At 73.7% G+C, this 56660-nt stretch carries 50 protein-coding genes (1 of these 50 running past the window's edge); 38 read left to right on the forward strand and 12 right to left on the reverse strand.

Going from position 1 to position 56660, the window contains the following annotated elements:
• Positions 1-578: 578 nt before the first annotated feature.
• The 5 genes from ACFPZN_RS33015 to cutA all read left to right on the forward strand — a co-directional run bounded on the left by ACFPZN_RS33015 (position 579) and on the right by cutA (position 7783).
• Positions 579-2381, forward strand: a complete 1803-nt coding sequence (locus ACFPZN_RS33015) for a PucR family transcriptional regulator (RefSeq protein ID WP_378286214.1) — start codon at positions 579-581, stop codon at positions 2379-2381.
• A gap of 170 nt (positions 2382-2551) precedes the next feature.
• Entirely contained in the window at positions 2552-4009 is a 1458-nt protein-coding gene (locus ACFPZN_RS33020; protein WP_378286215.1) for a uracil-xanthine permease family protein, read from the forward strand.
• Positions 4006-4878: an FAD binding domain-containing protein gene (locus ACFPZN_RS33025; RefSeq protein ID WP_378286216.1), complete on the forward strand. Its 873-nt coding sequence runs from the start codon at positions 4006-4008 to the stop codon at positions 4876-4878. Before ACFPZN_RS33020 ends, ACFPZN_RS33025 begins: the two co-directional genes overlap by 4 nt.
• Positions 4878-5360 carry a (2Fe-2S)-binding protein gene (locus ACFPZN_RS33030; RefSeq protein ID WP_378286217.1) on the forward strand — a complete coding sequence of 161 codons (483 nt, stop codon included), beginning with the start codon at positions 4878-4880 and terminating at the stop codon, positions 5358-5360. Before ACFPZN_RS33025 ends, ACFPZN_RS33030 begins: the two co-directional genes overlap by 1 nt.
• Positions 5360-7783, forward strand: coding sequence for an aerobic carbon-monoxide dehydrogenase large subunit (gene cutA, locus ACFPZN_RS33035; protein WP_378286218.1), 2424 nt, complete (start codon positions 5360-5362; stop codon positions 7781-7783). Before ACFPZN_RS33030 ends, cutA begins: the two co-directional genes overlap by 1 nt.
• A 34-nt stretch (positions 7784-7817) precedes the next feature.
• On the opposite strand, the gene ACFPZN_RS33040 is transcribed toward cutA, so the two are convergent.
• Positions 7818-9278 (reverse strand): DHA2 family efflux MFS transporter permease subunit, encoded by a 1461-nt coding sequence (locus tag ACFPZN_RS33040; protein WP_378286219.1) that lies wholly within the window; start codon positions 9276-9278, stop codon positions 7818-7820.
• A 128-nt stretch (positions 9279-9406) separates the two neighbouring features.
• Between ACFPZN_RS33040 and ACFPZN_RS33045 the strand changes: the two genes are divergently transcribed.
• Complete coding sequence (locus ACFPZN_RS33045) at positions 9407-10075, forward strand: TetR/AcrR family transcriptional regulator (protein WP_378286220.1); 669 nt, start codon at positions 9407-9409, stop codon at positions 10073-10075.
• Between the two features lie 6 nt (positions 10076-10081).
• On the opposite strand, the gene ACFPZN_RS33050 is transcribed toward ACFPZN_RS33045, so the two are convergent.
• The gene (locus tag ACFPZN_RS33050; RefSeq protein WP_378286221.1) at positions 10082-10936 is read right to left on the reverse strand and encodes a polysaccharide deacetylase family protein; all 855 of its coding nucleotides are present in this window, start codon (positions 10934-10936) and stop codon (positions 10082-10084) included.
• Between the two features lie 264 nt (positions 10937-11200).
• Between ACFPZN_RS33050 and ACFPZN_RS33055 the strand changes: the two genes are divergently transcribed.
• Together ACFPZN_RS33055 and ACFPZN_RS33060 are read left to right on the forward strand one after the other, a co-directional pair.
• Complete coding sequence (locus ACFPZN_RS33055; protein WP_378286222.1) at positions 11201-11881, forward strand: SRPBCC family protein; 681 nt, start codon at positions 11201-11203, stop codon at positions 11879-11881.
• Positions 11878-12774, forward strand: coding sequence for a carbon-nitrogen hydrolase family protein (locus ACFPZN_RS33060; RefSeq protein ID WP_378286223.1), 897 nt, complete (start codon positions 11878-11880; stop codon positions 12772-12774). The genes ACFPZN_RS33055 and ACFPZN_RS33060 overlap by 4 nt, the downstream gene beginning before the upstream one ends.
• A 14-nt stretch (positions 12775-12788) precedes the next feature.
• Here the strand turns inward: ACFPZN_RS33060 and ACFPZN_RS33065 are convergent, their stop codons facing one another.
• On the reverse strand, positions 12789-13163 hold the full coding sequence (locus ACFPZN_RS33065; protein ID WP_378286224.1) for an FKBP-type peptidyl-prolyl cis-trans isomerase: 375 nt from the start codon (positions 13161-13163) through the stop codon (positions 12789-12791).
• A 145-nt stretch (positions 13164-13308) separates the two neighbouring features.
• On the opposite strand from ACFPZN_RS33065, the gene ACFPZN_RS33070 reads away from it, so the two are divergent.
• Entirely contained in the window at positions 13309-15354 is a 2046-nt protein-coding gene (locus ACFPZN_RS33070) for a hydantoinase/oxoprolinase family protein (RefSeq protein WP_378286225.1), read from the forward strand.
• Positions 15351-17168 carry a hydantoinase B/oxoprolinase family protein gene (locus tag ACFPZN_RS33075; protein WP_378286226.1) on the forward strand — a complete coding sequence of 606 codons (1818 nt, stop codon included), beginning with the start codon at positions 15351-15353 and terminating at the stop codon, positions 17166-17168. The genes ACFPZN_RS33070 and ACFPZN_RS33075 overlap by 4 nt, the downstream gene beginning before the upstream one ends.
• A gap of 3 nt (positions 17169-17171) precedes the next feature.
• Here the strand turns inward: ACFPZN_RS33075 and ACFPZN_RS33080 are convergent, their stop codons facing one another.
• Positions 17172-17750 carry a uridine kinase family protein gene (locus tag ACFPZN_RS33080; protein WP_378286227.1) on the reverse strand — a complete coding sequence of 193 codons (579 nt, stop codon included), beginning with the start codon at positions 17748-17750 and terminating at the stop codon, positions 17172-17174.
• 111 nt (positions 17751-17861) lie between these two features.
• Here ACFPZN_RS33080 and ACFPZN_RS33085 point away from each other — a divergent pair, with 111 nt between their 5' ends.
• From ACFPZN_RS33085 to ACFPZN_RS33125, 9 genes are all read left to right on the forward strand, one after another.
• A complete protein-coding gene (locus ACFPZN_RS33085; protein WP_378286280.1) occupies positions 17862-19265 on the forward strand; it encodes an acyl-CoA synthetase in 1404 nt (467 codons plus the stop codon).
• A gap of 21 nt (positions 19266-19286) precedes the next feature.
• On the forward strand, positions 19287-20591 hold the full coding sequence (locus ACFPZN_RS33090) for a WD40 repeat domain-containing protein (protein WP_378286228.1): 1305 nt from the start codon (positions 19287-19289) through the stop codon (positions 20589-20591).
• Positions 20592-20596: 5 nt separating this feature from the next.
• The gene (gene codA, locus ACFPZN_RS33095) at positions 20597-21916 is read left to right on the forward strand and encodes a cytosine deaminase (RefSeq protein WP_378286229.1); all 1320 of its coding nucleotides are present in this window, start codon (positions 20597-20599) and stop codon (positions 21914-21916) included.
• A 90-nt stretch (positions 21917-22006) separates the two neighbouring features.
• Entirely contained in the window at positions 22007-22936 is a 930-nt protein-coding gene (locus tag ACFPZN_RS33100; RefSeq protein ID WP_378286231.1) for an ABC transporter ATP-binding protein, read from the forward strand.
• Positions 22936-23790: an ABC transporter permease gene (locus tag ACFPZN_RS33105; RefSeq protein WP_378286232.1), complete on the forward strand. Its 855-nt coding sequence runs from the start codon at positions 22936-22938 to the stop codon at positions 23788-23790. Before ACFPZN_RS33100 ends, ACFPZN_RS33105 begins: the two co-directional genes overlap by 1 nt.
• 30 nt (positions 23791-23820) lie before the next feature.
• Complete coding sequence (locus ACFPZN_RS33110) at positions 23821-24984, forward strand: sensor histidine kinase (protein ID WP_378286233.1); 1164 nt, start codon at positions 23821-23823, stop codon at positions 24982-24984.
• On the forward strand, positions 24981-25586 hold the full coding sequence (locus ACFPZN_RS33115) for a response regulator transcription factor (RefSeq protein ID WP_378286234.1): 606 nt from the start codon (positions 24981-24983) through the stop codon (positions 25584-25586). The genes ACFPZN_RS33110 and ACFPZN_RS33115 overlap by 4 nt, the downstream gene beginning before the upstream one ends.
• Positions 25587-25675: 89 nt before the next feature.
• Positions 25676-26503 (forward strand): class I SAM-dependent methyltransferase, encoded by an 828-nt coding sequence (locus ACFPZN_RS33120; RefSeq protein WP_378286235.1) that lies wholly within the window; start codon positions 25676-25678, stop codon positions 26501-26503.
• Between the two features lie 31 nt (positions 26504-26534).
• A complete protein-coding gene (locus ACFPZN_RS33125) occupies positions 26535-27074 on the forward strand; it encodes a GNAT family N-acetyltransferase (protein WP_378286236.1) in 540 nt (179 codons plus the stop codon).
• Here ACFPZN_RS33125 and ACFPZN_RS33130 read toward each other — a convergent pair.
• The gene (locus tag ACFPZN_RS33130) at positions 27029-28339 is read right to left on the reverse strand and encodes a helix-turn-helix domain-containing protein (protein WP_378286237.1); all 1311 of its coding nucleotides are present in this window, start codon (positions 28337-28339) and stop codon (positions 27029-27031) included. The two genes, ACFPZN_RS33125 and ACFPZN_RS33130, sit on opposite strands and share 46 nt — an antisense overlap.
• A gap of 30 nt (positions 28340-28369) precedes the next feature.
• On the opposite strand from ACFPZN_RS33130, the gene ACFPZN_RS33135 reads away from it, so the two are divergent.
• The 4 genes from ACFPZN_RS33135 to ACFPZN_RS33150 are packed head-to-tail and all read left to right on the forward strand — an operon-like array spanning position 28370 to position 30360.
• Entirely contained in the window at positions 28370-28840 is a 471-nt protein-coding gene (locus ACFPZN_RS33135; RefSeq protein ID WP_378286238.1) for a hypothetical protein, read from the forward strand.
• A complete protein-coding gene (locus ACFPZN_RS33140) occupies positions 28837-29085 on the forward strand; it encodes a hypothetical protein (protein WP_378286239.1) in 249 nt (82 codons plus the stop codon). Before ACFPZN_RS33135 ends, ACFPZN_RS33140 begins: the two co-directional genes overlap by 4 nt.
• 4 nt (positions 29086-29089) lie before the next feature.
• A complete protein-coding gene (locus ACFPZN_RS33145) occupies positions 29090-29215 on the forward strand; it encodes a hypothetical protein (RefSeq protein WP_378286240.1) in 126 nt (41 codons plus the stop codon).
• Positions 29212-30360 (forward strand): methyltransferase domain-containing protein, encoded by a 1149-nt coding sequence (locus tag ACFPZN_RS33150; protein ID WP_378286241.1) that lies wholly within the window; start codon positions 29212-29214, stop codon positions 30358-30360. Before ACFPZN_RS33145 ends, ACFPZN_RS33150 begins: the two co-directional genes overlap by 4 nt.
• Positions 30361-30430: 70 nt before the next feature.
• On the opposite strand, the gene ACFPZN_RS33155 is transcribed toward ACFPZN_RS33150, so the two are convergent.
• The 3 genes from ACFPZN_RS33155 to ACFPZN_RS33165 all read right to left on the reverse strand — a co-directional run bounded on the left by ACFPZN_RS33155 (position 30431) and on the right by ACFPZN_RS33165 (position 33644).
• Complete coding sequence (locus tag ACFPZN_RS33155) at positions 30431-30928, reverse strand: carboxymuconolactone decarboxylase family protein (RefSeq protein WP_378286242.1); 498 nt, start codon at positions 30926-30928, stop codon at positions 30431-30433.
• A 95-nt stretch (positions 30929-31023) separates the two neighbouring features.
• On the reverse strand, positions 31024-32484 hold the full coding sequence (locus ACFPZN_RS33160; RefSeq protein WP_378286243.1) for an MFS transporter: 1461 nt from the start codon (positions 32482-32484) through the stop codon (positions 31024-31026).
• A gap of 11 nt (positions 32485-32495) precedes the next feature.
• The gene (locus ACFPZN_RS33165; RefSeq protein WP_378286244.1) at positions 32496-33644 is read right to left on the reverse strand and encodes a serine hydrolase domain-containing protein; all 1149 of its coding nucleotides are present in this window, start codon (positions 33642-33644) and stop codon (positions 32496-32498) included.
• Between the two features lie 143 nt (positions 33645-33787).
• Between ACFPZN_RS33165 and sigJ the strand changes: the two genes are divergently transcribed.
• Both sigJ and ACFPZN_RS33175 read left to right on the forward strand, forming a co-directional pair.
• Complete coding sequence (sigJ, locus tag ACFPZN_RS33170; protein ID WP_378286245.1) at positions 33788-34675, forward strand: RNA polymerase sigma factor SigJ; 888 nt, start codon at positions 33788-33790, stop codon at positions 34673-34675.
• Positions 34676-34855: 180 nt separating this feature from the next.
• Positions 34856-35188, forward strand: coding sequence for a frataxin domain-containing protein (locus ACFPZN_RS33175; RefSeq protein WP_378286246.1), 333 nt, complete (start codon positions 34856-34858; stop codon positions 35186-35188).
• A gap of 255 nt (positions 35189-35443) precedes the next feature.
• On the opposite strand, the gene ACFPZN_RS33180 is transcribed toward ACFPZN_RS33175, so the two are convergent.
• Positions 35444-36703 (reverse strand): aromatic ring-hydroxylating oxygenase subunit alpha, encoded by a 1260-nt coding sequence (locus ACFPZN_RS33180; protein ID WP_378286247.1) that lies wholly within the window; start codon positions 36701-36703, stop codon positions 35444-35446.
• A 137-nt stretch (positions 36704-36840) separates the two neighbouring features.
• Between ACFPZN_RS33180 and ACFPZN_RS33185 the strand changes: the two genes are divergently transcribed.
• Complete coding sequence (locus tag ACFPZN_RS33185) at positions 36841-38463, forward strand: aldo/keto reductase (protein ID WP_378286248.1); 1623 nt, start codon at positions 36841-36843, stop codon at positions 38461-38463.
• A 104-nt stretch (positions 38464-38567) separates the two neighbouring features.
• Here the strand turns inward: ACFPZN_RS33185 and ACFPZN_RS33190 are convergent, their stop codons facing one another.
• Positions 38568-39956 carry an amino acid permease gene (locus ACFPZN_RS33190; RefSeq protein WP_378286249.1) on the reverse strand — a complete coding sequence of 463 codons (1389 nt, stop codon included), beginning with the start codon at positions 39954-39956 and terminating at the stop codon, positions 38568-38570.
• Between the two features lie 112 nt (positions 39957-40068).
• Between ACFPZN_RS33190 and ACFPZN_RS33195 the strand changes: the two genes are divergently transcribed.
• Positions 40069-41232, forward strand: coding sequence for a pyridoxal phosphate-dependent aminotransferase (locus ACFPZN_RS33195; RefSeq protein WP_378286250.1), 1164 nt, complete (start codon positions 40069-40071; stop codon positions 41230-41232).
• A 6-nt stretch (positions 41233-41238) separates the two neighbouring features.
• On the opposite strand, the gene ACFPZN_RS33200 is transcribed toward ACFPZN_RS33195, so the two are convergent.
• Entirely contained in the window at positions 41239-42213 is a 975-nt protein-coding gene (locus tag ACFPZN_RS33200) for a hypothetical protein (RefSeq protein ID WP_378286251.1), read from the reverse strand.
• A 147-nt stretch (positions 42214-42360) separates the two neighbouring features.
• On the opposite strand from ACFPZN_RS33200, the gene ACFPZN_RS33205 reads away from it, so the two are divergent.
• The 11 genes from ACFPZN_RS33205 to aroQ all read left to right on the forward strand — a co-directional run bounded on the left by ACFPZN_RS33205 (position 42361) and on the right by aroQ (position 56563).
• The gene (locus tag ACFPZN_RS33205; RefSeq protein WP_378286252.1) at positions 42361-43335 is read left to right on the forward strand and encodes a carbamate kinase; all 975 of its coding nucleotides are present in this window, start codon (positions 42361-42363) and stop codon (positions 43333-43335) included.
• 5 nt (positions 43336-43340) lie between these two features.
• Complete coding sequence (gene bar / locus ACFPZN_RS33210; protein ID WP_378286253.1) at positions 43341-44444, forward strand: barbiturase; 1104 nt, start codon at positions 43341-43343, stop codon at positions 44442-44444.
• A gap of 91 nt (positions 44445-44535) precedes the next feature.
• The gene (locus ACFPZN_RS33215) at positions 44536-45231 is read left to right on the forward strand and encodes an SseB family protein (RefSeq protein WP_378286254.1); all 696 of its coding nucleotides are present in this window, start codon (positions 44536-44538) and stop codon (positions 45229-45231) included.
• A 7-nt stretch (positions 45232-45238) separates the two neighbouring features.
• Complete coding sequence (locus tag ACFPZN_RS33220) at positions 45239-45865, forward strand: prepilin peptidase (protein WP_378286255.1); 627 nt, start codon at positions 45239-45241, stop codon at positions 45863-45865.
• Between the two features lie 44 nt (positions 45866-45909).
• Complete coding sequence (locus ACFPZN_RS33225; protein WP_378286256.1) at positions 45910-46713, forward strand: phytanoyl-CoA dioxygenase family protein; 804 nt, start codon at positions 45910-45912, stop codon at positions 46711-46713.
• A 79-nt stretch (positions 46714-46792) separates the two neighbouring features.
• Entirely contained in the window at positions 46793-49810 is a 3018-nt protein-coding gene (locus ACFPZN_RS33230; RefSeq protein ID WP_378286281.1) for a glycine--tRNA ligase, read from the forward strand.
• A 232-nt stretch (positions 49811-50042) separates the two neighbouring features.
• A complete protein-coding gene (locus ACFPZN_RS33235; RefSeq protein ID WP_378286257.1) occupies positions 50043-53273 on the forward strand; it encodes a DUF4132 domain-containing protein in 3231 nt (1076 codons plus the stop codon).
• A gap of 59 nt (positions 53274-53332) precedes the next feature.
• Positions 53333-54511 (forward strand): chorismate synthase, encoded by a 1179-nt coding sequence (gene aroC / locus ACFPZN_RS33240; RefSeq protein ID WP_378286258.1) that lies wholly within the window; start codon positions 53333-53335, stop codon positions 54509-54511.
• A 26-nt stretch (positions 54512-54537) separates the two neighbouring features.
• Positions 54538-55041 (forward strand): shikimate kinase, encoded by a 504-nt coding sequence (locus ACFPZN_RS33245; RefSeq protein ID WP_378286259.1) that lies wholly within the window; start codon positions 54538-54540, stop codon positions 55039-55041.
• Entirely contained in the window at positions 55038-56114 is a 1077-nt protein-coding gene (gene aroB / locus ACFPZN_RS33250; RefSeq protein ID WP_378286260.1) for a 3-dehydroquinate synthase, read from the forward strand. Before ACFPZN_RS33245 ends, aroB begins: the two co-directional genes overlap by 4 nt.
• Positions 56111-56563 (forward strand): type II 3-dehydroquinate dehydratase, encoded by a 453-nt coding sequence (aroQ, locus tag ACFPZN_RS33255; RefSeq protein WP_378286262.1) that lies wholly within the window; start codon positions 56111-56113, stop codon positions 56561-56563. The genes aroB and aroQ overlap by 4 nt, the downstream gene beginning before the upstream one ends.
• Positions 56564-56596: 33 nt before the next feature.
• On the opposite strand, the gene ACFPZN_RS33260 is transcribed toward aroQ, so the two are convergent.
• On the reverse strand, positions 56597-56660 hold the 3' end of the coding sequence (locus tag ACFPZN_RS33260; RefSeq protein WP_378286263.1) for a TetR/AcrR family transcriptional regulator. The gene runs 518 nt beyond the window's last position; the window shows 64 of its 582 coding nt (coding positions 519-582); the start codon falls outside the window, past its right edge; the stop codon is at positions 56597-56599.

Raw genomic sequence — 56660 nt, forward strand, 5'->3', positions numbered from 1 at the left:
AGGCTGGCCGGGGCGGCGGCGGGCGGCCGCCGACCGGCCCGGGGCGCCGGCGGCAGGGGATCGCGCATCGGGTCGCGCACGAGGGCAGTCACGTGGTCCTCCCGAGGCCGGGCCGGCGGGTCTCACCGGCGGGTCCGGGCCTCTCTAGCTGGGACGGTACGGCCGGGCGCGGGAGGGGACGTATGGAGAAAGCTGCCAAGACTGGTTGTCATCGTTCGTCTTTGTTGTCAGTGTTGATCAGGAAGCGGTAGCGATCACGCCCTGGCGGGCGATGTAAGCACCAAAGAGCGAGGTGACCGTTCCCGTGAGCCAGCGTCCATGAGCGCCTCACCCGGACCCCTCGCCCCGCGGCGTGCGCGGGGCGGGCCGCCCGGCGGACCGCCGGGCGCGCCGCGGGCCCCTCGCTCCAGATCGGCAGTGACGGCGACCGGTGCCGCACCCGGCCGCGCGTGCCACCCCGCGCCGGCCCGGCACGGCACGGCCCGGGCCGAGCGGGGAGGGCCCCACCAGGGCCCGGCCCGCGCACCTCGGCGGACGAAGAACTCGCCGCCGGAGCCGACCCAGTTGGGAGTCATCTGATGTCAATCCCCGTGGACCCGGGCCCGCCGGCCCTGCGGCTCGCGAGCACCGGCACCCTGACCTACGGGCTGCCGGTCGGCGAGGTCCTGGGGGTCTCCACCCTCAAGGGCGCGCGGCTGATCGCGGGCCGTTCCGGGCTGGGCCGGGTCGTCCAGCGGCTCAACGTGATGGAGGTCCCCGACATCCTGGCGTGGGTCAAGCCGAACGAGCTGCTGCTGACCACCGGCTACCCGCTGCGCAACACGCCGCAGTCCCTGGACAACCTGGTGGCGGACCTGGACGAGCGCGGCCTGGCCGCGCTGGCGATCAAGCTGGGCCGCTACCTGGACTCGCTGCCCGCCGAGATGATCGAGCAGGCCGACCGGCGCGGCTTCCCGCTGATCCTGCTGGCCGACGACGTCGGCTTCGACGACATCCTCAACCAGGTGCTCACCGACATCCTCAACCGGCAGGCGGCCGTGCTGGCCCGCACCGAGGAGGTGCACCGGGCGCTGGTGCAGATCGTGCTGGGCGGCGGCGGGCTCCAGGAGGTCGTGGACGAGGTCGCGGTGCTGCTGGAGGTGGCCGTGGTGGCGCTGGACGGCGAGCACCGGGTGCTGGCCGCCGCCGGGCCGGACGAGCACGTCCAGGCGGTGCGGGCGCTGGGCCGGAGCCTGCCGCAGGAGAGCGCGCCGCCGGCCGGGGGGCGGCCGTCAGCGGCCGTCGAGGGCGACCATCTGGTGGTGCCCGTGGTGGCCGGCGGGTTCGACCACGGCAAGATCGTCGCCTACAGCCCGAGCGGTGCGCTGCGCGAGACGGACCTGACCATCCTGGAGCGCGCCGCCACGGTCGCCGCGCTGGTGGTGACCAAGCAGCAGGCGGTCGCGGCGGTCGAGAGCAAGTACCGCGCCGACTTCCTGCGCGACATCCTGGCCGGCCGGGCCGGGGACGACGACCGGGTGGTGGCGCACTGCGCCGGGTTCGGCTGGAACCTGGACCGCCCGGTGACGGTGCTGGTCGCCGAGCTGGACGGGCGTCCGCGGGGCGCCGATCCCGACCGTCCGCGCGGCGAGTCCGGCGGCGCCCGCGGCGAGGGCGGCGGGCGCGGCGAGGCGGGCGGGCGCGGTGAGGCCGGGCGGGGCGAGACCGGGCGGGGCGAGGCCGCCGGGCGCGGCGCCGAGGAGCGCACCGCGCAGGAGCGGCTCGCCGCGGCCTGGGCGACGGCGGTGCGGCGGCACGACCGGGGCGCCGCGGTCGCCAGTTTCGCGCACGAGGTCGTCGCGGTCGTGGGGGTCGAGGGCGACGACGCGGCAGCCGTCACCAGTGGACCGGTCCAGGCGATGGTGAAGGAGGCCACCGCGGTGCTCGCCGAGCACCGCCGCACCTTCTCCACCGGGATCAGCCGCACCGTCTCCTCGCCCGCCTGCCTGCCCGAGGCCTACGAGCAGGCCGTCAAGGCGGTGCGGGTCGGCCGCCAGCTGCACGGCGCCGGCGCCCGCGCGCACTTCGACCAGCTGGGCGTCTACCGGCTGCTCAGCCTGGTGTCGGACGCGGCGGAGCTGCACGCCTTCGTCCGCGAGACGCTCGGCGAGCTGGCCGCCGACGACGAGCCGGAGCTGGTCGACCTGCGCCGCACCCTGCAGGTGCTGCTGGAGACCAACCTCAACGTCGCCGAGACGGCCCGCCGGCTGCACTTCCACTACAACACCCTGCGGTACCGGATCGGGAAGCTGGAGCGGATGCTCGGCCCGTTCACCGAGGACGCGCACCTGCGGCTCAACCTGACCCTGGCCCTGCACGTCCTCCGGATGCGCGGCATCTGAGCCGTTCCGCCGCGCACCCGGAGGCCATGCGTCGGGACGGCCGCCGGGGGAAGCCCCACAGGGTGCCGTCTGCCAAGCCGGGAGCGGTGCTTTGGCAGATGTCGCCGATGCCTGCTCACCAGGGTCGTTCTAGGTTGCGCGCAAGGCAGGCACCCCGAGGGAGGGCGCGGATGGCCACAGGGTGGAAACCGACCGGCTGGAAGGTGCACGGGGACGGCAGGACGCCCCCGCCCGGCGAGGTCGTGGCCCCGGACGAGCGGCTGTCGTGGCCGCGCACCGCGGGCATCGGCGCCCAGCACGTCATCGCCATGTTCGGCGCCACGTTCGTGTTCCCGCTGGTCATGGGGCTGGACCCCAACCTCGCGGTGATGATGTCGGGCGTCGCCACGATCCTGTTCCTGCTGATCGTGCAGGGGAAGGTGCCCAGCTACCTGGGCACCAGCGCCTCGTTCGTGGGCGGGGTGTTCGCGATCCGGGCCGGGGTCGACAGCGCGCAGACCGACGCCTGGGTGACCGGGGCGATCCTGGTCGCCGGCGCGGTGCTGGCGCTGTGCGGCGTGATCATCCACGTGCTCGGCCCGCGGATCATCCACCAGGTGTTCCCGCCCGTGGTGACGGGCGCGGTGGTGATGCTGATCGGGTTCGGGCTGGCGTTCGTGGTGGCCGACACCTACTGGCCGCAGGACGGGTGGGTCGCGCTGATCACCATGGTGTTCGTGTTCCTGGCCATGGTGGTGTTCCGCGGGTTCCTCGGCCGGATCGCGGTCCTGCTCGGGCTGGTCTTCGGGTTCGCGCTGTCGTGGGTGCTGGACCTGGCCGCCGGGCCGATCACCTCCGTGCTGCCGGGGCAGAACCTGCGGGACGCGGCCGGGCAGGCGTGCCGGCCGGAGGGCGTCTACTGCGTGGCGACCGCGTTCCCGCACGACCGGGTGAGCTTCTCGGCGGTCGGGGACGCCGCCTGGTTCGGGCTGCCGCAGATGCACGCGCCCGACTTCAAGATGTCGGCGATCCTGCTGGTGCTGCCCGCCGTGATCGCGCTGATCGCGGAGAACACCGGGCACGTCAAGGCGGTCGGCGAGATGACCCGCACCGACCTGGACCCGCTGATCGGCCGGACGATCTTCGCCGACGGTGTCGGGACCGTGGTCACCAGCTCGGTGGGCGGCTCGCCCACCACCACCTACGCCGAGAACATCGGCGTGATGGCCGCCACCCGGATCTACTCCACCGCCGCGTACTACATCGCGGCGCTGATCGCGATCCTGTTCGGGCTGTGCCCCAAGTTCGGCGCGCTGGTCGCGGCCACCCCGGGCGGCGTGCTGGGCGGCGTCACGGTGATCCTGTACGGGATGATCGGCCTGCTCGGCGCCAAGATCTGGATCGAGAACCGGGTGGACTTCGCCGACCCGGTCAACATGGTCCCGGCCGGTGCGGGCATCATCCTGGCGATCGGCCCCGTCGTGCAGCAGATCACCGACGACTTCAAGCTGGAGGGAATCGCGCTGGGCACCATCGTCGTGCTGGTGGGATACCACCTGCTCCGCCAGATCTCCAACCGGCTCTCGGGGCCGGCTCCCGCGGTGGCCTCGCCGCCGGCGGCCGGGACGGGAGGCGACGCCGGGCCGTGAAGCCGCCGCCGTTCGAGTACCGCGCCCCGCGCACGACGGAGGAGGCCCTGCACGCCCTGGCCCAGGGGGAGGCCAAGGTGCTGGCGGGCGGGCAGAGCCTCATCCCGCTGCTCAACATGCGCCTGGCCGCCCCCGCCCGCCTGGTCGACATCAACGGCCTGGCCGAGCTGGACACCGTGCGCGCCACCGCCGAGGGCGTGCGGGTCGGGGCGCTGGCCCGGCACGCCCGGGTCGAGCGCGACGCCGCGGCGGCCGAGGCGCAGCCGCTGCTCCGGCAGGCGCTCCGGCACGTCGCCCATCCCGTCATCCGCAACCGCGGCACGGTCGTCGGCAGCCTCGCGCACGCCGACCCGGCCGCCGAGCTGCCCGCCGTCCTGGCCGTCCTCGGCGGCACCGTGGAGGCCGTCTCGGCGCGGGGGAGCCGCACGATCCCGGCGGCCGGGTTCTTCGCCGGGCCGCTGGAGTCGTCCCTGCGGGAGGACGAGCTGGCGGTGTCGGCGTTCTTCCCGGCCGCGTCCCGGCTCACCGGCACCGCGTTCACCGAGACGGCGCGGCGGCACGGCGACTACGCGCTGGCCGGGGTCGCCGCCGTCGTCACGCTGGACGACGACCTGCGGGTGGCCGCGGCCCGCGCTGGCTACCTGAGCGTGGGCGGCACCCCGGTGGTGCTGGACCTGACCGGGCCGGCCGCGTCCGCCGTGCGCACCGGCGACTGGGCCGAGGCCGCCGCGTACGCGGCCGAGCGGCTCGACCCCGGCGGCGACGTGCACGCGAGCGCCGAGTACCGGCGGCACCTGGCCGGGGTGCTCACCGGCCGGGCCCTGCGCGCCGCCGCCGCGGACGCGCTGAGCAGGGAGGACCCGGGCTGATGGAGGAGACGTTCGAGATCGCGCTGACCGTCAACGGGGTGCACCGCACGGCGCGGGCTCCGGCGCGGCGGCTGCTGTCGGACCTGCTGCGGCACGATCTGGGCCTCACCGGCACGCACGTGGGCTGCGAGCACGGCGTGTGCGGCTGCTGCACGGTGCTGCTGGACGGCGACCCGGTGCGCTCGTGCCTGATGTTCGCCGTCACGGCCGCCGGCCACGAGATCACCACCGTGGAGGGCCTGGCCGGGCCGGACGGGGCGATGTCGCCGGTCCAGCGGGCCTTCCGGGAGTGCCACGGGCTCCAGTGCGGCTTCTGCACGCCGGGCTTCCTCTGCACGGTCACCGCGCTGCTCCGCGAGACGCCGCGGCCGACCGACGAGGAGGTCGTCGAGGGCATCTCGGGCAACCTGTGCCGCTGCACCGGCTACCAGAACATCGTCAAGGCCGTGCACCGCGCCGCCGAGCTGCTGGAGGAGTCCTGATGGGGTTCGGCGAGCCGGTGGAGCGGCGGGAGGACCCGCGGCTGCTCACGGGCCAGGGGCGGTTCCTGGACGATCTCGGCCACCGCGCCCTCGCGGCGGCGTTCGTGCGCTCGCCGCACGCGCACGCCCGCGTGGTCGACATCGACGTGTCCGGGGCGCTGGACGTGGACGGCCTCGTCGCCGTCTACACCTGGGAGGACCTTCCCGGGCGAGTGGGCGAGCCGCTGCCGCTGCTCATCCCGCACCCCGCCCTCACCCACGGCCGGACGGGCCATCCGCTCGCGCGCGAGGTCGTCCGGCACGTGGGCGAGCCCGTCGTCATGGTGGTCGCCCAGGACCGCTACCTGGCCGAGGACGCCGCCGAGCGGATCCGCGTCGAGTACGAGCCGCTGCCCGTCGTCGTCGGCATCGAGGCCGCGGAACGGGCCGAGCACCTCGTGCACGACGACGTCCCGGGCAACGTGGGCGCCGTCCTGCACCAGGAGGTGGGGGACGTGGACGCGGCCATCGAGGCGGCCCCGCACGTCCTGGAGTTCCGGCTCGACATCGAGCGCAGCGCGTCGATGCCGCTGGAGGGCCGCGGGGTCTACGCGCGCTGGGACCCCGACGACGAGTCGCTGCGCGTCTACTCCTCCACCCAGGCGTCCACCAGCGTGCGCGCCGCCGTCGCCGCCAAGCTCGGACTGGCCCCGGCGAAGGTCGAGGTGATCGCGCCCGACGTCGGCGGCGGCTTCGGCGTCAAGATCGTCCACCCGTGGCCGGAGGAGATCCTGGTCCCGTGGGCGGCCCGGCTGCTGGGCCGTGAGGTCAAGTGGACCGAGGACCGGCGCGAGCACTTCGTGGCGGCGGCGCACGAGCGCGGCCAGGTGCAGCGGGTCCGGGTCGGGTTCGACGACGCGGGCCGGGTGCTGGGCATGGACGTGCGGATCCTGCACGACCACGGCGCCTACACCCCGTACGGGATCATCATCCCGATCATCTCGTCCACGCAGCTGCTCGGCCCGTACAAGCTGGGCGCCTACCGGGCCGAGGTGCTCAGCCTCTACACCAACACCCTCATCGTCACCCCGTACCGCGGCGCGGGCCGCCCGCAGGGCGTGTTCTGCATGGAGCGGACGATGGACCGCATCGCCGGCCATCTGGGCCGCGACCGCGCGGAGGTGCGGGAGGCCAACCTCATCCAGCCCGACGAGTTCCCCTACGACCAGGGCCTGACGTTCCAGGACGGCCGCCCGCTGATCTACGACTCGGGCGACTACCCGGAGCTGCTGCGCAAGGTCAGGGAGCTGATCGGCTGGGACGGCTTCGCGCGCGAGCGCGCCGAGGCGGAGGCGGCGGGCCGCCGGATCGGGATCGGGCTCGGCTGCTACGTCGAGGGCACCGGCGTCGGCCCGTACGAGGGCGGCCACGTGGAGATCGACTCCGGCGGGCGGGTGCACGTCTCGACCGGGCTGACCTCGCAGGGGCAGAGCCACCAGACCGTGTTCGCGCAGATCGCCGCCGCCGAGCTGGGCGTGCCGATCGACGACGTGCGGGTCACCACCGGCGACACCCGCCGGTTCGGGTACGCGGTCGGCACCTTCGCCTCCCGCGCCGCCGTGATGAGCGGCAACGCGATCGCGCTGGCCTGCCGCAAGGTGCGGGAGAAGGCGCTGCGGATCGCCGGGGAGGCGCTGGAGGCCGACCCGGAGGACCTGGAGATCACCGACGGGGTGGTGCACGTCCGCGGCGACCGGTCGGCGGCCGTCCCGCTGCGCACGGTGGCGGTGCTGTCCAACCCGCTGCGGTACGCCTTCGACGAGGAGGCGCGGCGCGCCACCCAGTTCGCCACGGCCGCGCCGCCGGACCGGCCGCCGGTGCCGCGCGGCGAGGAGCCCGGCCTGGAGGGGCGCGACTACTACTCGCCCGTCCGGTCGACGTTCGCGGCCGGGGCGCACGCGGCGATCGTCGAGACCGACCCGGAGACCGCCGAGATCCGCATCCTGCGGTACGCGGTCGTGCACGACTGCGGGCGGCTCATCAACCCGATGGTCGTGGAGGGGCAGATCCACGGGGGAGTGGCGCAGGGCGTCGCGGGCGCGCTGTACGAGCGGATGGCCTACGACGAGTCCGGCCAGCTGCTGAACGCCTCGTTCATGGACTTCCTGATGCCGTACGCGACGGAGATCCCCCGGATCGAGACCGGGCACCTGGAGACGCCCTCGCCGCTCAACCCGCTCGGCATCAAGGGCGCGGGCGAGGCGGGCGTCATCCCGGTGTCGGCCGTGATCGCCTCGGCGGTCGAGGACGCCGAGGGGATCCGCGTCGCCGCGATGCCGATGGGGCCCGACGAACTGTTCCGGCTGCGGCTGCGCGCCCGCGACGACGTGGCGCTGCGCACGGAGGAGGGGCGGAGGAGGGCCTCCCAAACTGCCGCTCGTTGACAGGAGGCCCTCCGGAGCCAACCACACAGCAAATTCAGCGTGAAGTCGTGGAGGCGCGCCGTACCGGACCTGGAACATCACCGGAGGCGGGTGCGGGACGGCCGGGCAGCAGCGAGCCCGCGGCGAGGATCGCGGCGGTCGCCCCGGCCCCGAACCAGAAGACGCCGCGCACGCCGTCCAGTACCTCCCCGGGCCCGGCGGCCTGCAGGATGAGCGTCACGACCGCGATGCCGACCGACGCGCCGAGCTGGTTGAGCATGTAGAGCACCGAGCTGCCCTGCGGCACCAGCGGCGGCGGCAGGGTGCGGTACATCGACCCCATCGTGGGCGCGCCGACGAAGCCGAGGCCCAGCCCCAGCACCAGCGAGGCGACCGCCGGCCACGCCTCGCCCGTACCCGCCCCGACCCGGGTGAGGGCGAGCGCGGCGAGCAGGGCCGCGACCGCGCCGCCGAGGGCCAGGCCCCGCGAGCCGATGCGGTCGCTGAGCCGCCCGGCCAGCGGCATCGCCACGGCCGAGCCCGCCCCGAACGGGGCCAGCAGCAGCCCGGCCGCCAGCACGCCGTGCCCGTGCGCCTGCTGGTAGTACAGCGGCAGCGCGAACAGGGCCGCGTACGTGGCCAGCCCGACCAGCGTCATGGTCGCCACGCTCGCCGAGAAACCCACGCTGGTGAACAGCCGCAGGTCGATCAGCGGGGGCCGGCTCCGGTCGCGGCGCGGGCGCGACGCGTGCAGCCCGTACCAGCCGAGCAGCGCGGCGCCGGCCGCGAGCGGCGCCAGCACCGGCCAGACGGCGAACGCGTCCCGTTCCGCCGACTGCGTCATCGCCAGCACCAGCACGCCGAAACCCGGGCCGAGCAGCGCCAGGCCGAGCACGTCCAGACGCGGGCCCTCCGCCCCGCCGTCGCCGTTGCCCGGCGCGTCGGCGGGCAGCACGCGCAGGGCCAGCAGCACGGCGACCAGGCCCAGCGGCACGTTCAGCAGGAACATCCACCGCCAGTCGAGCCCGGACAGGATCAGCCCGCCCGCGACCGGACCGAGCACCGGCCCGAGCGACAGGACCACGCCCATCAGGCCCATCACGCGTCCCGCGCGGGCGGGGCCGGCGGCGCGCGCCAGCAGCACCAGGACCAGCGGGTCGAGGATCCCGGTGCCCAGCCCCTGGACGATCCGGAAGGCGATCAGCGGCCCGGTGTCCCAGGCCAGGCCGGACCCCAGCGAGCCGGCCAGGAACAGCCCCAGCCCGGCCAGCCACAGCCGCCTGCCGCCGTACCGGTCGACCGCCCAGGTGGTGAACGGGATCGCGGCGGTGACCGCCAGCAGGAAGCCGGTGGACACCCAGCCGATCGTGCTCAGCGGGGCGGAGAACTCGGCGGCCAGGGTGCCGGTGGCGACGGCGGCCATCGTGCTGTTGAGGATGCCGAGCATCCCGCCGAGCAGGATCACGCCGATCAGCCGCAGCAGCGCCGGATCGAGGGCGTCGCGTCCGCGGGTCATGGATGGACCTCCCAAAATGAACTCATGGGTTCAAAGTAATGGGCTCTCCTGACCATGCACAACCACCGGAACCACTTCACTGAACCCGTGGGTTCAAACCGGCGCCGCGCGACGGTACGATGCGGGGCGTGGCAGCTGCGAGAACCCCGTCCGCGACGAGGCAGGCGACCCCCTCACGCGGTCGTATCGACAAGCGCGAGGCGATCCTGGACGCCGCGTTCACCGTGTTCGCCCGGCAGGGCTACGCCCAGGCCTGCGTGAAGGAGATCGCGAAGGAGGCGGGGGTCGCCAAGCCGACCGTCTACAACCACCTCAGCGACAAGGCCACGCTGTTCCGCGAGGCGATGGCGGCCGCCTCCGAGCGGGTGCTGGCCGAGCACCTGGCCGCCGTCGAGGACCTCGCCGCCCGTCCCGACGACGCGGAGGACCTGCGCGCGCTGCTGGAGGACGTGGGCGGGCGGATGCTGCGCGTCCACTGCGACGGACGGGCCCGGGCGCTGCGGCGGCTGACCCAGGTCGAGGCCGCCTGGTGCCCCGAGCTGCTCGACATGGGGCGCGGCCACGGGGCCGACCGCCTCACCGAGGCCGTCGCCGACCGGCTGGCCCGGCTCTCCCTGGCCGGACGGCTGCGCCCGCTCGACCCGGTCGTGGCCGCCGAGCAGTTCCTCGCCCTGCTCACCGGCCCGGTGGACGCGCGCACCCGCATGGGCGCCCGGCCGGCCTCCGCCGGCGAACTCGACGCGGTGACCGCGGCCGCCGCCGACACCTTCCTGCGCGCCTTCGCCCCACCGGCGTGACGGGCCTTACGGCACGCCCGCGGTCTGCCCGGGAGCGGGCTGGTCGGGGGCGTTGCCGCCCAGCGACTTGGGCAGGTAGTTCTCCACCGCCGCGGGACGGAAGCCCTGCTGGCGGATCCAGCCCAGGATCATCTTGAACTGCTCGGCCAGCCCCTTGCGGTAGTGCATCAGGACGATGTCGCCCGGACGGAAGTTCTTGCCGGAGCCGTCGCCGCGCGCGAAGCCGTTGAAGCCGACGCCCGGTCCGGAGGTGCCGTTGTAGAACTCCGCCGACCACATCAGGATCGACTTGATCCCGCACTCCTTGGCCATCTTGCGGGTGCTCTCGTTCATGCTCCCGAACGGCGGCCGGAAGATCTGCGGGCGCCGCCCGTACTGCTTGGCGATGGTGTCGGAGGCGTCGCAGATCTCCTTCTTCTGCTTCTCCGGCGGCTGCATCGCCATGTTGAGGTGCTGCACCGTGTGGTTCTCCATCTGGGACCCGGCGTTGCGCAGCGCCCAGAAGTACTGCCCCTGCCCCTTCACGTACTGGGAGGTCAGGAACGTCATGATCGGCACGCGCTCCTTGCGCACCAGGTCGACGAACTCGGGATCGTACTCGTAGCCGTCGTCGATGGTCAGGAAGACCACCTTGTCCTGCGTGCCGATGCTGCGGATCACCGGCGGCAGGCCGTCCGGCGCGGGCTTGGGCGGCGTCCACGACCCCGGCTTGGGCTTGGCCCACTGCTGGTCCGCCAGCGCGCCGGTGAGCTGCGTCCGCACCGAGGGGCCCTCGTCACCGGACGTCGACCCGCGCACGGTCGGCCAGGCGCCCGCCCCGACGCCGATCACGCCTGCCGCCACCGTGGCGACCACGGGCATCTTCCCTAGCATCAGCCGCGCTCTCCGTCCGCCGCGGGCCCGCTCCGGGCCCGGTCCGATTCAGGGCCGTCGCTTCGGTTGACGCGCGAAGCCCCGGGAGGGTTCGCGTCCGCCGAGCGATGATCTCCAGGGGACATTCTGGATGATCTCCAGGGGACATTCTGTACGTCCCCGGACCGAACGGGGTGTATCTGACCAACCTTCGGCGTGTGCTCGGCACAAGTTGCCGTACGGAGCCCGCCGCGGGTTCTCTAAGGTCGGGACATGAAGGTCACCGGTAGCGCCACCATCGCGGCTCCCCTCCCGCGGGTGTGGGACGCGTTGCAGGACCCGGCGGTGCTGGCCCGGACGATCCCTGGCTGCCATTCCCTGGAGGCCACCGGACGGGACGCGTACAGGATGACGGTCACCGCCGGGGTCGCGTCCGTCAAGGGCACCTACGTCGGCAGCGTCGAGCTCGCCGACCCCGACCCGCCGCGCTCGTTCGTGCTGCGCGCCAGGGGCCAGGGCGCGCCGGGGACGGTCGACGCCACGGTCCTGGTGCGGCTGTCGGCGGGCGAGGACGGCACCCGCGTCGACTACGACGCGGACGCGGTCGTCGGCGGCATGATCGGCGGGGTCGGGCAGCGGATGCTCGGCTCGGTGGCGAAGAAGACGGCGGGGGAGTTCTTCGCGGCGGTCGAGCGGTCCCTGGGCGTCGCGGTACCGGCCGGCGCGGAGGAGGCCGAGGTCGTCCCGATGCCCGCCGCGCGGACGCAGGCGGCTCAGGAGGCCCCTCCGGCACTTGAACCCGCGCGGCCCGGGGCGGTCTACATGGGCGGGGCGGCCGCGGCGGCCCCCGGCTCCGGCGCGACGCTGGCCGCGTTCGGTGCGGGCGGCGCGGTGGCACTGGCGGGCGTCGTCATCGGGTATGTCCTGGGACGTCGCACCAGGAGGCACCCATGAGAGCGTTCACCGCCGCCGCCGTACAGATCGCCCCGGCTCCCGGGCCGCTCACGCGCGACTCCGTCCGGGCGAACATCGACAAGGCCACGACCTGGACGCGGCGCTGCGTCGAGCAGACCGGCGCCGAACTGGTCGTGCTGCCCGAGACCTGCACCACCGGGTTCGTCCCCGGCCTTCCCGCGGAGGGGCTGTGGGAGGTGGTCTCGCAGATCCCCGGGCCGGTGACCGAGCCGTTCCAGGAGACGGCGCGCGAGCTGGGCGTCCACCTGTGCCTGGGCACCTACGAGCGCGGCCCCGACCCGGCGACCGTCTACAACTCGGCCGTCCTGATCGGGCCGGACGGCTCGGTGCTCGGCGTCTACCGCAAGACGCACCCGTTCCGCGTCGAGGACTCCCGGCACGGCGGCTGGGCCACCGCCGGCACGGAGGTCTGCGTCGTCCCCACCGACCTCGGCCGCATCGGCATGGCGATCTGCTTCGACGGGGACTTCCCCGAGCTGTGGCGGATCCAGGCGGTGCGCGGCGCCGAGCTGGTCTGCCGCCCGTCGGCGCTGCTGCGCTCGGCCGACATCTGGGAGCTGACCTGCCGGGCCCGCGCCTACGACGAGCACGTGTACGTGGTCGGCGCCAACGCGGTGGGCGCCGATCCGGGGGGCACGCTCTACTTCGGCAACTCGATGATCGTGTCGCCGGTGGCCGAGGTGGTGGCGCGGGCGGCCACCCACGAGGGCTGGGCCGCGGCCCGGCTCGACCCCGAGGCGGCGATGGGCTCGCTCACCCCGGGGTCGTCGGTGCGGCACGGCTTCGACCATCTCGCCGAGCGCAACCTGGCCCTGTACGAGAAGCACGCCGCCGACCTGGTCGCCCCGGCCGAGACGTCCTTCCCGCACTGAGCCGCGCGGCGGGGTCAGCCGATCGCGACCAGGTCGACGACGAAGATCAGGGTCTCGCCGGGCTTGATCGCCGGGCTGGGGCTGCGGTTGCCGTAGGCCAGGTGCGGCGGGATGACCAGCTTGCGCCGGCCGCCGACCTTCATGCCGACGATGCCCATGTCCCAGCCCTTGATGACCTGGCCGCCGCCGAGCGAGAACTCGAAGGTGCTCCCGCGGTTCCACGAGGCGTCGAACTCCTCGCCCGTGGAGAAGGACACGCCGACGTAGTGCATCTGCACCGTGTCGCCCTTGGCCGCCTCGGCGCCGTCGCCCTCGGTGATGTCGGTGATGTCGAGGTAGGCGGGCGGCTGCCCCTCGGGGAAGTCGATCTCGGGCCGTTCAAGCGCCATCGGCGGGCTCCAGCGGTCTCATCAGTGGTTTCGTGGAAAAGAACGCGCCCAGCCTAGTGCCCGACGCGACTCGCCAAAGAAGGACCCGCTGATTGGCATATTGCGACGGTTCGCGCGGGGGGCCGCGTCCGGTAGACCTCAGGGCATGGGGCGACGGCTGCGCATCGGGATCGACACGGGCGGGACGTTCACCGACGTCGTGGCGCTGGACGAGGACACCGGGGAGATCGTCACGACCAAGACGCCGTCCACCCCGGCCGATCCCGCCGAGGGCTTCCTGACCGCCGCGGCCAAGGTGCTGGAGGCGGCCGGCGGCGGAGCGGCGTCCGGGCTGTCGCACGGGACGACGGTGGCGACCAACCGGCTGCTGGAGGACCGGATCGAGGACCTGGGGTTCGTCACCACCGAGGGCTTCGAGCAGGTGCTGGAGATCGCGCGGCAGAGCGTCCCGGACGGCTACGGCAACTCCTACTTCTGGGTCAAGCCGCCGCGGATCGTCCCGGTGCACCGGGTCCGCACGGTCGGCGGCCGCCTCGACCACACCGGGGCCGAGCTGCGGCCGTTCGACGAGGAGTCGGCGGTCGCGGCGGCGCGCTGGTTCCGGGACGAGGGCATCGACGCGATCGGCGTGTGCTTCCTGCACTCCTACGCCGACCCCTCGCACGAGCTGGCGATGCGCGAGGTGCTGCGCCGCGAGCACCCGGACGCGGTCGTCTCGTTGTCGTGCGAGGTGCTGCGCGAGTACCGCGAGTACGAGCGCTCGGTGACGACCCTCGTGGACGCGGCGGTCAAACCGGTCATGTCCCGCTACCTGCGGCGGATCGCCGAGCGGGCGCCCGCGCCGCTGCACGTGATGAAGAGCAACGGCGGGGTGCTGTCGGCCGAGGAGGTGGCGCACCAGCCGATCACCACCGTCCTGTCGGGCCCGGCGGCGGGCGCGCTCGGCGCCGCCTTCGTCGCGGCCCGCACCGGGCGCGGCTCGGTGGTGACCCTGGACGGCGGCGGCACCTCCACCGACGTGGCGGTGGTCCTGGACGGCGAGCCCACGCTGACCACCGAGGGGTCCATCGGCCGCCACCCGGTCAAGATCCCGATGATCGACATCGTGACGGTGGGCGCGGGCGGCGGCTCGGTCGCCTGGGTGTCGCCGGAGGGCACGATGAAGGTCGGCCCGCGCAGCGCCGGCGCCGACCCGGGCCCGCTCTGCTACGGCCGCGGCGGCGCCGAGCCCACCGTCACCGACGCGCACGCCGTCCTCGGCCGCATCCCGCCCCACCTGCTCGGCGGCGAGATCCCCCTGAACGTGGACGCCGCCCGCGCGGGCCTGGAAGAACTCGCCGGACGGCTCGGGCTCACCCTGGAACGCGCCGCCACCGGCATCCTGGAGATCTCCGCCTGGAACCAGGCCAACGCGATCCGGCAGATCACCGTCAAGCGCGGCCTGGACGTGCGCGACTACCCCCTCGTCGCGTTCGGCGGCTCGGGCCCGCTGCTGGCCTGCCGCCTGCTGGACGTGCTCGGGCTGCCCGCCGCGGTCGTCCCGGAGAACCCGGGCAACGTGTCGGCGTTCGGGCTGCTCACGGTGGACGTCAAGAACGACTACGTGCGCACCCGCGTCATGCGCGACACCGAACTGGACCCGGGCGTCCTCGCGGACGCGTTCGCCGCCCTGGAGTCCGAGGCCGCCGCGGCCCTCGACCGCGAGGGCTTCCCGCCCGGCCGGCGCCGCTTCGCGCGCACGGCCGACCTGCGCTACTACGGCCAGGCGTTCGAGGTGCGGGTCGCCGTCCCGGACGGCCCGGCGGGCTCGGCCGGGTTCCGCGCCGAGGTCGTCCGCCGCTTCCACGACGCCCACGAGGCTTTGTACGGCTACTGCTACCGAGACGACCCGGGGCGGCACCCGGTCGAGTGGGTCAACTACCGCGTCTCGGGCATCGGCCCCATCGAGCGTCCCCGGCTGAGGGAGCGCCCGCCCGGCGACAAGGACCCGTCCCGCGCCCTGGCGTCCTCGCGCCCGGTCCACTTCGGCGAGGGCTGGACGGACACGCCCGTCTACGAACGCGCCCGCCTGGCCCCCGGCGACGTGGTCGAGGGACCCGCGATCATCCAGGAGTTCGGCTCCACCCTCCCCCTCCACCCCGGCTTCCGCGCCGAGATGGACCCCTACGGCAACCTGACGGTGACCCGATGACGGATCCGATCCTGCTGGAGATCGTCGAGGGGACGCTGGCGTCGGTCGAGCGGGAGGTGGAGACGGCGATCGCGCGGACGGCGCGGTCTCCGATGATCCGGGACGCGCACGACTTCCGGGCGGGCATCCACGACCGGCGGCTGCGGAAGCTGACGGGGCGGTCGTACTCGGCGCTGGTGCATCCGATCGCGCGGGACTTCCCGCTGGAGAGGATGCGGCCGGGGGACGTGTTCTTCCACAACGACGTGTACCTGTCCGAGGGCGGCATCGGGCATCTGCCCGATCTGTGCGTGACGGTCCCGGTCTTCCATGAGGGGGAGGTCGTGGCGTTCGTGCAGGCGTTCGGGCATCACGACGACATCGGCGGGGCGGTGCCGGGGTCGATGCCCAGTCATGCGCGCAGCGCGTTCGAGGAGGGGCTGATGGTGCCCCCGATCAAGCTGTGGGACCAGGGGGTGCCGAACGAGGCGGCGCTGCGGATCATGACGCGCAACTCGCGGATGCCCGACTCGCTGGCCGGGGACCTGGACGCGGAGTGCTCGGCGTGCCTGATGGGGGCGCGGCGGCTGGCGGAGCTGTTCGCCCGGTACGGCCGGGCGGCGGTGGAGGAGTGCTTCGACGCGATCATCGGCAAGACGACCGAGACGTTCCGCCGCGAGCTGCTCGCGAAGATCCCCGACGGCACCTACGTGTGGGAGGACTACGCCGAGCACGACGGCGTCGACCCGCCCCGGCTGCACGCGCAGCGGATCACCCTGACGGTCGACAACGCGGCCGAGGTGCCGCTGGTCATCGACTTCACCGGGACGTCCCCGCAGGCGAAGGGGCCGATCAACCACGCGGGCGACTACGCCGACGGGGTGTTCCTGAAGAAGTGGCTGGCGCCCGTGCTGCGGAACCTGGCGGACACGCCCGAGCGGGCGGCGGAGCTGGACGTCAACGAGGGCGTGGTGCCGCTGATCGAGATGCGGTTCCCGGAGAAGGGCACGCTGCTGACCCCGGTGTTCCCGGCGCCGACGAACGCGCGGACGTTCGTGATCCTGCGGCTGCTGGGCGTGCTGGCGGGGGTGCTGGCCAAGGCCACCGGGGGGCGGATGCCGGCCGACCAGGAGACCATCCGGTACACGGGCGTGTACGGCGAGGACGACCGCGGCCCGTACCTGATGCGGGAGGTGCTGGGCGGCGGGTCGGGCGGGCGGCACTACGCCGACGGCGAGGACACCATCCACGTGGTGCCCGATTCGCGGAACATCCCGGCCGAGTTCGCGGAGGCCCGCTGGCCGTTCGTGGTGGAGCGGCTCGGGCTGGCGACCGATTCGGGCGGTCCGGGGGAGTTCCGCGGCGGCCTCGGGTACGACAAGCACCTGCGGATGCTGCGGGACGCGCACTACATGTCGATCGCCGACCGGTCGATCCTGTCGTGCTGGGGGGTGAACGGGGGCCGCGCGGGGGCGCCGTTCCGCGTGGACATCGACGGCGAGGAGATGGAGGGGCTGGTCGACGACCGGCCGGTGCGGGCGGGGCAGGTGATCCGGATCCGCACGACGGGCGGCGGTGGCTGGGGCGACCCGCTGGACCGCGATCCGGCGCGGGTCGCCGCCGACGTCCGGGACGGCAAGGTGTCGGCCGAGGGGGCACGCGACGACTACGGCGTCGTCCTCAGCGGCGGTGTCCCCGACGAGGAGGCCACCCGTGCTCTGCGCGACCGGCTCCGGGAGGAGCGGGGCGAGCCGTTGTTCTTCGACCGGGGGCCGGGGTTCCCGCTGCTCAGCGGCGGGCGGACCAGCGCGGACGTCGACGACCTGGAGCGCTGAGCGTCAGCCTCCCGTGAGGACGCGGGCCTTGACGGAGGCGCCGTCCACGCGCAGGTCGGCGCGGGCGAGGGTGCCGTCGGCGGTGAAGTGGCGGTGCTCGCGGGCGGACCAGGCGTCCCAGGCGGCGGCGTACTCGGCGCCGTCGCGTTCCAGGACGCGGGCGCGGCGCAGGGCGCGCGGGGCGTCGATCCAGATCCGGTACGCGGCGGGCGACTCCCGCCAGGCGGCCCCCACGCCCTCGACGATCAGGACGGGCGCGGGCGGGATCTCCTCCTCGGGGCCGTAGGCGTCCCGGTGCCAGTCGTAGCGGCGCAGCGTGCCGGGCCGTCCGGCGGCCAGGGGCGCCAGGACGGCCTCGGTGAGGGGCGCCCACCAGGTGAGCGGGTCGGCGTCCCACGGCACCCGGAAGTCGTCGGACCGCACGAGCGGCGCCGGGGTGCCCGCGTCCTCCAGGGCGGCGGCCAGCAGCGTCGCGAAGGTGGACTTGCCCGCGCCGCTGGGCCCGTCCACGGCGGCCACCCGGACGGGCCCGCAGGACGGAGGCCGCGCGAGCAGGCGCGTGGCCAGTCCTGGATACGTCATGCTCGGCTCTGGCACGAAAGGCATACTGCCGGAGGAAACGGCGTGACCGGGCCGGGCGTTCCCGGAGAGGACAATGTCAGCGTGGCCGGACGAGGGGGACGCGTGAGGGACCTGCTGGGTGCGGACGGGCCGCGCGAGGACCAGTCGATCAGGGTGGGGGAGCGCGGGCTGGCCCGCGCCGAGCTGCTGGAGCGGGCCGCCGGGGTCGCCGCGGAGATCGCGGGCGCCGGGGCCGTCGCGGTGCACGCCACGGCGAGCGTGGAGACCGTGGTCGCGGTGGTCGGCGGGCTGCTGGCCGGGGTGCCGGTGGTGCCGCTGCCGCCCGACTCCGGGCCCGACGAGCGCGCGCACATCCTGGGCGACTCGGGTGCGGGCCTGCTGCTGGCCGCGCGCGGCGCGTACGAGCCGGTGAAGGGCGAGCCGCCGCTGGTGCCCGTCGACGAGCTGGGCCGCGGCGGCCCGGTCAAGGACGAGGCGCCCGGGGACGCGACCGCGCTGATCCTCTACACCAGCGGTACGACGGGCGCGCCCAAGGGCGTGCTCGTTTCACGCTCGGCGATCGCCGCGGGCTTGGACGCGCTGGCCGCGGCGTGGGAGTGGACGCCCGACGACGTACTCGTCCACGGGCTGCCGCTGTTCCACGTGCACGGGCTGGTGCTCGGGGTGCTCGGCGCGCTGCGCGTGGGGTCGCCCCTCGTGCACACGGGTCGTCCCAAGGCGGAGGCGTACGCGGCGGCCGCGCAGGCCGACGGCGGTTCGCTGTTCTTCGGTGTCCCGACGGTGTGGTCGCGGGTCTGCGCGGAGCCCGAGGCGGCGCGCGCGCTGCGCGGGGCCCGGTTGCTCGTCTCGGGCAGTGCCCCGCTGCCAGTCCCGGTGTTCGAACGCCTCGCCGACCTCACCGGCCACCGCCCCGTCGAGCGGTACGGGATGACCGAGACCCTGATCACGGTGAGCGCGCGCGCGGGCGGCGAACGGCGGCCCGGGTACGTGGGCCTCCCGCTGCCCGGCGTGGAGACCCGGCTGGCGGCCGAGGACGGCGGTCCCGTCCCGGCCGACGGCGAGACGCCGGGCGAGCTGCAGCTGCGCGCCCCGATGCTGTTCGGCGGCTACCTGAACCGCCCGGAGGCCACCGCCGCGTCGTTCACCGCCGACGGGTGGTTCCGGACCGGCGACATCGCCACGATCGGCCCGGACGGCTGGCACCGGATCGTCGGCCGCGCGTCCACCGATCTCATCAAGAGCGGCGGCTACCGGATCGGCGCGGGCGAGGTGGAGAACGCGCTGCTGGCCCATCCCGCCGTCCGCGAGGCCGCCGTGGTCGGCACCCCGCATCCCGACCTCGGCGAGCAGGTCACCGCCTACGTGGTCGCCGGGACGGGGGCCGACGAGCGCACGCTGATCGACTTCGTCGCCGAGCGGCTCTCGGCGCACAAGCGGCCCCGGACCGTCCACCTGGTGGAGGCCCTGCCGCGCAACGCCATGGGCAAGGTCGTCAAGACCCGCCTCGGCGGCTGAGCAGGGCTGGGGAGAGCGACGATGGACGTTCTGCCGTGCGGGCACGTGGCCTACGCGAGCACCAGCCGGATGTGCCGGCACCTGCTGGGCCCCGACGGCGACGAGGTCGACCACGTGCGGCTCCTCACCGGCCGCGGCCTGGAGTACGACATGGCCTGCGAGGACTGCGACCAGGCCGGCGGCGACCCGGAGCTGATCCAGGTGTGCGAGGGCTGCGCGGAGCGGGTCGCCGACGAGGACAACCGCAGCATGGTCGGCTGGCGCGGCGAGCCGGAGATCCTGGAGCGCCCCGAGCCCGTCGATCCGGCGCTGACCGTCACGCCGCTGCCGCGCGCCCTGCGCGACCCGCTCGACTGGGCGGCGATCGCGGGGGAGAGCGGCCCGGTGTGGCTGTTCCTCACCGAACGCAGGCGCCTGGTGCGCTTCGACGCCGCGTCCGGCGAGCACGAGGCCCTGACCAGGGTTCCGCTGCGCAGGGAGAAGGGCGAGGACAGGCAGCCGGACCGGCGCCCCCGCCTCCGCCTGCACGTGTCGCCCAGCGGCCGGTTCGCGGCGGTCGTCCACGACCGCGGCACCGGCGGGACGCTGGTCGACCTGCGTTCGGGGCAGGTGATGATGACCCTGAACGGCGGCGACCACCGGACCGAGCACGTGCCGTTCTCGCTCGCGTTCGCCGAGCACCAGGGACGGGAGGTCGTGGTCCACCGCACCGACTGGAACCGCCTCGACGTCTCCGACCCCGCCACCGGGGCCCTCCTCACCCGGCGCGAGCACCCCGAGGCCAAGGAGGGCGAGCGGTTCCCCGAGCACCACCTGGACTACTTCCACGGCGCCCTGCACGTCTCCCCGGACGGCCGCTGGATCGCCGACGACGGCTGGGTCTGGGCCCCGGTCGGCGTGCCCGCGGTGTGGGACCTGCGCCGCTGGCTGGACGGCAACCCCTGGGAGTCGGAGGACGGGCCGTCCCGGCAGCGGCTGTGCTGGCGCGACTACTCCTGGAACGAGCCCATGTGCTGGGTCTCCGACACCCTGGTGGCCCTCTCCGGCATCGGCCGGGACGACCTCTACCTGCTCGACGGCGTGCAGATCTTCGACGCCGGGACCGGGGCGGAGGTGACCCGGTTCGCCGGGCCGCGCCGCCCGCTCCTGGCCGACGACCGCCGCCTCTACTCCGCCGGCGCGGACGGGCTGGAGATCTGGGACCCCTTCACCGGGGAGCGCACCGGCGCGGTCCCCGGCTTCGTCCCCGAGCGCCACCACCCCGGCGCCGCCGAACTCGCCGCGCTGCGCGACGACGCCCTCGTCCGGTGGCGGACCCGCCCGTAGGCTGGGTGAAGATCGCGGACCCGGAGGAGAGCGCCTTGGACCTGCTGCGCAACGCCCGGCTGCCCGGCCGGGACGGCCTGCACGACATCGAGATCGACGGCGCGCGCCTCGGCCGGATCCTGCCGGCCGGCCTGGGCGCCGGCGGCGTCCTCCTGGACGCGGCGGGCGCGCTGGTGAGCCCGCCGTTCGTCGAGCCGCACGTCCACCTCGACACCGCCCTCACCGCGGGGGAGCCGCGCTGGAACGCCTCGGGCTCGCTGTGGGAGGGCATCGCCGTCTGGAGCGAGCGCAAGCGCACCCTCACCCGCGACGACGTGATCGCCCGCGCTACCGAGGTGCTCCGCTGGTACGCGGCCAACGGCGTGCTGCACGTGCGCAGCCACGTCGACGTCACCGATCCGGGCCTGGTGGCCCTGGACGCGATGCTGGAGGTCCGCGAGCGGGTCGCCGACGTGATCACGCTGCAGCTCGTCGCGTTCCCGCAGGAGGGGATCGTCTCCTTCGCCGACGGCGCGGAGCTGCTGGAGGAGGCCGCCCGGCGCGGCGTCGACGCGATCGGCGCCATCCCGCACTTCGAGGACACCCGCGAGGACGGGGTCCGCTCGCTGGAGATCGCCTTCGACGTCGCGCAGCGGCACGGGCTGCTGCTGGACGCGCACTGCGACGAGATCGACGACGAGCAGTCCCGGTTCGTGGAGGTGCTGGCGACGCTGGCCCGGCGCGGCGGCCTGCGGGACCGGGCGACCGCCTCGCACACGACGGCGATGGGCTCCTACAACGGGGCCTACTCGTACAAGCTCCAGCGGATCCTGGCACGCGCCGGGATCAACCTGGTCTGCAACCCGATGGCCAACCTGTGCCTGCAGGGCCGGTTCGACGGCTACCCCAGGCGGCGCGGCGTCACCCAGGTCAAGGAGATGCTGGGCGCCGGGGTGAACGTCGCGTTCGGGCACGACGACGTCATGGACCCGTGGTTCCCGCTCGGCACGGCCTTCCCGCTCCAGGTCGCCCTGACCGGGATCGCCGCGGCCCAGCTCACCGGGCCCGCCGAGATCGACGAGGCGTTCGCGATGGTCACCGAGCGGGCCGCCCGGGTGCTGCGGCTCGGCGACGGGTACGGCCTGGCGGAGGGCCGCCCGGCGAACCTGGTGGTGCTGCCCGCCGAGTCGCCGTACGACGCCGTCCGCCGCCAGACCCGCCCCTCGCACGTCGTCGCGCGCGGCCGGATCGTCGCCGAGACCCCGCCCGCGCCGACCCTGCTGCGCTGGCCCGGCCGCGACCCCGAGGAGGTCGACTTCCGCCGCCCCGGCGACCGCACGACGTGACAGGTGTCATGCCGTCCGCCTGACAGGCGCGTCCCCGACCGGTGACAGCGGCTTCTACCCGGCCGGGACCGCGCCCGCGACCCTGGACACATGCACAACGACCCCCCGATCCACGTCGACGGCCTGCGCCGCCGCTACGGCGACTTCGAGGCCGTCGCGGGCATCTCGTTCGAGGTCGGGGAGGGCGAGCTGTACGCCCTCCTCGGCACCAACGGCGCCGGCAAGACCACCACGCTGGAGACCCTCGAAGGCTTCACCCCGGCGCACGCCGGAACGGTCCGGGTGCTGGGACGCGACCCGCACCGCGACCGCCGCGCCGTCCGGCCGCACCTGGGCATCATGCTCCAGGAGGCCGGGTTCTTCGCCGACCTCACCGTCGCCGAGACCGTCGACCACTGGCGCGGCTTCACCCCCGGAGCACGGCCCCGCGACGAGGCCCTCGACCTCGCCGGCCTGCGCGCCAAGGCCAAGGTGCGCACGCGGCAGCTGTCGGGCGGCCAGAAACGCCGCCTCGACCTGGCCCTGGCCCTCCTCGGCCGCCCCCGCGTGCTCTTCCTGGACGAGCCGACCACCGGCATGGACCCCGAGGCCCGCCGCGCCACCTGGCGGACCGTGCGGGACGTGGTCGCCGGCGGCACCACCGTCGTCCTCACCACCCACTACCTGGAGGAGGCCGAGCACCTCGCCGACCGGCTGGCGATCATGCACCGCGGCCGGATCGAGGTCACCGGCACCGTCGCCGAGGTCGTCGCGGGCCACGGCGACCGGATCAGCTTCGCGGTGCCCGACCGGCTCCAGGTCGCCGACCTGCCCGTGCTGGGCGGCGCGGCCGCCGCGATCTCCGTCGACTCCGGGCGGACCGTCGCCGCCTACGGCATCGGGCCCGGCGGCCTCCAGCCCGCCCTGCACGAGCTGCTGCGCTGGGCGGACGGCCACGCCCTCGTCCTGGAGGGCCTCCAGGCCCGCAGCGCCTCGCTCGAAGACGTGTTCCTGCGCACCGCCGAAGGGAAGGCCGCGTGATGAACCTGCTCACCGGAATGCCCCGGGACGCCGCCACGCTCCGGAGCGCCGGCCCGGTCCGTCCCGGAAACCTGCTGCGGATCGCCCGGCTCGACGCCACCCTCCTGTGGCGCAACCGGACCGCGCTGTTCACCGTCATCGGCATGCCGCTGCTGTTCGCGGGCCTGCTGCTGCCCGCGCGCGGCCAGGACATCGGCGGGATCGACGGCGCCGTCTTCCAGGGCACCGGCCATCTCGGCTTCTTCCTGATCCTCGTGGTGTTCATGCACCTGACGAGCGTCTTCACCGCCCGGCGCGAGGACCTCACCCTCAAGCGGCTGCGCGGCACCGCGCTGAGCGACGTGGAGATCCTCGGCGGCAGCGTCCTCACCGCCGCCGGGATGTACCTCGTCCAGGCCGTCCTGCTGCTGGCGCTCCTGGTCACCGCGCTGGACGGCGCGTTCCCGGCCGACCCGCTGCTGCTCCTGGCCGGGCTGGCGGCCGGGGCGGTGATCTTCGCGCTGCTGGCGTTCGCGGTCTCCGGGCTCACCCCGACCGCCGAACTCGCCCAGCTGACCGTCCTGCCGGTCCTGTTCGGCTGCATGGCCGGCGCCGGGGTGATGGTGCCGCTGGACGACGCTCCCGAGGCGGTGCTGGAGGCGTGCCGGCTGCTGCCGCTGACCCCGGTCGTCGAGATCGTCCGCACCGCCTACTTCGGCCAGGACTTCACCGTGTACGGCGCCGCCCACCCCGACCTGGGCTTCGCCGAGGCCTGGCGGGCCTGCCTGCGGCCGTTCGCGATCCTGCTGGCCTGGGCGGCGATCGGCCGGATGCTGGCGGCCCGCTGGTTCCGCTGGGAACCCCGGCACTCCTGAGCCGGTACCGTACGACGGAAGGGGGGCCGGATGGGAGCGGCGACGACCGCCGAACTGGAAGAGCGCGCGGCCGGACGGCTGGAGAGCTACCGCCGCATCATCTACCGCACGTTCCTGCTCACCGTGGTCGGCGTGCTCATCCCCGCGGGGATGGCGCTGAGCCAGTCCTACGACGACATCGGCCTCCCGCTCACGGTCGCCGCCGCGGGCGGGACGGCGGTGTTCATCTGGCACTACGCCAGGGTGGTCAGGCTGGGCCTGGCCGGGCGGCTGCCGAACCGCGACCTCGTCGCCGGCGGTGCGGTGACGTTCCTGCTCAGCCTGATGATGATCACCCATCCGATGTGGTGCCTGGTGCCGGTCTTCTGGGTGTCGACCGTCACGCTGTGGGTGCGCGGCCGCTCCCGCAAGATCGCGTTCTGCCTGGGCAGCGCGGCGGTCGCGGCGCTCATCGCCTCGCTGTACGGGGAGTGGCACTGGTACCGGCCGTTCTTCCTGTTCGCCCTCTTCGCCGCCCTGTTCTGGGGCACGTTCTACGTCAACCGCTACTACCAGCGGATGTGGGATCTCCACCAGGAGGCCGACGCCGCCCGGGAGGCCCAGGCCCGGCTGGCGGTCACCGAGGAGCGGCTGCGCTTCTCCCGCGACCTGCACGACCTCCTCGGGCACAGCCTGTCGCTGATCGCGGTGAAGAGCGAGCTGGCCATGCGGATGGCCGAGGCCGACCCCGCCCGCGCCCGCGACGAGATGGCCGACGTGCGGCACGCGGCCCGCGAGGCGCTGCGGGAGGTCCGCGCCGCCGTCCGCGGCTACCGCGCCGTCGAGCTGGACGCCGAACTGGCCGGGGTGCGGGCGGTGCTGGAGGCCGCGGGCGTGCGCTGCGAGATCGGCGACCCGCCCGCCGACCTGCCGCCGGAGGTCCGCTCCGTCCTGGCGTGGGTGATCCGCGAGGGCGCCACCAACGTGATCAAGCACAGCGAGGCGGGGCGCTGCGCCGTCACGATCGCGCCGTATGGTGACTCCGTGGTGCTGGAGATGAGCAACGACGGCGCCCGCCCGTCCCGCCGCGCGCCCGGCTCGGGCCTGGCCGGGCTGGCCGAGCGGGTCGAGGTGCTGGGCGGCACCCTGACCGCCGGGCACCGCGACCGCGACGGGTTCCTGCTCCGCGCGGTCGTCCCGATCGGGGAGCCATGATCCGCGTCCTGCTCGCCGACGACGAGCACCTCATCCGCGGCGCCGTGGCCGCCCTGCTCGGCCTGGAGCCCGACCTGGAGGTGGTCGCCGAGGTGGGCCGCGGCGACGAGGTGGCGCCCGCGGTCGCCGAGCACGCGCCGGACGTGGCCGTCCTGGACATCGACATGCCCGGCGCGGACGGCCTGACGGTCGCCGAGCGGCTGAGCGAGTCCGGTGCCCGCTGCGCGGTCTGCATCCTCACCAGCTTCGGCCGCCCCGGCTACCTGCGCCGCGCCATGGCCGCCGGCGTCCGCGGCTTCGTCGCCAAGGACGCCCCCACCGAGGAGCTGGCCGCCGCCATCCGCAAGGTCCACGCGGGCGGCCGCTACCTGGACGCCGAACTGGCCGCCAGCGCCATGGCCGCGGGCGACAACCCGCTGACCGCCCGCGAGCGCGAGATCCTCCGCCTCATCGGAGCCGGTACCGAGACCGCCCGGATCGCCGCCCTCCTCCACCTGTCGGAGGGCACCGTCCGCAATTACCTGTCCTCCGCCATGGCCAAGCTGGGCGAGCCGAACCGGGTCGCCGCCGTCCACACCGCCCGGGAAATGGGCTGGGTCTGACCCCGTACTCCTTCGGACATTGACGGACGAAGCCACGCCCGTCATTATGAACCCATGTTCATGAACCGATGTTCATATAGGAGCCGGGCATGACCGAGATCGTCAACGTGGACCAGTCCGCCGCCTGGAACGGGTACGAGGGCGAGCACTGGGCCGCCCGCCACGACCGCTACGACACCCTCAACGGCGCCTTCAACGACCGGCTGCTGGAGGCGGCCGCGATCGGCGACCGCGACCGCGTGCTCGACATCGGCTGCGGCAACGGCCAGGTCACCAGGCTCGCCGCCCGCCGTGGCCGCCGGGCGACCGGCGTCGACCTGTCCGCCCCGATGCTCGCCCGAGCACGCGCGTGCGCCGAGCAGGAAGACGTACCGAACGTGACCTTCCACCAGGGCGACGCCCAGGTCCACCCCTTCCCCGACGGCGCCTACGACGTGGCGATCAGCCGCTTCGGCATCATGTTCTTCGCCGACCCGGTCGCGGCCTTCACCAACGTCCACCGCGCCCTGACCGGCAACGGCAGACTCGCCTTCCTGTGTATGGACGACCTCACAGACACCGCCCTGGGCGCCGTCCTGAACGCCCTCAAGCCATTCCTCCCACACCCCGGCCCCGTCACCGGCCCGCCGCGCACCGGCCCCACATCCCTGGCCGACCCGGCCCACGTCGACGCGCTGCTGACCAGAGCCGGTTTCCGCAACATCACCGCGACCCACGTAGAGGCCCCGCAACTCTGGGGCCGCGACCCCGCCGACGCCGCCGAGTTCCTCAGCGGCTGGGGCCCGGTCCGCCATCACCTGCCTCCGGAGGCGACCGAACCCGCCCGAACAGCCCTGACCCAGGCATTCACCCCCTTCGCAGGCCCGACCGGCGTCCAGGTTCCCGGCACCGCCTGGCTGGTAACGGCCGCGGCCTGACGGACGGCGGTCCGTGTGCTCTCATGGCGAGATGGACCTGGAGCACCTGGACGGTACGGCGGTGCAAGAGCGGTTCGCCGAGATCGAAGGCGTGTACGCCGAGGCGTTCCCCCGATACGACCTCGACGACTACCGGACCCGGATGGGTCACCAGATCCCCGCCCGCGGCTTCGAGGCCGTGACGGCCCGGGACGCGGGCGCCCTCGCCGGGTTCGTCTACGGCCTGCCGTTGACCCGCTCCGCCTGGTGGGACGGCCTGGAGCCGCCCCCACCGGACGGCTTCACCACCGAGACGGGGGAGCGGACGTTCGCCGTGATCGACCTGGCCGTACGCAGCGCGTACCGCGGCCGGGGCCTGGGCCGTCGGCTCATGGACGAGTTGCTGACAGGGCGAACCGAAGAACGCGCGACGCTGGCGACCGGGATGGACGAGCACGAGAACCAGCAGATGTACCAGCGGTGGGGCTGGAGGAAGGTCGGCCGCGTGCCCGGCCAAGAGGGCGAGACCGAGCCGTGGTTCGACCTCTACGCCATCGACCTGCGCGGACCGGAAGCCAGCAGCTCGCCGTAGGCGGCGACGCCGGGCTGCTTGCGGCCAGCCTCCGGGACGGCCTCCATCACCTGCTTGGCCAGGCTGGTCACCATGGTGCTCCGCTGGTCGGCGGGCTGGGCCTCGTACACGGCGTGCGCGTGCCTGACGCCCTCGGTGACGTCCCCGGCGCGCACGAGTCCGGCCGCATGCAGCAGGCGGAGCTGGGCGGGGCGCCGAGGAGGCTCGTCGTCGGGTAGCGCGTGCAGGGCGCGCTCCACCGCCTCTTCCAGCTCGCCCAGGCTGCCGCCGACGTAGGCATGCGCCCATACCTCGGTGTAGCGGACGCGGTCCTCGCCATACGCGAAGACCGACGGGCTGTTGCGGGTCACCGAGGCGGGGAGCTGCTGAAGGTACTCCTCAGCGGTGCGCAGCGCGGTTGCCGCCGCCGCGCCGTCACCCTGGAGGGCGAGCAGTTGAGTGCGGGCCGTGTGGAGCTGGGCGGTTCCGCGACCGGGTGCGCGGGGCGCGCGGGCGAGGGTCGCGTCCGCCCTGCGCAGCATGACGGCGGCCGGACGCTCCTCGTACATGCCTTGTATCAGGCGCTCGGCGGTGACCATGACCCTCAGGTCGGCGTCGCCCGAGGTGGTGGCGGCGTGCTCGGCGGTGGTCCACCAGTCACGCGCCAGGCGTGGCTGGCCGGCACTGCCGAGCGTCTTGGCCATGAGCATGGAGAGGTTGCTGTTCACCCGGCACCACGCGGGGTACTGCCGCCCGCCCACATGGCGGGAGGCCACCCGCTGGACCGTCACCAGATCGGCGGCCAGTTCCGGGATGGTCCGGTGAGGCGGGAGCTGCAGGATGCTGTAGCCGTACTCGGCGACCGTCTCTTCCCAGTCGTCCAGGTGGCTGCCCTCGTCGCGTCCGATGGCGCGGTCGACGCCGTCGCGGATGTGCTGGAGCGCCTCGACGGCCGGGGAGGACGCGGCGCCGAGGGTGATCAGAGACTGCAAAAGCCGACGTCGTTGCATTTCGTCGTCCTCCTCGCGGTCGGGAAAACGGGTCTTCTCGGAACCCGCGCCAGTGGCTTGACCAGTATTGTCCGATGTTGTTGTGAAAAGGGCAACGAGTTCGCCGTTGGCGTCCAGAAGATCGTCCAGGCGTGAGGCGAGCTGCTCGGACGGTCTCTTGATGCCGTGGCTGATCTTCGACAGGTGTCCCGCGTCGCACGGAACCCGCCTGGCCAGTTCCCGAACTCCGATCTCGCGCTCGGCGATCAGCCTGCGCAGGGTTTCCCCGAAGGACATTGCTACCCACCATTTCGCCTGAATGGGGCGGTGTCCGCATTTCTTGCCGGAGGGACAGCGGACAACGCGGGGCTGACAACGCTCAACGTCTTCCAAGGTAACCCGGAGACCGCTTGCATAGCCGGTGAAAAGGAAAGCGGCCCCGGCCTGGTGGGCGAACACCAGGGGACCCGGGGCCTCGGCCGGAAAGTGGTCCGACCTATGACCGATGCTACGACGAATCCCGATCCGCTTGAGGCCCTGGCCGGATACTTGCTCGGCCAGGGCCTCAAAGTCGAACGCACCAAGCGCGGCCTCAAGGTGATCAATCGGGATATCACCGGATGTTGCTCGGCCAACGCGGCCGACACGATCACCTGCGGTCCGCGCCGCAAAGACGGCGGACGGCTCTGGTTCTGGACGTCGTGGGGCGAACCGATCGCCGAGGCGAACCACATCGTGGACGCCGCCCTGATCATTCGCAGCAACCTCGCCCGGCGCGCGCTGGAGGGCGGGCGGTGAACACCATGGTTCCGCCGCCTGCGGAGGTCTCCCGCATCACCGCCGAGTTCGGCCGCCGCTTCCCGGGCGTTCTGGCCTGGTGGGGGCGTTCCACAGGCCAATGGTGGGCGATGACCCGCGACGCCTTCGGCCACCACCGCCTGGTGGAGGCGCCCGACCCGGCCGAACTGGCCCGCCGCGTGCGGGCCGTCGGCGCATCCGCTGGGACGAACCCGATGAGCTGTTCATCCACGAAGGAGAGGTAGGAACATGGGGAAGCACGGTACGGGCGGAGACGAGCGGGACAGCAGCAGGGACAAGGACAAGCAGGGCACCTTCGTCGATCCCACCAAGGGCGGCAAGGGCAAGGGCGGCAAGGGCGGTAAGGGCAAGTGACCGAATACACGGCCCTGAACCGGCGGCTGGTCGACGAGCTTTCGGCCGCCGGTGTGCTGCCGGACCGCTGGCGCGGAGCGTTCCTGGCCGCTCCCCGCCACCTGTTCGTGCCCGGTGTCGTCTGGGACGACGCCGACGGCGGCGTGTTGACCGCACGCCGCCGCGACGAGGATCCGGCGGCGTGGCTGGCGGCCGTCTACGCCGATGAGGCGATCGTCACGCAGGTCGACGACGGCGCCACGCCCGACACCGGGGCAGGCCGGAGGATCACCAGTTCGATCTCCAAGCCCTCGATCGTGGCCATGATGCTCGACCGCCTTCAGGTGGAGGCCGGGATGAGTGTCCTGGAGATCGGGACGGGCACCGGCTGGAACGCCGCGCTGCTTGCCGCCCGTCTCGGCGAACAGAACGTCACCACGATCGAGGTCGACGCCGAGCTTGCCGAGCGGGCCCGCAAGGCGCTGGCGGAGGCGGGGGTGTCGCCCGCAGTGGTCACCGGCGACGGCGCGGACGGCCACGCTCCGGGCGCGCCCTACGACCGGGTCATCGCTACCGCGGCCGTGCAGGAGGTCCCCTACTCGTGGGTGGCTCAGACCCGACTTGGCGGTGTCATCCTCACCCCGTGGGGAACCGCCTTTGACAACGGCGCGCTGGTCCGGCTGGTGGTTGACGAGCACGGTGTGGCGCACGGCCGGTTCGTCGACAATACGGTCGCGTTCATGTGGCTGCGCGCCCAGCGCGCCCCGCGCCCCGCGCCGCCGGCCGACCTGGCGGGCGCGGCCGAGTCGACCACGACCTTGCATCCGGACGCGGTCGCCTGGGACGACCTCAACGCCTCGTTCGCGGTCGGGGCGGGGTTGCCCGATGTCAGCAGGCGTTTCGTGGACGCCGACGACGGCGGCGACGATTTCACCTTCTGGGCGTTCGCCGGTGCGTCTTGGGCGTGTGTCGACGTCACCGACGGCGCGTCCACGCACCGGGTACGCCAGCACGGGCCGCGCTCCCTGTGGACGGAGATCGAAGCCGCCTACCGGTGGTGGGAGGAAAAGGGACGCCCGGTCACCGGGCGCTTCGGCCTCGCGGTCACCCGTGACCGCCAGTACGTCTACCTCGACTCGCCCGACGACCCCGTCCCGTCCGGCTGATCCTCGGCACGTACGGCGGCGCCGCGCGGCGCCGCCGTACGGTTGACGGTTCGTCGGGTCCGGCCGGGTGCTACTCGCTCCTCCACTGCTGGGCGGGGGCCACGCCCGGCAGCGGCTTGCCGATGAGGGCGAGGGGGGTGAAGAAGCCGACCTGGCCGATCGCCATGGTGAGTGTGGCCAGCGCCTTGTCGTCGTAGTGCCGGGATGCCCGGGCGTACAGGTCGTCGGGGACGCGCTCGCCGTGCGGGTCGGGGGTGAGGACGGCCTCCACCAGCGCCAGCGCGGCCCGCTCGGCGTCGGTGAAGTACGGCGCGTCCTTCCAGGACGCCACGGCGGTGATGCGCTCCTCGGTCTCTCCCGCCTTGCGGAGGTTGCCGGTGTGCAGGACGGTCAGGTAGGTGCTGCCGACGATCTGGCCCGCGCGCAGCTGCACCAGGCTGATGGTGGCCTGCGGGATCGAGCCGTTCCCGACGGCCTTGAACAGCGCCTGGCCGATCTCGCCCAGTTCGGGGACGAGCACGGCGGGGTTGGGGAGCCGGGACTCGGACTTCTCGATGGTGGCGGTCATGACGGGTTTCCTTTCGATCTTCAGCGACGCGTCGCTTGTCCGACGGACGGCAAGGTCCGGATGTGACCGGTGATCGGCACCGGTTCGCGGTCGGGTCACCGCTGAGAGACGGCCGCCTTCTCGGGCGTGGTCGACGGCCGGTCGCGCCGGCCGGGGCGTGGCCGCATGAGCAGGACGGCGGTGAGGACGGCGGCCAGGTAGAACGCGGCCGCGCCGAGCAGGCCGGCCGTGTAGCCGTGGGTGAGCGCCTCAGGGAGTGCTGTTCCGGCGGGCCGGCTCTCGGTGGCGCTGACGGCGACGCCGGCCAGGGCGGCCAGGCCCAGTGCGCCGCCGATCTGCTGGCTGGTGTTGATGAGCCCGGAGGCGATGCCCGACGCCCCGGGGGCGACGTCCTGCACGCCGCCGATCGTGGCCGCCACGAACCCGATGCCCAGGCCGATGCCCGCGACCAGCTGGGCGGGTAGCAGGACGGCCAGGGCGTTCTGGTCCGGGGTGAGCATGCTGAACCAGACCATCGCGGCGGCGGCCACCGCCATGCCGCCGGCCAGGACGGTGCGGGGGGAGGCGCGGGCCTGCAGCCGGGGGCCGACGGCGCCGGAGCCGATGCCGATGCCGATCGCGAACGGCAGATAGGCCAGCCCGGTGAGCATGGGCGAATAGTCCTTGATCGTCTGCATGTAGAGGGTGAGGAAGTAGAAGGTCGCCAGCTGGCCCGCGCCCATCAGCAGCATGACGAGGTTGGCGCCGAGCCGGCCGCGGTCGGCCAGCACGCCGGACGGGAGCATCGGGGCGCGGACGCGGCGCTGGATGACGGCGAACGCCAGGCCCAGCACCAGTGCGATCGCGCCGAAGGCCAGGGTCCGCCCGTCGGCCAGGCCGTCGGATCCGGCCCGGTTGATCGCGTAGACCATGGAGCCGAGGGCGAGGGTGACGGTGATCGCGCCGGGCAGGTCGATTCCGCCGCGTTCACGGGTGCCGGGGACCACGGCGAGCGTGCCCGCCAGCACCGCCAGCGCGATGGGGACGTTGATGAACATGATCCATCGCCAGCCCAGGTACTCGGTCAGCGCGCCGCCCAGCAGCAGGCCGACCACCGAGCCCAGGCCGCCCATCGCCCCGTACACGCCCAGCGCCTTGTTGCGCCGGGGGCCGGCGGGGAAGGTGTCCGCGAGCAGGGACAGCGCGGCCGGGGCGATGACGGCGCCGCCCACCCCCTGCAGCACGCGCGCGGCGATCAGCGTCCCGCCGTTCTGGGCGACACCGCCCAGCAGGGAGGCGAGCAGGAACACCACCAGCCCGGCCCGGAACAGGCGGCGGCGGCCGAACAGGTCACCGGCGCGGCCGCCGGCCAGCAGCATCCCGCCGAACGCCAGCGCATAGGACGTCAGGACCCAGTCGAGGTCGGCCTGCGCGATGCCCAGGCCGGAGCCGATGACGGGCAGCCCGACGGTGACGATGGTGCCGTCCATCACGATCAGCATCTGCGCGGCCGCGATCACCAGCAGCGCGAGGCCGGTCCTCTCGGCCTCGGGGCGGGTTCGGGTTTGCGAAGTCATCAGGGGTTTCCTCAGGAGAGGGTGGCGGCGCGGTGGGCGGCGGCGGCCAGCCGGTCGTGTTCGGGGTAGGACCAGTCGAAGGAGAAGCGGCGGCGGGTGTAGCCGAAGGCGATGCCGCTGCGGGGGTCGGCGAAGGCTTCCGAGCCCGCCGAGCCCCCGTGGCCGAACGCCCGGGCGCTCAGGAACGGGTAGCGCAGCCCCTTGGCCTGGAATCCCAGCGCGTACTGGCCCTGCGGGCCGACGACCAGGTCGCCGCCGGTGGAGTGGAGCATGGCGAACTCGTCGCGGGTGTCGGGCTTGAGCAGCGGGGCGCGGCCGTCCAGCCCGGAGACCGCCGCCGCGTACATGGCGGCCAGCCCCCGCGCGCTGCCCACGCCGCCCGCGGAGGCCTGGCCGAGCGCCCGCACCCGCCGGGTGTTGATGAAGGCGACCTGGTCCAGGGGAGGGGTGGAGTCGAGGCCGTAGCCGATCCCGGTGATGCTGTGCGGGCCCGGGACGTTCGCCCAGAACGCGGCGAGCGCCTCCGGGCTCGCCAGGCCCGGCAGCACCTCCCGGTACCGGTCCTCCAGCGACTCCGGCAGCCCGAGGTGGACCTCCAGCCCGTGAGGTGCGCGGACCCGCTCCTCGAAGATCTCTTGGAGGGAGCGGCCGGCGACCCGGCGGATCACCTCGCCGACGATCGCGAACGATACGAACCCGCCGTAGCCGTAGGCCGTGCCCGGCCGCCAGTACGGACGCTGCCCGGCCAGCCGTTCCGCGATCATCCGGTCATCGGCGAGCTCGGCCGCCGTCAGCCCGCCGTCGACACCGATCACACCGGACCGGTGCGACAGCACGTCCCGCAACGTGATCCCGGCCTTGCCGGCGGCGGCGAACTCCGGCCAGCGCACGGCCACGGGCTCATCCGGGTCGAGGGTGCCGTCCTGCACCAGAAGCGCCGCCACGAGGGTCGCAGCGCCCTTGGTCGAGGAGTAGACACCGGTCAGGGTGTCGCCGGTGACTCCGTCCCCGGCCCACAGATCGACCACCTTGCGGCCGCCCACGTACGCCGCCAGTTGCGCTCCGGACTCGCCGTCCTCGGCCGCCACCGCGGCGGCGAACTCCTCGCGCACCGCCTCGAAACCGTCCGCCACCGTCCCGTGGATCTCGAACCCGCTCATCGTTTCCTGCTCCGTTCGTCGTTGATCGCAGCCATGACGAACGGGTCGCGGTGAAGGTGACCGGATGCGTGCGTCACATCGGCGGCGTGGGGTTCGTCAGTGTCGCGAGTGCCGGCGCCGGCGGGCGATGATGAGAGGCGATCATGGACGGGCACGACTTCCTGGCCGAACGATTCGAAGAGCACCGCACGCATCTCAAGGCGGTGGCCTACCGGATGCTCGGCTCCCTGACCGAGGCCGACGACGCCGTCCAGGAGGCGTGGCTGCGGCTCGCCCGCTCCGAGGCCGGCGAGATCGGCAACCTCGGCGGCTGGCTGACCACCGTCGTCGGCCGGGTCTGCCTGGACATGCTGCGCTCCCGCACGCGACGGGGCGAGACCTCGCTGGAGGCCCGCCTGCCGGACCCGATCGTGAGCGAACCGGCCGCCGGCCCCGAGCACGAGGCGTTGATCGCCGACTCGGTGGGGCTGGCGCTGCTGGTGGTGCTGGAAGCGCTGACCCCGCCCGAACGGCTGGCCTTCGTCCTGCACGACATGTTCGGCATGCCGTTCGAGGAGATCGGCCCCATCATCGACCGCAGCCCGGTCGCGGCCCGCAAACTGGCCAGCCGCGCCCGCCGGCGCGTCCAGGGCACCGCGCCCGAACCCGATCCCGACCCGGTCGCCCAGCGCCGTGTCGTCGACGCCTTCCTCACCGCCGCGCGCGGCGGCGACCTCGACGCTCTGGTGGCCGTCCTCGACCCCGATGTCGTGCTGCGCGCCGACGGCGGCAAGGCCCTGCCCGGCGGCATGCGGGTTCTGCGCGGCCGCGAGGCGGTGGCCGGCCAGGCCGGCACCTTCCAGCGCATGGCGACCCTGGCGACCAGCCGTCCCGTGCTGGTCAACGGAGCGGCCGGGTTCGTCAACAGCGTCGACGGCGAACTGTTCTCGGTCATGAGCTTCACCGTCACCGACGACAAGATCACCGCGATCGAGATCCTTTCCGACCCCGACCGCCTCGCCCGCCTGGGCCTGGCCGGCCTGGAGAAATGACCACGCTCCCTGTAAACCGAGCGAGAACCAGGTGTCCTGTCGTGGCGGGTGGCCACCCCTCGCGGTAGCCGGGTGATCGACGTAGATCCCGGCGAGTTCGGTGCTCACCTTGACCCAACGGTCGTCGATCAGGCCGATGGCTTCCCGAGCCGTCCATCCCGCTCGCGAGAGGATCCAAGGATGGACTTCGCAGAGCGCAACGAGAAGGCCGTCCAGGAACTGGTTCGCATCGAGCGGAGCGTCCAGCGTGCGGCCGACGACGTCGGCGTCGCCATCGAGGGCAGCCGCATCCCCGACCTGATCCTCTCCCTCTACCGGGAGGGTGAACTGATCATGGTCATCAACGTCCAGCCGGCCGAAGGGCGGCTGTTCGTCACTGGAAGGCGCCTGGACGACAACTTCTCTCTGGACGGCGACCGCTGGGTTTCCAGGATCGACGGCGCCGAGATCTACGCCGTCCTTTCGGATCTGCTCAGCCGGCTCACCGGCACGACCTTGACCTTGGCGCCCTGACCGGGTCGCCACCCGGAGGAAGTGAGGGCTGGGAGCGCGAAAGGTTGGTTTCCCCACGTCGCCGCGGTCGCCGATCAGGGAGGCCCTCGGCATGACCCGCCAATCCGCTTGGGAGCGGTTCTCCGGGGAGGAGTGACGACGAGCGCCGGTGCCGGCGGACGAACGGGCGTCTGGCGGGTTCTCAGGGCCGGTCCAGCAGTCCCGTAGGTCGGGGGGCGCTGCGCGCTTCAACCGCGCCACGGAGAACACCGCCCTCTAGTGGTCCAGGTAGGCGGCGACTTGATCAGCCGCGCTCTTGTGCAGGTGCCGGATGAGGATTTCCTGGTCGTTGAGGGGGAAGTGCGTGACCGCCCGGGATTCGAGCATGGTCTGGGTGGCCTCGAGGGTGTTGCAGTCCTGGAGACCGAACTCCTTGAAGGTGACCGCGGCCAGTTCCTGGCGCAGGCGGTCGGCGGCGGTCTTGGGCGGGACGAAGTACAGGGTGCCTTCGAAGATGTGCTTGTTGTAGGCGGTGGGCCAGTAGTGGTAGGTGAGGTACCAGCCCGGCGCCCACACCACGATCATGAAGTTGGGGAAGAAGACGTAGGAGTCCAGGCCCCAGGCGGGGTGGCCGGAGGGGTTGACGCCCGGCGGGAGCGGGTCCAGGCCGGCGATGTCGGGGCGGTCCCAGGGGCCGAAGTTGCCGCTGCGCAGCACACGCTCGATCGGCTTCACGATGTTCAGGTCCTTGGGCGGCGCCATCCCGCCCCACGCCGACTGCATCGAGTGCGGCCCGTCGATGTCGTAGTGCAGCGACTCGTAGCCGTACCCCATGAGCTTGCGCGACTCCTCGCCCACGTACTGCTTCGCGTGCAGCACGGGCGCGTGGTAGAACTCGGCGAAGGCGTCGATGTAGAGCTTCCAGTTGCTCCCGACCTCGGACCGGTACCGGTAGACCTCGGTCATCTCACCGAACGGATAGCCTTCCAGGCCCTGGGCGAGGCGCCCGAGATAGTCGCGCAGCGGCGTGGCGTCGTCGTCGAGGTTGACGAAGATGAACCCTTCCCACACCTCGCAGCGCACCGGCACGAGCCCGTACTCCGACGTGTCGAGATCGAAGAACTCCTTCTCCTGCTGCACGAACGTGCAGGCGCCGTCGAGGCCGTAGCGCCAGCCGTGGTACTTGCAGGTGAACTGGCGGGCGGTGCCGCGTGTCTCCTCCTGCGGGTAGTCGTTCCACACCAGCTTGTTGCCGCGGTGCCGGCAGACGTTGTGGAACGCGCGCACCTCCCCCTGGGCGCCGCGCACGATGATCAGGGACGTGCGGGCCGCGTGGATCTCCTTGGTGAAGTGACTCCCCTTCCTGGGGACCTGCTCCACGCGGCCGACGTTCAGCCAGGTCCGTTCGAAGATCGCCTTGCGCTCCAGGTCGTAGTGCTCGGGCGAGATCGAGTCCTCGAACGAGACGGGCCCGGTGCCCAGCTCCGGGTAGTGCTCCGTCCAACTGCCCTCGGCGGGCTTGGGGAAGTGCGCCATCAGTCTGCCTCCGAGCGGCTCGGGCCGTGGGTGCGATGCCACGAAATCATACGGTTCCGTCTGGTTATAGGGAAGGGAGGCGGCTAACCGGACGAAACCGTCTTGATAGGAACCAGACGGTCTCGTAGGGTTTCGGGGTGACTTCCACTGCAAGCGGCGAAGGCCCGCGTACCGGGCGGCCCACCTCGATGGAGGCCGCCCGGCTGACCGACCGGCTGCGGCGGGCCGCCGTGGACACGTTCCTGGAGCACGGCTACGACGGCACCACCATGGAGGCGGTGGCGCAGGCCGCGGGCATCACCAAGAGCACCCTGTACGGCCGCTACGCCGACAAGCGAGCGCTGTTCATCGCCGTCGGCGCGTGGGCCCTGACCCGCCACGAACGCCACGAACGGGTGCTGGAACCGCTGCCCGACGACCTCGCCGCCGCCCTGACCGTGATCGCCCGCGCCATCCTGGCGCGCTCCGTCGACCCGGACCTGGTCCGGCTGAACCGGATGGCGATCGCGGAGGCGCACCGCTTCCCCGAGTTCGCCGCCAGCACGCAGGCCGTCTCCTGGTCCCCGCGGATTCAGATGATCATGGACCTGCTGCGGCGGCACCACGACGCGGGCGCCATCACCATCGGCGACATCGAACTCGCGGCCGAGCAGTTCTTCGCGATGGTCGGCGCCATGCCGGCCTGGCTCGCCGCCCACGGCGTCCACCGCACGCCCGAGGACGAGGAGAGACACCTCCGGCATGCCATCGACCTGTTCCTCAACGGGCTGCTCATCCGCCGACCCCCCGGGCATGCGGCGACGGAACCACCACAGCGCGTCACGGGCGGCGCGGAGGACAGGCCGCCCGCGGCGCCGGGAGAGAGCCGTCACCGTACTCGGACGCCGCCCGAACCGCTGGCGCGCAACCGCGTGGGCCGCAGCGGCCTGTACGTCTCCCGGCTCGGCCTCCGGGCGCGACCGGACTGCGACGAGCGTACGGCGGCCAGGCTGACCCATCGCTACCTCGACGCCGGGGGCACCCTCATCGCCGCGGTCGATGCCGTCTCCGAGGAGACCTGCGGACGGGTCCTGCGGGGCAGGCGTACGGACGTCGTCCTGTCCACGCGGCTCGCGGCATCCGGGGGCGACGGCGCGAACGGCCGCCGCCACATCCGCGCCGCCTGCGAGGCCAGCCTGCGCCGCCTCCAGACCGACCACATCGACCTCTACCAGGTCCACCTCGGCACGCTGGACGCCCCGCTGGAGGAGACCATGGACGCGCTGGACGGCCTCGTCCGCGCCGGAAAGGTGCTCTACCTCGGAGCGTCGGGCACTCCCGCGTACCGGCTCATGAAGGCGCTGTCACTCAGCGACCGGCGCGCCGGAGCACGATTCGTCTCACTGCACGCCCCCTACGGTCCGACCGCGCGCGGTCTGGAACACGAACACCTTCCGCTCCTGGAAGACGAAGGCTTGGGCCTCATCAGCGAGAACGTCTCTGTCACCGGGACATCGAGCCTGAACACCGGCGAACCGGGCGCCATCGCCGCCCTCAGGAAGGGGGCGTCAGACCTGGGCTGCTCGATGGCGCAACTGGCCCTGGCCTGGCAGCGGACCAGATCCGTCGCCTCGACACTCGTCGACGTCCAGGGCCTGCCCGACCTGGAGGACGCCCTGGCGGCGATGAGCATGGAAATCCCGGACGAGCTCGCCGCCCGGCTGGAAAGCATCACCCGGCCGACACGCCGGGAACCGCGGGCATACCCCGACCGCACATGACACTTCCCCGACGCCCGCTCGGCGACGGCGGCGCGGGCGGGATGGTCGATCCACCGGACGGGCCAGGGTGCGCAGCACGCCTCCCGGGCAGCGACGGCGGGGCTCTACCTGGGCTCGTTCGGCTGGTTGCGGCGGGTGACGATGGCGTAGGCGACGAGGAAGCCCGCCAGGCTGATCAGGCTCAGCCATAGCTGGGAGCGGGTGTCCTCCACGATCGCCATGGAGATGAGGACCAGGACGACGCAGACGAAGGTGGCCCAGCTCAGCCAGGGGTGGAGCCACATCTTCAGTTTGAGGCGTTCCGGGGAGTCGCGTTCCAGTCGGTTGCGCATGCGCACCTGGGAGAGGGCGATGATGCCGTACAGGAAGAGCGCGACGGCTCCGGCGGAGTTGATGATGAAGTAGAAGACGCGGTCGGGCGAGACGAAGCTCATGATGACCGCGACGTACCCCAGTGCGGTGCTGAGCAGGATGCCCTTCCAGGGGACGCCGCGGCGGCTGGTGTCGCCGACCCAGGCCGGCGCCCAGCCGTGCTCGCGCATCGCGAAGAGCATGCGGGACGCGATGTACAGGCCGGAGTTGAGGACCGACACGACGGCCGTCAGCACGACGATGTTCATGATGGTCTCGGCCGCCGGGATGCCGAAGCGGTCGAACGCGGCGGCGAACGGGCTGGTGCCGTCGTGCGGGATCTCCTTCCACGGGGTGATCATGACCAGCAGGGTGACCGAGCCGACGAAGAACAGCAGCACCCGCCAGATGACGGTGACGGTGGCGGTCGCGATGGCCTTGGCGGGCTCCTTGGACTCGGACGCGGCGATGGTGACGATCTCCGCGCCGAAGTAGGAGAAGACGACGATCACGACGCCGTGCACGACCGCGAACCCGCCCTCGGCCAGGAACCCGTCCTGGGCGATGTGGGTGACCGAGCCGGTGCTGTCGGGCCACAGCCCGACCACGTAGAGGGTGCCGACCAGGAGGAAGACGGTGATGCAGGCGACCTTCACCGAGGCGAGCCAGTACTCGGCCTCGCCGAACGAGCGGACCGAGGCCAGGTTCGTCGCGGTCAGGGCGATCATGAGGATCAGCGCGAACGTCCACTGCGGGACGCCGGGGATCCATTTCTGCAGGATCTGCGCGCCGACCACGGCCTCGAACGCGACGATGCCGACCCAGTAGTACCAGTAGAGCCAGCCGACGGTGAATCCCGCCCAGCCGCCCAGGGACGCGCGGGCGTATTCCATGAACGAGCCCAGGGTGGGCTGGGCGGCGGCCATCTCGCCCAGCATGCGCATCACGAACACGACGAGCAGGCCGCCGATGACGTACGACAGCACCGCCGCCGGGCCCACCGTGTGGATCACCGCGCCGCTGCCGACGAACAGGCTGGCGCCGATGATCCCGCCGAGCGCGATCATGCGGAGGTGGCGGGGCCGCAGCTCGCGCCGCAGCCGGGTGTCCGGGGGAGCACCGGATTCCTCGCGGGGGGTCATCGCCGGTAGATCACCGCCGGGGCGTGGGTCGATACCGTCTTCATGGATCGGAGACCGATTCGATACACGTGGTGAGTGCGAGGGACGGCCGAGGCCGGGAGAGGATGGCGGCGTGAGCGAACCGCTGGTACCGCGGATGCGGGAGTTCGGCGAGACGATCTTCGCGGAGATGTCGGCGCGGGCCGTGGCGACCGGGTCGATCAACCTGGGCCAGGGGTTCCCCGACACCGACGGGCCTCCGGCGATGCTGGAGGCGGCGGTCGAGGCGATCCGGTCCGGCGGCAACCAGTACCCGCCCGGCCCCGGGCTGCCCGAGCTGCGGGAGGCGGTGGCGGCGCAGCGGCTCGAACGGTACGGCCTGGAATTCGATCCGGCGACCGAGGTGTACGTGACGGTCGGCGCCACCGAGGGCGTCGCGGCGTCGGTGATGGCGCTGGCCGGGCCCGGCGACGAGGTGATCGTCTTCGAGCCGTACTACGACTCCTACGCCGCCACGGTGGCGCTGGCGGGGGCGGTGCGGCGGCCGGTGCTGCTGCGGCCGGTCGAGGGGCGGTTCACCTTCGACCCCGACGAGCTGCGCGCGGCCGTCGGCCCCAGGACGCGGCTGATCCTGGTCAACTCGCCGCACAACCCGGCGGGCACCGTCTTCACCCGGGACGAGCTCCAGGTGATCGCGGACGTGTGCCGCGAGCACGATCTGGTGGCCGTCACCGACGAGGTGTACGAGTACCTCACCTACGACGGCGTCGAGCACGTCCCGCTGGCGACGCTGGACGGCATGCGCGAGCGGACCGTCACGGTGTCGTCGGTCGGGAAGAGCTTCTCGGTCACCGGGTGGAAGACCGGCTGGGTGACGGCCCCGGCCCGGTACGTGCGGGCCGTGCAGACGGTCAAGCAGTTCCTCACCTACGCCACCGGCGGCCCCTGGCAGCGCGCCGCCGCCTACGGCCTGCGCAACGAGCTGCCGTGGGTGGGAGAGCTGCGCAAGTCGCTGGAGGCCAAGCGCGACCGGCTGATCAGCGGTCTGGAGGCGGCGGGGTTCGCCACGTACCGGCCGCAGGGCACCTACTTCGTGCAGGCCGACATCCGCCCGCTCGGATTCACCGACGGGATCGAACTGGCCAAGGCCCTGCCCGAGCGGGCGGGGGTGGTGGCGATCCCGACGCAGGTGTTCTACGACCACCCGGAGGCCGGGGCGCACTTCGTCCGGTTCGCGTTCTGCAAGAAGGACGAGGTCATCGACGAGGCGGTGGAGCGGCTGGCGCGGCTCGCCTGAGGCGTCCTACGGGCCGAACCGCCGGACGGGCAGGCCGCTCAGCGCGGACGCCGCCGCGGCGATCTCCTCGGCGGACCGTTCGAGGGCCACGTCCGCGAACGCCAGCGGGCCGCCGTAGGCCTTCATGCAGGTGCGGGCGCGCCGGGCGGCGCGCGGCCGCAGCCGGGCGATCAGCGTCCCGGCGTCGGCGGCGACGAACACCACGACCCGGTTGCGCCCCTTCGCGCCGAGGCCGCCGGCGGGGGCGCGGTACGGCACGACGCGGATCTCGCCCAGCTCGCTCCACGCCACCCGCGCCTCCAGGGCGGGGACCTCGAAGCCGTCCGCCCGCAGGTGCAGCGCGGGCAGGTGCGGCCGCGTCGAGCGCATCGTCAGGACGACGGTGAGCGTGACGAGCACGCCGAAGATCGCCGCGATGCCGAGCCCGACGGCCGGGTTCCACGCCGAGGCGGCCGCCACGGCGAAGGCCGCGATCGCCACGAGCAGGAAGTACTGGCGGCGCAGCACCGCCCGGTCGTACCGCACGGCCATCTCCTGAGCGCCCGGCGTTCCCGCATACGGCGCAGGCTGTTCGGTGACCCACAGGGCCGCGGCGTGCAGGCTCTCCAGCCGGTGCCAGGCCAGCGACCGCCGCCGCAGCCGCAGCATGGCGAGCAGCACGGCGGCGACCGCGGGCACGGCGGCGGCGGGGCCGGCGGGGCTGCCCCACCCGAACGACACCCCGGGCGCCGCGATCTCGGTCACGATCACCACGGCGACCGCCCAGACCACGACCGCGACCAGCACGGGCCAGGCGCGCCGCCAGTACGGGACGCCCAGCATCGCGCGGGCGTAGCCGACGGCGATCACCGCGGTCGTCGGGTCGGGATGGGCCCGGTCGCCGCGCAGCAGGTCGCGGCGCAGGCCGCGGTCCAGCTCGCGCCAGGCGTCCAGGGCGGCGCGCCCGGTGGGGACGGGCGGGGCGGCGGTCGTCGGTTGCACGCCGGGAGTGTAGCGGGCGAAACCATGCGGAGCGTCCGATCTGCCCGGATTTTCGTTCGCCGTGTCAGCGCGACCTGCCGAAACCTTGGCGCGGGTTGGGCGTTTTTCGCCGGTGAGCACGGGCGGCGGCGCGGATACGGTCGGCCCGTGAGCGGGGACGGCAGGGACGGCGGGGACGACCCCGGACTCGGGCGGGTCCTGATCGCGCTGGGCGGCAACGCCATGACGGGACCGGACGGCAGCGCCACCCCGCAGGCGCAGGAGGCCGCCATCGGGCGCGCCATGGAACACGTCGCCGACCTGGTCGCGGCGGGCGCCCGGGTCGCGCTGGCGCACGGCAACGGCCCCCAGGTCGGCAACCTCCTCATCAAGAACCAGCTCGCCGCGCACGTGGTCCCGCCGGTCCCGCTGGACTGGTGCGGCGCGCAGACCCAGGGCACCATCGGCGTGCTGATGGTCGACGCGCTGGAACGTGCGCTGGCCGCCCGCGGCGCGTCCCGTCCGGTGACCGCCGTGGTCACCCGCACGCTGGTGGACGCCGCCGACCGCGGGTTCACCGACCCGGTCAAGCCGGTCGGCCGGTCCTTCCCCAGGGACGAGGCCGAGCGGTTCATGGCGCTGGGCCAGTCGTGGCGGTCGTTCGGCCCGCGCGGCTGGCGCCGGGTGGTCGCCTCGCCCGAGCCGCTGGAGGTCCTGGACGCGGGCGCCGCCGCCGTGCTGCTGGAGGCCGGGCACGTCGTGATCGCCGCCGGGGGCGGGGGAGTGCCCGTCGTCCGCGACGCCGGCGGCGCCCTGCGCGGCGTGGAGGCCGTGGTCGACAAGGACCTGGCCGCGCAGCTGCTGGCCCGCCGCCTGGGCGCGGACGCCCTGGTCATCGCCACCGACGTGGAGCACGTCATGGCCGGGTACGGCACCGCGGCCGAGCGCCCGCTGCGCCGCACGACCGCCGCCGAGCTGCGCACGCTGGCCGCCGCCGGGCACTTCGCGGGGGGCAGCATGGGCCCGAAGGTCGAGGCCGTGCTGCGCTTCCTGGCCGCCGGCGGGCGGCGCGCGGCGATCACCTCGCTGGACCGCATCACCGAGGCCGCGCACGGCAAGGCCGGAACCATCATCGAGGAGTAGCGAACGTGCCCGATCCGATCGAAGTACGCAAGATCCCCATCGAGAGCGTGACCGACGCCTCCGGGCTGGCCCGGCTGATCGACGACGGCGTGATCGAGGCCGACCGGGTGCTGGCGGTGGTCGGCAAGACCGAGGGCAACGGCGGCGTCAACGACTACACCCGGCTGCTGGCCGACCGGGCGTTCCGCGAGGTGCTGGCCGCCCGGGGCACCCGCACCGCCGAGGAGGTCAAGGGGGTGCCGCTGGTGTGGTCGGGCGGCACCGACGGCGTGCTCAGCCCGCACGCCACCGTCTTCGCCACCGTCGATCCGGCCGCCGCGCCGGCCTCCGACGAGCCGCGGCTGTCGGTCGGGGTGGCGATGAGCGAGATCATCCTGCCCGAGGACATCGGCCGTCCCGCCATGGTGGAGACGGTCGCGGCGGGCGTCCGCGAGGCCATGAAGACCGCCGGGATCGACGATCCGGCGGACGTGCACTACGTCCAGACCAAGACCCCGCTGCTCACCCTCGACACCATCAACGACGCCAAGTCGCGGGGGCGCGACGTGGTCACCGAGGACACCCTCAAGTCGATGGACATCTCCAACTCCACCACCGCGCTCGGCATCGCCGTCGCGCTGGGCGAGATCGAGGCGCCCGCGGCGGAGCGGATTCACCGCGACCTGTCGCTGTTCTCCTCGGTGGCGTCCTGCTCCTCCGGCGTGGAGCTGGACCGGGCGCAGATCGTGCTGGTCGGCAACGTGCGCGGCATCGGCGGCCGCTACCGGGCCGGGCACGGGGTGATGCGGGACGCGCTGGACGCCGACGGCATCTGGTCGGCGATCCGCTCCGCCGGGCTGGACCTGCCCGACCGCCCGCACCCCGACGACCTCGGCGGCCGGCTGGTCAACGCTTTCATCAAGTGCGAGGCCGACCCGGGCGGCTCGGTGCGGGGCCGCCGCAACATCATGCTGGACGACTCCGACGTGCACTGGCACCGGCAGATCAAGGCGTGCGTGGGCGGCGTCGCGGCGTCGGTCACGGGCGATCCGGCGGTGTTCGTGTCGGTCGCCGCCGTCCACCAGGGCCCCTCCGGCGGCGGAACGGTCGCCGCCATCGTCGAACCCTGACCTGGGGCGATGCCACGCAGTGTCACGGGATCGTCGCGGGGAGTGCCGATTCTCGTGCGTGCGCGGCGGCGGGAGGTTATAGCCTCGTCCCGTGCCCGGACTGACCATTCCCGAACCTCAGTTCCCCGCGGACGACGGCGCCGCCGACCCGCGGCTGCGCGAGGCGCTCGCCGGATACGCGGCGGGCCGCGTCGGCGCGCACGGCGTGATCAACCGGCTGCACGAGGCGCGGCTGCTGGTCCCGGTCGTGGCCGTCCTCACCGAGGAGGAGGACGTCGCCCCGGGCGAACTGCGCCGGGAGAAGTCCAGTGACATGGCGCTGCCCACCCTGGTCGGGGGGGACGGGCGGCGCGGGGTGCTCGGCTTCACCTCCGCCGAGACGATGAAGGCGTGGCGGCCCGACGCGCGCCCGGTCGCGGTGCACGCCAGGCAGGCCTGCCTGGCCGCGCTCGACGAGGGCGCGCACGCCCTGGTGGTCGACGTGGCGGGCCCGGTGCCGTTCGCGGTGGAGGGGCTGCGGCTGCATCTGCTCGCCGAGGGCCGCACCATCCCGCCGCCGCACGAGGACCCGGAGGTGCTGGCCGCCGTCGAGGCCGCGTTCGGGTCGGAGGAGGCGGTCACCGGCGTGCGGCTGTCGGAGGGCACCGCGGCCGAGCTGGCGATCCGGTTCTCCGTCGAGCCCGGCCACGACGAGCGGGCCGCCGTCCAGCGCGTCTCCGACCGGCTGGCCGAGCTGCTGCGCGGCCGCGTCGTCGGCGGCGTCGAGCTCACCATCGCCCGCCGCTGACGCCCCAGTGGACGCCCCCGCGAACGACTCCCCCGACACCACCGAGAACACCCCCCGCGAGTCGTGGTGGGTGCGGGGTGGTTGGACGGGGGTGGTGCGGCGTCGCGCGCTGCCGATCGCGGTGGTCGCGGTGGTCGTGGCGGGGCTGCTGGTGTGGCGGGTCGAGGTTCGGCCCGACCTGCCGGCCTTTCTCGTCCTCGGGGCCGTCGGCACGGTGCTGGGCGCCGTCGACATCGCCTCGAAGAGGCTGCCCGACCCGCTGACGCTGCCCATGTACGGGGCCGGGGCGGCCCTGCTGGCCGTCGCCGCTCCGGCCACGGAGGACGGCGGGGCCCGGCTGCTGTACGCCCTGTTCGGCCTGGCCGGGTTGTGGCTGCTGCTGGCCGTCCAGTGGGTCGTCGTGCCCGACAAGATCGGCCTCGGTGACGTCAAGCTGGCGGGGGTGCTCGGGCTGTACCTGGGCTGGGTCGGGTACGGCGCCTGGGTGCTCGGGGTGCTCGCCATGTACGTGCCGTCCGGGGTGTTCGCCGTGACGCTGCTGGCGCTGCGGCGGGCCGGGCGCAAGTCGGAGCTGCCGTTCGGGCCGTTCATGCTGGCCGGGGCCCTGATCGGCATCCTCGTCCACGCCGGGTAGAAAATCGCTGGCCCGCCCGCGGCCCGGTTCGGCAGGCTGGGGCGGTGACCGCGACCGACACCTTGAGCAATGCGCAGATCCAGGCCTTCGTCGAGGACGGGTTCGTCCGGCTGGAGGAGGCGTTCCCCCGGGAGCTGGCCGAGCAGGGCCGGGCGATCCTCTGGCGCGACACCGGGTGCGACCCCGAGGACCCGGCGACCTGGACGCAGCCGGTGGTCCGGCTGGGCCACTACGCGCAGGAGCCGTTCCGGGCCGCCGCCGACACGCCGCGCCTGCGGGCCGCCTTCGACGCCCTGGTCGGCGAGGGCCGGTGGCAGCCGCAGGGCAGCCTCGGCACGTTCCCGGTGCGGTTCCCGAGCCCCGACGACCCCGGCGACGGCGGCTGGCACGTGGAGGCGAGCTTCTCCGGCGAGAACGCCGCGGACTTCATGAGCTGGCGGACGAACCTGCGGTCGCGCGGGCGGGCGCTGCTGATGCTGTTCCTGTTCTCGGACGTGGGCGAGGACGACGCCCCCACCAGGATCCGGGCCGGCTCCCATCTGGACGTCCCGCCGATCCTCGAACCGGCGGGCGAGGAGGGCCTGGACTTCAGGACGCTGGCCGAGGCGGGCGCCGCCGCCAGCGAGGACCGGCCCGTCGCGTACGCGACCGGCCGCGCCGGCGACGTCTACCTGTGCCATCCGTTCCTGGTGCACGCGGCGCAGCCGCACCGCGGCACCCGGCCGCGGTTCATGGCGCAGCCGCCGCTCCTGCCGCCGGGCCCGGCCGGTGAGGGCACGCCCGGCGACCTCCTCGACGGCGACGGCTCACCGGTCCTGGACGCGATCCGCCGGGGTCTCGGCCGCTGATCCCCGTAGGCTGGGTTTCCGACCAGTACCGCGCAGACCGAAACGCCGGCCGTGTAGGAGAAGACGACCCGTGCTGACCATGCAGGATGCCCTGATCCGGCTCACCGACCACTGGGCGGGGCACGGTTGCCTCATCACCCAGCCGATGAACACCGAGGTCGGAGCGGGCACCCTCAATCCGGCGACGGCGCTGCGGGTGCTCGGCCCGGAGCCGTGGCGGGTCGCCTACGTGGAGCCCAGCGTCCGCCCCGACGACGCCCGCTACGGCGACAACCCCAACCGGCTCCAGACCCACACCCAGTTCCAGGTGATCCTCAAGCCGGAGCCGGGCGACGCCCAGCAGCTCTACCTCGGCAGCCTGGAGGCCCTCGGCATCGACCTGCGCGCCCACGACGTGCGGTTCGTCGAGGACGACTGGGCCTCGCCCGCGCTGGGCGCGTGGGGGCTGGGCTGGGAGGTGTGGCTGGACGGCCTGGAGATCACCCAGTTCACCTACTTCCAGCAGTCCGGCGGGCTCACCCTCGACCCGGTGTCGGTCGAGATCACCTACGGGATGGAGCGCATCATCATGGCGCTCCAGGGGGTGTCGCACTTCAAGGACATCACCTACGCCCCCGGGATCAGCTACGGGGAGGCGTTCGGGCAGGCCGAGTACGAGATGAGCCGCTACTACCTCGACGACGCCGACATCGGCACCGTCCGGGAGCTGTTCGAGGCGTACGCGGCCGAGGCGCGGCGGATGCTGGACGCCCGGCTGCCCGTGCCCGCGCACTCCTACGTGCTCAAGTGCTCCCACGCGTTCAACGTGCTCGACTCGCGCGGCGCGATCGGCACCACCGAGCGGGCCCGCGCGTTCGCCCGGATGCGCCGGCTCGCCCACGACGCGGCCGAGCTGTGGGTGGAGCGCCGCGCCGAGCTGGGGCATCCGCTGGGCGACGCCTCGACCCGCGCCGCCGAGCCGGAGGCCGCGGCCGGGACGCTGACGATCTATCCCGAGATCTCCGCGCCGGGCGTGTTCGCCCTGGAGATCGGGGTGGAGGAGCTGCCGCCGCACGAGGTCGGCCGCACCCTCGACCACGTGGCCGCCGAGCTGACCCGGGGGCTGGAGGAGGCGGGGCTGCTCTCCGACGCCGGCGAGGTGCACACCTACGCCACCCCGCGCCGCGTCGTCGTCGTGGCCGGCGGCGTCGCGCCGCGCGAGCCCGACACCGAGCAGGTCGTCAAGGGGCCGCGGCTGTCGGCGGCCTACGACGCCGACGGCAACCCGACCCGGGCGCTGCAGGGGTTCGCGCGCGGGCAGGGCGTCGACCCGTCCGAGGTCGGCACGGTCACGGTCGGCGGCGGCGAGTACGCCGGGCTGGTCCGGCCGATCACGGGCCGTCCCGCCGCGAAGGTGCTGGCCGAGCTGCTGCCGGTGATCGTCGAGGGGCTGCGCGCCGACAAGAACATGCGGTGGAACGCCCCGGGCCTGTCGTTCGCCCGGCCCGTCCGCTGGCTGCTGGCGCTGCTGGACGAGCACGAGGTGCCGTTCGAGGCGGGCGGCATCTCCTCGGGCCGCATCACCCAGGTGCACCGCACCGCCACGACCACCGACGTGTCCGTCCCCGACGCGGGCGCGCTGCTGCCCACGCTGCGCGCGCACGGCATCGAGCCCGCCGTGGAGCGCCGCCGCTCGCAGATCATCGAGGCGGCCGGGGCGCTGGCCGCCGATGCCGGCGGCACGATCGACTTCCAGGGCGAGCGCGCGCTGGTGGAGGAGGTCGTCAACCTGGTGGAGGAGCCGGTGGCGATCCTGGGCTCCTTCGACGCCTCCTACCTGGAGCTGCCGGAGGAGATCCTCACCACCGTCATGAAGAAGCACCAGCGGTACCTGCCGGTGCGCGAGCCCGGGGGCGCCGGGAGGCTGCTGCCGCACTTCGTGACCGTCGCCAACGGCGAGTGCGACCACGCGGCGGTGCGGGCGGGCAACGAGGCCGTGCTGCGCGCCCGCTACGAGGACGCGGCGTTCTTCTTCCAGCAGGACCTGCGCAGCGCGCCGGAGGAGATCGCGCGCGGCCTCGACCGGCTCACCTTCACCGAGCGGCTCGGGTCGATGGCCGACCGGGCGGGCCGGATCCGGGAGATCGCCGCCGAGCTGGCGGAGCGGGCCGGGCTCGGCGCGGAGGAGGCGGCGGTGCTGCGGCGGGCCGGGGAGCTGGCCAAGTTCGACCTCGCCTCGTCCATGGTGATCGAGCTGTCCGGGCTGGCCGGGACGATGGCCCGCGAGTACGCGCGGCGCGCGGGCGAGGACGAGGCCGTCGCCCGCGCCCTGTACGACATGGAGCTGCCCCGCTCGGCGGGCGACGCGCTGCCGTCCGGGACGCCCGGGGCGCTGCTGGCGGTGGCCGACCGGCTGGACCTGCTCGCCGGGCTGTTCGCGGTCGGGTCGGTGCCCAGCGGCAGCTCCGACCCGTTCGGGCTGCGCCGCGCCGCGCTGGGCCTCACCGCGATCCTGCGCGGCCACGAGCGGCTGGCCGCGCTGACCGTCGAGGACGGCCTGCTGGTCGCCGCGCGCCACCAGCCGGTCGAGGTGACCGCGGACGCGGCGGCGGAGGCCGCCGGGTTCGTCGCCCGCCGCCTGGAGCGGGCGCTGCTGGACGACGGCCACCCGATCCCGGTGGTGCGGGCCGTGCTGCCCCACGCCGGTTCGCCCGCGCACGCCGAGCGGGCGGCCGTCGACCTGGGCAAGCTGCTCGGCGACGAGCGGTTCCTGCGGCTCACGGCCGCGCTGCAGCGGGTGCTGCGGATCGTGCCGGAGGGCACCGCCGCGGGCTACGACCCCGGGCTGTTCCAGGAGCCCGCCGAACGGCGCCTGGAGGAGACGTTCGCGGCCGTGCGAGAGGCACTGCCGGAGCGGGCCCCGCTGCCGGAGTTCACCGAGGCCGCGCTGCCGCTGGCCGAGCCGATCGACCGGTACTTCGACGACGTGATGGTGATGGCGGAGGATCCGGCGCTGCGCGCCAACCGCCTCGGCCTGCTGGCCTCGATCCGCGACCTGGTCGACGGCGCCTTGGATTGGCCTCTTGTTCATGGCGGCGCCCTTGGCGTCGGGCGTTAGACGCCCTCCTTCGGCGGGCGCCGCGTGCGATTGCTGCATCGCTCTTCCTTATTGCGGCGCCCTTGGCGTCGGGCGTTGGACGCCCTTCTTCGGCGGGCGTCGCGTGCGATTGCTGCATCGCTCCGACTCGCCTGGCGGCTCGCTGCGCGATCAGGTTCTCGCAGGCTCGAACCTGGCTTCGCTCGCAATCGCAACGGTTGAGCGTCGTAGGGGTGTCCTACGGTGATCGGCCATGGATGATCAAGTGGGCGAGGACGTTCTGATCCTGCCGGAGGCGCTGCGCGACGCACTGCACCCGCGGCGCGGCGGCGCCGCGGGGGCGCCCGTGCGCGTCGAGGACGGCTCGGCCGACTGGATCGCGCGCGGGGTCGAGCGCAGGCGCGAGCGGATCGAGGAGGTCCTCGCCCACTCCGAGACCGATCCGGGACTCGCCGAACGGGCTCGCCGCCACCTCGGCGGGGAGCCCGACCCGCAGGGCGCGGCGGTCGTCGCCGCGATCGTGTGCGGGCCGCCGCGGCAGGACCGCGCCGAGGCCGAGCGGCGGTTCGCGCACGGCTGGGCGGAGGAGCACGGCCTGGCCTTCGCCGCCCGCGCGCTCGCGGAGCTGGCCGACCTGGTGATGTACCTGCGGCTGGGGGTTCGGCCCGGCGGGACCGGCCCGCCGGACGCCGGGGCGCTGCGCGACGTCCGCGCGCTCCTGGCGGCCTGCGGCGACGAGGAGTACGCCGCCGCCGAGGAGCTCCTCGCGGGTGCGCGCCGGGCGGCCGGGCAGCGCGTGGTCGCCTCCTACCTCGTCCCGACGCGGCGCGACTGGGTGGACGAGTGCTGCGCTTCGCCGCCCGCGCACGGCTGGCGGTGGATGCTGCTGGCCTCGCTGAGCACGGCCCGCCACGCCAAGCTGCTTGGCCTCTGGCTCTCCCTGACCTACCGGGACTGCTGGGAGGGCCTGTTCGTCACGATGGCCGAGGGCATGGGCTCGGCGGCCGTGCCCGCGCTCGCGGCCGCGCTGGACCCTCATGGCGACATGCCGCCCGCCGGTCACCCCGAGGTCCTGGCCGCCCTCGGCGTGCTGCCGCTGGACGAGGCGTTCGCCGCCATGGCCGGCCGCATCGAGTCGCAGCACGCCCAGCAGGCGCTGCTCACGGCGATGGAGCGTTTCCCGGCGCGGGCCGTCCGCGTGCTGGCGCCGGTGACGGCGGGCGGCACCCGGGCGGCGGCGCTGGCCACCGAGATGCTCAAGGCGCACCTGCGGCTGCACCCCGGGCTCGCCGTGCCCGCCGCGGCCAGGGAGATCGCGGCGTCGGTGGCACGCGTCCCGGACGCCCCGGCCGCGGAGGTGCCCGCGCTGCTCGCCGAGCCGCCCTGGGCCCGCGACCGCGCGCCGATCGTCCTCAAGGGCCTGGCGCCGCCCGCCGAAGGGTCGCTGCGCTGGGAGCCGGGCGAACGGGAGGCGTGGGCGGACGTGCCGGACGGCCTGATCGAGCCCCTGGACCCCCACGCCGACCTCGAGGTCATGGCCCGCAAGTTCGGTACGGGCAAGCTGAACCGGCAGAAGCGGCTCAGCCTGGTCGCCGAAGGCCCCGATGACCTGGTGCGCCCGCTCCTGGAGGGCTGGGACCCGGGCACCCCGCTCGCCTTCCGCGGCGACTGGTGGCGGCCCCTCGTCGCCCGGCACGGCCTGGCGATGAGACCGCCCCTGGTCAAGTGCGCGCTGCACGTCCCGGCCTCGCAGGACACGATGCTGCTGCCGTTCCTGGACGCCGAGGTGGCGGCGCTCATGGCCGGATGGCTCGGCAAGACCAAGACGAAGCGGCACGCGCTCGCCTGGTTCGGGCGGCACGGCCTGGACGCCGTCCCGTTCCTGGTGCCCGCCGCCCTCGGCAAGCCGGTCCGCCCCCGCCGCGACGCCGAGGCCGCCCTGCGCGCGCTGGCCGGGGAGCACGGCGACGCCGCCGTCGTGGACGCCGCCCGCGCGCACGGCGCCGAGGCCGCCGACGCCATCGCCGCGACGCTGGCGGCCGACGCGCTGGAGGTCCGCGCCGCCAGACTGCCCGCGATCGGAGACTGGGCGGACCCGGCCGCGCTGCCCCAGATCCTGCTGCCCGGACGGCGCGCGGCGCTGCCCGCCGCCGCGACCCGCACCCTGATGACGATGCTCGCGCTGTCCAAGCCCGGCGACGTCTACCCCGGCGTCGCGCGGGCCGCCGCGGAATGCGACCCGGCGTCACTGGCCGGGTTCGCCTGGTCGCTGTTCGAACGCTGGCAGATGGCCGGAGCGCCGTCCGCCGACGCCTGGGCGCTGACCGCCCTCGGCCCGCTCGGCGACGACGGGACGGTGCGCCGCCTCACCCCGCTCGTGCGCGCCTGGCCGGGGGAGTCCGGCCACGCGCGGGCGGTCAGGGGGCTGGACGTGCTGGCGGAGATCGGCACCGAGACCGCGCTCGTCCACCTGCACGGCATCGCCGAGCGGGTGCGGTACCGCGGCCTCCGCGACCGGGCCCGGGAGAAGATCGCGGAGATCGCCGGGCGGCTCGGGCTCACGGCCGAGCAGCTGGGCGACCGGCTCGTCCCGGACCTCGGCCTGGACGACGCGGGCGCCCTCGTCCTCGACTACGGCCCGCGCCGCTTCACCGTCGGCTTCGACGAGGCTCTGACGCCGTACGTCACGGGCGAGGACGGCAAACGCCGCAAGGCCCTGCCCAAACCCGCCAAGAGCGACGACCCGGACCTCGCGCCCGAGGCGTACCGCAGGTTCGCCCAGTTGAAGAAGGACGCGCGCGCCGTCGCGTCCGACCAGGTCCTGCGGCTGGAGCGGGCCATGGTCACCGGGCGGCGCTGGACCCCGGCCGAGTTCCGGACCTACTTCACCGGCCACCCCCTGGTCCGGCACATCGCGCGGCGGCTGGTGTGGACCGCCGAGCACGGCGGCCGCGCGACCGCGTTCCGCGTCGCCGAGGACAGCACCCTCGCCGACGTGGCCGACGACGCCTTCACCCTTCCGGAGACCGCCCTCGTGGGGATCCCGCACCCGCTGGAGCTGGGCGAGGCGGTGAAGGCGTGGTCGGACGTCTTCGCCGACTACGAGATCCTCCAGCCCTTCCCCCAGCTCGCCAGGCCGGTCGCGGCACTGACCGAGGAGGAACGGACCGGCGGGCGGCTGGCCCGCTTCGAGGGGGCCACGGTGCCCTCCGGCGCCGTACGCGGCCTGGAACGGCGCGGCTGGCTGCTGCCCAGGGACTCCGACGGCATCCAGTACGAGATCTCCCGCCCGCTCGCCGCCGGCCTGTCCGTCGAGATCGTCCTGGACACCGGGCTCTACGCCGGGAGCGGCGGCGAGGAGGACGATCAGGTCCTGGAGCGCGTCACGGTCGAGGGCGATCCGGCGGCGCTGGACGACCCGTCCCTCGCCGTGCCCGTCTCGGAGGCGCTGGCCGATCTGGGACGGCTCACCGGCACGGGCTGAGCGGGCCCGTGCTGAGGCCCGTGCGCGTTCAGGGTCGGGGAGATGGGAGGATTGACCCCATGCTGCGCTGGTTGACCGCGGGGGAGTCCCATGGCCAGGCCCTGACCGCGATTGTGGAGGGCCTGCCGGCCGGCGTGCGCGTGACCTCGGGCGACATCGCCGAGGCCCTGCGCCGCCGCCGGCTCGGGCATGGGCGGGGCGCCCGGATGAAGTTCGAGCAGGACAAGGTCACGATCGTCGGCGGGGTGCGCCACGGCGTGACGCTCGGCGGGCCCGTCGCGATCGAGGTCGGCAACAGCGAGTGGCCCAAGTGGGAGACGGTCATGTCGGCCGACCCCGTCGACGCCGACGTGCTCGAGGCCCAAGCCCGCAACGCGCCGCTCACCCAGCCGCGTCCCGGCCACGCCGACCTGGTCGGCATCCAGAAGTACGGCTTCGACGACGCCCGGCCCGTCCTGGAGCGGGCCAGCGCCCGCGAGACCGCCGCCCGCGTCGCCCTCGGCGAGGTCGCCCGGCAGTTCCTGCGGCAGGCCCTCGGCGTGGAGATCCTCAGCCACGTGCTCGCGCTCGGCGAGGTCACCGCCCCCGAGGGGACGCTGCCCGAGCCGTCCGACCTGGCCGCCGTCGACGCCGACCCGGTGCGCTGCTTCGACCCCGCCGCCGCGGCCGCGATGGTCGCGCACGTCGACGAGGTCAAGAAGGCCGGCGACACCCTCGGCGGCGTCGTCGAGGTGCTCGCCTACGGCCTGCCGCCCGGCCTCGGCAGCCACGTGCACTGGGACCGGCGGCTCGACTCCCGGCTGGCCGGCGCCCTCATGGGCATCCAGGCGATCAAGGGCGTGGAGCTGGGCGACGGCTTCACCACCGCGCGCCGCCGCGGCTCGGCCGCGCACGACGAGATCGACAACACCCCCGACGGGATCCGCCGCCGCACCAACCGGGCGGGCGGCGTCGAGGGCGGCATGACCACCGGCGAGGTGCTGCGGGTGCGCGCCGGGATGAAGCCGATCTCCACGGTGCCGCGCCGGCTCGACACGGTCGACGTGCGCACCGGCGAGCCCGCCAAGGCCATCAACCAGCGCAGCGACGTGACCGCCGTCCCCGCCGCCGGGGTGGTGGCCGAGGCCATGGTGGCGCTGGTGCTCGCCGACGCCGCCCTGGAGAAGTTCGGCGGCGACTCGGCCGAGGAGACCGCCCGCAACCTGCGCGGGTACCTCTCCTCCCTGGCCGTCAAGTAGGGAAGGCGCGACTTCAGGTGGAGACCATGGTGCGACCCAAGGCGGTCCTGATCGGGCCGCCCGGCTCGGGCAAGACGACGGTCGGCACGGTGCTGGCCGAACGGCTCGGCGTTCCGCTGCGCGACACCGACGCCGACACCGAGGCGGCCGCCGGCAAGCCGATCGGCGAGATCTTCATCGACGACGGCGAGGAGCGGTTCCGCGAGCTGGAGCGGGCGGCCGTGCGCGCCGCGCTCGCCGGGCACGAGGGCGTGCTGGCGCTCGGCGGCGGCGCCGTCCTGGCCCCTGAGACGCAGGAGCTGCTGGCCGGGCACACGGTGGTCTACCTGCGGGTGGGGCTGTCGGAGGCGGTCAAGCGGGTCGGCCTGGCCTCGGCCCGGCCGCTGCTGGTCCTCAACCCGCGCAGCCAGCTGCGCAAACTGCTGGAGGAGCGCCTCCCGATCTACGAGCGGCTCGGCACGCTGCACGTCGACACCGACGGCCGCACCCCCGAGGAGATCGTCGGCGAGATCCTCAAGGAGCTGGGATGAGCGTCCGCCGGATCCGGGTCGGCGGCGCCGACCCCTACGACGTGGTGATCGGCGCGGGCGTGCTCGGCGAGCTGCCCGGCCTGCTCGGAGGCGGCGTCCGCACGGTCGCGCTCGTCCATGACCGGGGGCTGGCGGAGATCGCCCGCCCGGTCGGCGCCGTCCTGGAGGAGGCGGGCTACCGGGTGCACGCGCTGCCGGTGCCCGAGGGCGAGGCGGCCAAGGAGGTCGGCGTGCTCGCCGGGCTGTGGTCGGAGTTCGCCCGGCTCGGCATGACCCGGTCCGACGCGATCGTGGGCGTCGGCGGCGGCGCCACCACCGACCTGGCCGGTTTCGCCGCCGCGTCGTGGCTGCGCGGCGTGCGGGCCGTCCTGGTGCCGACCACGCTGCTGGGCATGGTCGACGCCGCCGTGGGCGGCAAGACCGGGATCAACATCCCCGAGGGCAAGAACCTCGTCGGCGCCTTCCACCCCCCGGCCGGGGTGCTGTGCGACCTGACCACGCTGGTGACGATGCCCCGCGAGGACTACATCAGCGGGCTGGCCGAGATCATCAAGGCCGGGTTCATCGCCGACCCGGCCATCCTCGACCTGGTCGAGGACGACCCCGAGGGCGCCGCGTCCCCGTCCGGCCCGCACACCCTCGAACTCGTCGAACGCGCCGTCCGGGTCAAGGCCGAGGTCGTCACCGCCGACCTCAAGGAGGCCGGGCTCCGGGAGATCCTCAACTACGGCCACACCCTGGCGCACGCCATCGAGACGGCCGAGGACTACCGGTTCCGGCACGGCCACGCCGTCGCGATCGGCATGGTCTACGCCGCCGAGCTGGCCGCGCTCGCCGGCCGCCTGCCCGCCGACGCGGTCGACCGGCACCGCGCGGTGCTGACCGCCACCGGGCTGCCGGTCTCCTACGGCGCCGAGGCCTGGCCCGCGCTCCGTGCCACCATGACCATCGACAAGAAGTCGCGCGGCTCCACGCTGCGCTTCGTGGTCCTCGACGGCCTGGCGAAGCCGGGCCGCCTGGAGGGCCCGCCCGAGGAGCTCCTCGAGGCCGCGTACAAGAAGGTGGCCCGATGAACCGCGTGCTGGTGCTGAACGGGCCCAACCTGCGCCGGCTGGGCACGCGCGAGCCGGACGTCTACGGCTCGGAGTCGTTCGAGGACCTCACCGCGCTGTGCCGCGAGACCGGCCGCCGCCTCGACCTGCAGGTCGAGGTGCGGCAGACCGACGACGAGGCGGAGATGATCCGCTGGGTGCACGAGGCGGCCGACGAGCGGCTGCCGATGGTGCTCAACCCGGCGGCGTTCACCCACTACTCCTACGCGCTGCGCGACGCCCTGGCCCAGCTGCGGGCGCCGCTGGTGGAGGTGCACATCTCCAACCCGGCCGCGCGCGAGGAGTTCCGGCACACCTCCGTGGTCGCCGGAGTGGCCACCGGCACGATCGCCGGCTTCGGCCTCATGTCCTACGTCCTGGCCCTCCAGGCCGTGGCCGAGCTCCTGGCCGAACCCGCCGCCCGAGCCTGACCGCGCCCCGCCAGGGCGCCCGGCGGGTGGAGGTCAGGTGTCGGCGGCCTCGGCGGCGGCGCGGGCCATCTCCTTGAGTTCGGCCACCACGTTGTCG

The sequence above is a fragment of the Actinomadura rugatobispora genome (assembly GCF_042656285.1).
GTDB lineage: Bacteria > Actinomycetota > Actinomycetes > Streptosporangiales > Streptosporangiaceae > Spirillospora > Spirillospora rugatobispora.

Excerpts from the sequence above, each read along its gene's own strand:
- ACFPZN_RS33100 (WP_378286231.1), top strand. The coding sequence starts at position 22,007 with ATGCACAACGACCCCCCGATCCACGTCGACGGCCTGCGCCGCCGCTAC.
- ACFPZN_RS33165 (WP_378286244.1), bottom strand. The coding sequence starts at position 33,644 with ATGAGCGGGTTCGAGATCCACGGGACGGTGGCGGACGGTTTCGAGGCG.
- ACFPZN_RS33235 (WP_378286257.1), top strand. The coding sequence starts at position 50,043 with ATGGATGATCAAGTGGGCGAGGACGTTCTGATCCTGCCGGAGGCGCTG.
- ACFPZN_RS33020 (WP_378286215.1), top strand. The coding sequence starts at position 2,552 with ATGGCCACAGGGTGGAAACCGACCGGCTGGAAGGTGCACGGGGACGGC.
- ACFPZN_RS33055 (WP_378286222.1), top strand. The coding sequence starts at position 11,201 with ATGAAGGTCACCGGTAGCGCCACCATCGCGGCTCCCCTCCCGCGGGTG.
- ACFPZN_RS33105 (WP_378286232.1), top strand. The coding sequence starts at position 22,936 with ATGAACCTGCTCACCGGAATGCCCCGGGACGCCGCCACGCTCCGGAGC.
- sigJ (WP_378286245.1), top strand. The coding sequence starts at position 33,788 with ATGGACGGGCACGACTTCCTGGCCGAACGATTCGAAGAGCACCGCACG.
- ACFPZN_RS33175 (WP_378286246.1), top strand. The coding sequence starts at position 34,856 with ATGGACTTCGCAGAGCGCAACGAGAAGGCCGTCCAGGAACTGGTTCGC.
- aroQ (WP_378286262.1), top strand. The coding sequence starts at position 56,111 with ATGAACCGCGTGCTGGTGCTGAACGGGCCCAACCTGCGCCGGCTGGGC.
- ACFPZN_RS33245 (WP_378286259.1), top strand. The coding sequence starts at position 54,538 with ATGGTGCGACCCAAGGCGGTCCTGATCGGGCCGCCCGGCTCGGGCAAG.
- aroB (WP_378286260.1), top strand. The coding sequence starts at position 55,038 with ATGAGCGTCCGCCGGATCCGGGTCGGCGGCGCCGACCCCTACGACGTG.
- ACFPZN_RS33155 (WP_378286242.1), bottom strand. The coding sequence starts at position 30,928 with ATGACCGCCACCATCGAGAAGTCCGAGTCCCGGCTCCCCAACCCCGCC.
- ACFPZN_RS33120 (WP_378286235.1), top strand. The coding sequence starts at position 25,676 with ATGACCGAGATCGTCAACGTGGACCAGTCCGCCGCCTGGAACGGGTAC.
- ACFPZN_RS33190 (WP_378286249.1), bottom strand. The coding sequence starts at position 39,956 with ATGACCCCCCGCGAGGAATCCGGTGCTCCCCCGGACACCCGGCTGCGG.
- ACFPZN_RS33040 (WP_378286219.1), bottom strand. The coding sequence starts at position 9,278 with ATGACCCGCGGACGCGACGCCCTCGATCCGGCGCTGCTGCGGCTGATC.
- cutA (WP_378286218.1), top strand. The coding sequence starts at position 5,360 with ATGGGGTTCGGCGAGCCGGTGGAGCGGCGGGAGGACCCGCGGCTGCTC.
- ACFPZN_RS33065 (WP_378286224.1), bottom strand. The coding sequence starts at position 13,163 with ATGGCGCTTGAACGGCCCGAGATCGACTTCCCCGAGGGGCAGCCGCCC.
- ACFPZN_RS33015 (WP_378286214.1), top strand. The coding sequence starts at position 579 with ATGTCAATCCCCGTGGACCCGGGCCCGCCGGCCCTGCGGCTCGCGAGC.
- ACFPZN_RS33160 (WP_378286243.1), bottom strand. The coding sequence starts at position 32,484 with ATGACTTCGCAAACCCGAACCCGCCCCGAGGCCGAGAGGACCGGCCTC.
- ACFPZN_RS33080 (WP_378286227.1), bottom strand. The coding sequence starts at position 17,750 with ATGACGTATCCAGGACTGGCCACGCGCCTGCTCGCGCGGCCTCCGTCC.
- ACFPZN_RS33145 (WP_378286240.1), top strand. The coding sequence starts at position 29,090 with ATGGGGAAGCACGGTACGGGCGGAGACGAGCGGGACAGCAGCAGGGAC.
- ACFPZN_RS33050 (WP_378286221.1), bottom strand. The coding sequence starts at position 10,936 with ATGCCCGTGGTCGCCACGGTGGCGGCAGGCGTGATCGGCGTCGGGGCG.
- ACFPZN_RS33180 (WP_378286247.1), bottom strand. The coding sequence starts at position 36,703 with ATGGCGCACTTCCCCAAGCCCGCCGAGGGCAGTTGGACGGAGCACTAC.
- ACFPZN_RS33125 (WP_378286236.1), top strand. The coding sequence starts at position 26,535 with ATGGACCTGGAGCACCTGGACGGTACGGCGGTGCAAGAGCGGTTCGCC.
- ACFPZN_RS33030 (WP_378286217.1), top strand. The coding sequence starts at position 4,878 with ATGGAGGAGACGTTCGAGATCGCGCTGACCGTCAACGGGGTGCACCGC.
- ACFPZN_RS33130 (WP_378286237.1), bottom strand. The coding sequence starts at position 28,339 with ATGTCCTTCGGGGAAACCCTGCGCAGGCTGATCGCCGAGCGCGAGATC.
- ACFPZN_RS33115 (WP_378286234.1), top strand. The coding sequence starts at position 24,981 with ATGATCCGCGTCCTGCTCGCCGACGACGAGCACCTCATCCGCGGCGCC.
- aroC (WP_378286258.1), top strand. The coding sequence starts at position 53,333 with ATGCTGCGCTGGTTGACCGCGGGGGAGTCCCATGGCCAGGCCCTGACC.
- ACFPZN_RS33060 (WP_378286223.1), top strand. The coding sequence starts at position 11,878 with ATGAGAGCGTTCACCGCCGCCGCCGTACAGATCGCCCCGGCTCCCGGG.
- ACFPZN_RS33090 (WP_378286228.1), top strand. The coding sequence starts at position 19,287 with ATGGACGTTCTGCCGTGCGGGCACGTGGCCTACGCGAGCACCAGCCGG.
- ACFPZN_RS33070 (WP_378286225.1), top strand. The coding sequence starts at position 13,309 with ATGGGGCGACGGCTGCGCATCGGGATCGACACGGGCGGGACGTTCACC.
- ACFPZN_RS33110 (WP_378286233.1), top strand. The coding sequence starts at position 23,821 with ATGGGAGCGGCGACGACCGCCGAACTGGAAGAGCGCGCGGCCGGACGG.
- ACFPZN_RS33075 (WP_378286226.1), top strand. The coding sequence starts at position 15,351 with ATGACGGATCCGATCCTGCTGGAGATCGTCGAGGGGACGCTGGCGTCG.
- ACFPZN_RS33230 (WP_378286281.1), top strand. The coding sequence starts at position 46,793 with ATGCAGGATGCCCTGATCCGGCTCACCGACCACTGGGCGGGGCACGGT.